Genomic DNA, 57,671 nt, shown 5'->3' with positions numbered 1-57,671 from the left:
GGATTATCTTTCTTTAAGCAATAAGCCACCAATCCTGCGAGTAAATTAAGCATAAATCCATTCATACTGCGGTGCCTTGAGTGTTCAATGAACGAAATGTTTTTTAGTTGGTCATTTATTGTCTCAATAATAAGACACGCCGGTAAATACCACCACTTGATTTCTGGGTATATCAACGCTGATATTTTTTAAATTGTGTACCCGAGCGCCGCGTACCTGAATTTGCCCGTCGTCGTTACTCACCTGTTCACCTATACCGTAATATGCAGTTAAATTTGGCAGTTCTCCGCTTCGCATTAGGGAATGCCTTACCGATATAGTGTGTAGAGGCTATGACTTTTTTTCGATCAGAAATATCTTTAGGTATCTTGCCGATTCCATGTCGAACGAGTTACCTAAGCTCACGGCCCAGAGCGCTTAAATAAGCTCGGCTTTTAGGGCCTTAACTCGTGTTCTGCCCACGGGAAGTTGCTCGCCATTTTTTAACCACAACCAGTATTTACTACCAACATCGGTACTGATTTTTTCACAGTTTTGCAGCGGTACTAAGTAAGAACGATGGACGCGAAAGAAGTCCTTTGCGAGTAGTTGATTCAGCTTTTCAATGTTCTTGTCGTGCAGCAAAGTACGGTCATCGTGGGTGATTATTTCACTGTAGTGACCGGCTGCTTTGATGTAGGCAATATCTTCAATGGGCAATAACTCAATGACACCATGTCTTCGGTAAGTTAAAAACCGGCAGCCTTGTTGAGCGCTTTTGAGTTCCGCGCGCGAAATTGCGGTTGCCACTCTTTCCAGGGTGAAGGGCTTGGCAACAAAATCGAGTATGCCCAATTCAAACGCTTCTATGGCTCGATCGGTATTGGCTGATACCACAATGGTGTGAAAGCTTTGGGCTAACTGATCTTTTAATAACTCAAAGCCGTCCAAACCTCCTAAATTAAGATCTAAAAAAAGCAGATCGACAGCATGATTCGCCATGTGATCCCTGGCATCATCAATACTGTGAAAGTGATGAAGTTTTGTCGGCGCATCTGCGGTAATTTGTTGAATAAAACGCATAAGGCGTTTTGCCACCATCACCTCATCTTCCACAATTACCCAATGTTGCATGTGACACCTTTTTCAATCATTGGAAACGAGAGCGCCACCGTAACAGCTTGTGAGTCGCGGCGCTCTTGCATAGCCCAGTCATGGTTAAAACTCTCTTTAAATCGAGATTGAATATATTTATTGCCAATACCGGTTTGTAACCCACTTGAGCCTTGATAAGGAGATAAGGGTATTTGCAGCGTTAATGTTTGTTTGTTGCCATTCAGGCGCTGAGTTAGCTGAAATTCAAACGCACCTTCCCGGTAACGGTTGTGTGAAATAGCATTCTCTAACAGGGTTAACAAAACCCCCGGAGGCAACAATACCTGAGCGTTTTTTATGTCCTGGGATAACTGAAAATCTACGCAGGCTCTATAGCCCATAATGGTCAGATGGCTTTGGCATAGTGCTATTTCGTGTTCAAGGGCAATCAGCGGTTGCTGTGAAAGCTTGATCAGCAATCGAAATTCGTTGGCGAGCGCCTGAATAAAATTGACGGCAGTTTTGGGGTCCTCTTCAATCCATTCTTCAATTGCGGTAAGCGTATTCATAATAAAATGAGGTTGTAGGTTACGCTTTAACAATTCCAGTTCCATACGACTGGCATTTAGCTGGCTTTGCAGTAGCGCTTGCCGTTCCGTACGGATTGAATTTAAGGTTAAGTATAAAATGAATACATTTAAAACAGAAAACGAGATAAAGAAAAATGTATCCATGTAAGAATAAGTATTGCTTAACACCGGCGAGATAAACACCAGTAATGCACAAAGTAGTTTTCCGCTGTGCGCCCGTTTTTGTACAAGGCCTTGAATGCAGACAAGCCCGCAAATACCAACACTGGATACAAAGACCAGAAGACTGCGATCATCATACCCGGATAGAGTGAGTAACCAATATCCTTGAATGCCAAGTACCAGGCTTAACCAACCTAACTTCCACGCAGAAGAAAGCTTAACGACACAGGTAATAAAGGCTACGAACAATATACCCAAACAGCATGAAAGTCCTAACACCAGTTCTAACCGCGGAAGGTGCCAATCGTAGGTGTAACCAATAATACCGCGGGCCGATTCGGTGATAATGAGTAACATGGTGGCGCTACACAGTAACCCGAACAGCAAATATTGCACTTCACGCCAAGCTGATGCAAAAAGCATAAAGCAATACACCGCCAATAACCCAAGCGCACTTAACATTAACAGTGATGGTAACGCGCGTTTAATCGACATGGCGATCAAGGTTGTGTAGTCACTAACAAAGGCAAAGAAGCCGCCATACTGGACTTCTGAAGGATGATGATGGCTCGACAAGTATAAACTCAACGTGTTCTGCCCAATGACGACAGCATCTTTGTTGATAAGCAGCACCTTGTCGATATCGCCTATGACTTCTTCTTCTTTGGTGAGTGCAGGCTTGCCGTTACTACCAATGTACTCGCCATTCCAATACGCATCGAATGAGCCCATTACCGAAACGAAGACGCCCATAGGATTTGGTGAAAGCTCATCGATGGTAAAATCTATCTGAACCCATATCGGTGTGTCGACGTGGGCTATGCCTCGAAAAGTTGAACTTCGCCAATTTGTACGTTCCGATGGGCGGGATCGGAAATCCTGTTGGTGATCTTCAGACCAATAATAGGTATTGCTGAATATGATGTTTTCATCGACCTCATTTGCTCTGTTAGATTGAAACATCGCTGTGCCAGCAACAACCAGAGCAGCCATTGCACTAAATAATAAGAAGTATATGAGCGTGTTGGTTCTGGCTTTCATTAAAAAGTGCGCAAGGTTAGGTCGAGTTAATGCAAGTATAACAAGAGTCTATAAGCTTATTTGAGCAGTTGGTAGGGCTTATCGAGCAGTTGGTGCAGAATATGATCTGACAAACTGTGAACGCAATAACATAGATGCCTCATTACCTACCCATGAGGCGATTGATATGTATAAACCCTGTTTACCCGTTCTTGTTTTAAGTGTGTTATTTAACTTAACGCCCCCTTCTCACGTGGTCGCCAAAACCATGTCAGAGCAGCACATCACTGAGCAGCAATTGGGAATCAATTATCACGAACTGCTCAATGAACATAAACTCACTGGCGTGAGTGTGGCCATTGTCGATAATTATCAAATAGTGGCACGGCATGTTGCCGGTGAAAAAAGCGTTGGTACTGGTGACCTCATTGATGCCGAAACCGCTTTTTCTACTGCCTCAATGTCTAAACCGGTAACTGCCACTATTGCAGCCATGTTGGCGGAAAAAGGTGTTATCGACTGGGATATGCCCGTTAATCACTATCTTACCCGTTGGCAATTAGCGGAAACTGACTTTACCCAAGAGCGCCAGGTTACCATCCGCGATTTATTAACTCACACTGCGGGCACTAGTCAAAGTGGTTATGCTGATTTTTACCAGGGTGACGACAACATCCCTACGTTAATGGACACCTTAAACGGAAAAAATTTACCACGGTACGACAAGCCAGTGCACGTTCAAGCTCCAGTAGGAGAAAAGTGGGATTACAGTGGCGGCGGATATGTGGTGGTACAAGCTGCTATTGAAGACACGACTCAGAAAACACTACAGCAACTTGCCAAAACCATGCTGTTTGACCCTCTGAACATGACCCACACCACTATGTATCAACCAGGTAACCCAGAGTTTCCTGCTAATGTTGCCAAGGTACATGACGACGATCAGCAAGTCATAAAAACCGGGCTGCCGATTTGCCCACAAATTGCGCCTTCGGGTATGTGGTCTACACCTTCAGACTTAACCAACTTTCTAATTGATTATCAGATGGCATTAGCGGGTAAACCCACTCGCGTAATTTCACCTAAGGTGGCAGCTATGACCACCCAAATTCACACCCTCAGTACTGTGAATGGAATGAGTGCCGGTTGGTTTAGAGGTGACGCTGACGGTAATCTGGATTGGTTTTCACATGGCGGCTCAAATACTGGCACAGGAGGAGAGATGAGAGCGACTATGGAAGGCGGCCGGGCGCTTGTGATCTTAGGGAATGGTGGTAACGGTGCGCGTATGCCGGTGATCGACACCATCAGGAAAACGACTATTGAGCAATTAGGCTGGTCGCAATCAATGCCTTTAAAGCCGGATAACTCGCCTTTACCTCAAGCGCTAGTATCTCAGTGGGTAGGAGAATACAAGCAGCCCTTTGCGTTTTTGAAAGAGCCTGCCGTTGTGACAGCAGAAGGTGGAAATCTGTATATTTCAGGCATGATGATAATGGCTCAACGGCCTAAAAAATATGCGCTTATTTATGTCGGTGACGGTAAGTTTACGATTGATGAAATGGCCGGTGAGCTTTCATTGAAGGTAAACCCTGATGACAAACGCACTTATTTGGTAAGGACAAGAACAGGTACAATCCTTTCTGATTATAGCATGTTGAAACTGTAGCTTTGCAATTGTGCCCTTAACAGGAGTGGCTGCTTAAGCGCCACTCGCTTTGTTTCTCTTTGAGGCGCTTATTACAGGCGCAAATCACGGTATTAAAAGAATGGAAACTAAGTAGCGCATGAGTCGCGTTGTAAAGCACAATGGCGCTATCTATTTATGCGAGCAATTGTGTGCCGATACGACCAAGGACATCACTCATCAAACTCAAACCATGCTGGACAAAGTGGACAGCCTGCTTATTCAGGCTGGTAGCGACCGAAAGCACATGCTTTCAGCCACTATTTATCTTAAAACTATGGATGATTTTGTAAAGATAAACGATGTCTGGGACAACTGGATTCCTGAAGGTTATGCTCGGGCTAGAGCATGTGTGACCGGTAATATGGCTCGTGAAGCGTTGCTTGTAGAGATATCAGTCGTTGCTGCCGAAATAAGCAATTAACAGACGGCGCTATGCAAGGCTTGACGGAAGCGACCGTTTTTTTTGCGGGCAGCAATTTCATTTTCTTAAACAGGATTCAGGTTAGCTAATAATTCTGGTTTTTAGAAAAGTAGGTAGTAATACGCGAGAGAGGATTTTATTACAGGCAAAAAGAAAGGGGCTAAAGAGCCCCTTAAGAAAAACACAACATAACTTGGAAAACACATTTACACTTCACAAAGCCAACACACTAAATGACTCCATGTATTAGTAAGAGTGGGGAAATAAAGAAAAGTTCAGCAAAATAGAAAAATAAATAAAAAAACTTTGGAACAATGATTTTTAGGGTTTCTTTGACCTTATATCTCATTGTTTTCAAAAGAAGGGCAAGGAATAAAAAATAAGTAAGTACATAAAGCTACACGCAAAAAAATGCCCGCCAAAGGCGGGCCAAAATCAGAGGTATATAAAAGGCCGGGAAGGGCCTTAGAGGGGAGAGGCATGCTGTCGGGTGACAGCACACTAATAATATCGATGACATTACTAGTGTTCCTCAATATGGCCATTGCTGAAGGCATAATGCCGGGTCAACAGAGCCAAATAGGTTACAATCCTTTGTTGCACATGGACATCAATGTCTGTGCCAGTGATGTGGGTATCCAGCAGCAATCGCGATAATAGCGTTTGCAACTCTGCATCCTGCAGGCCTTTACGACTTAATCCAAGTCACCATCACACTCAACTGGCGCAAAAACAGATAATCGGTCATTCACGTCAACAACTTCCTTAAGCGAATCAACCCACTCCGTGGTGATTGCTTTGTCGACATCAATGTCAACCTTGCTCGCCATTAAGGCGTATCCCTTTTCAACATCCGTGTTGGTGTTAAACGTATTTAACTTTCCGATAAACAACAGAGCGACGTTAACCTTGCTATCAATCCTTGCATCCTTGGCCGACGAATTTCCTTTTACGTCCGATGTTGTCAGCCTGCGCAGATAAAGTCTGTAATGCCATGGTTACCTTCGTGGTAACGGTATGCCTTCCTAGCATCATGTTTACATCTGTTGTTATCCGTTAGTCTAATTAATGCTAAACTTGTGCCAAGGATTAAGATAATTTTAATTAATTTGTAAATAATTGATATATATCTATTATTTTCTTTATTTCTACACGTTGGCACTTTATAAGCGTATGTTTAAGAAAATGGGTGGGAAAATTTTTCCTACTGCTATGTCGTTTCTTACCGACATGTACATGCAAAATTACACCTAAAGTTACTTTGCCTAAAAATGTGCTTGTTTACTGAACAAACCATAAATATAATAAAAATCTAATATGTTGAGGTTTTTGATATGAAATTAGCAATCGATGTGCTTTTGCATGTAAGCACGCACAAAGGGCGATGGGTTTATTTTTTTCTCGCCGTTTTAACGGCATTTGCCGCTTTTCAAATGCGCCTGATTCAGATTGATACCGACCCCGAAAACATGTTGGCCGAATCTCATAGTGCTCGCACCTTTCACAATGAGGTAAAGCAAACCTTCTCCATGTACGATGCAATAGTGGTTGGTCTGGTGGTGGATAATTTTGCCAAAGGAGACGGGGCCAAAGACGACGAGGGCAAAGGTGGCATATACACGCCAGAAAACTTGGCGGCCATTCACAAAGTGACTAATCATGTGCTTGCCATAGAGGGTGTTATTGGCCAAGACGTCATGTCGTTTTCAACGGTAGACAACATCAAGCAAAGTAGTGACGGTAGTCTGGAGTTTTCATGGCTAATGGCCAGCCCTCCTGAAACCGCAAGCGCGAGTGCACAACTACAAGATTCTATCGAAAGGTTGCCCTTACTATACGACACACTCGCTGCCTCTTCAGGCAATGCTGCTGCTATCTATATTCCCATTGCCGATAAAAATGAAAGTTATCGCATTGCCCAAGATATTCGCGCTTATTTAGCGAATGTTGACACCACTGGCCAATGGCACATCACAGGGTTACCTGTGGCCGAAGATCAATTTGGTGTAGAAATGTTTGTGCAAATGGCCATTGCTGCGCCTGCAGCTGGTGCCATGATTTTTGTTCTTCTGTTCCTATTTTTTAGAAATTGGTCTCTTATTACTGCGCCCATGATAGTGGCGATGGGTACGGTTATCATCACCATGGGTGCTCTCATTGGTATGGGGTTCACTGTGCACATCATGTCATCCATGATTGCCATCTTTCTAATGCCTATCGCGGTAGTCGACTCAGTCCACATATTGTCTGAATTTTCCGACCGTTATAAACCAGGTGAGAATGCAGGCAAAGTGATCACTCAAGTAGTTGAGCACCTGTTTAAGCCCATGCTGTTTACCTCGCTCACCTCATCAGCAGGTTTCTTCTCCTTAATGTTAACGCCTATTCCCCCTGTGCAAATCTTTGGCGCTTATATTGGGTTTGGTATTTTGTTGGCATTTTTGATTACCCTTACTTTTATTCCTGCTTATATATCTCGAATGTCGCCCGCAGCATTAAACAAGCTTCAAGTAGCGTTGCATCAAAACGAAGAGGCAGACAATAGTAAGGGTAATAGCACTTTACTAAAGCGTACCGTTAATAAACTGCGCTATATTGCGCTGAACCACCGAGCGTTAATTATTGCTATATTTGGTGTAATTACCCTTGTATCAGCGTGGGGTATTACGCAAATTAATATCAACGACAACCCCGTGCGTTGGTTTAAAAAAGACCATGAAATAAGAGTGGCAGACAGAGCGTTAAATGCAGAGTTTGCGGGCACGTACAATGCCTATCTGGTGATTACCGATACCAATGAAAGCATTGATGCAAGCAAGGTGTTAAACGAGGCGAAATTACCCTCAAGTTTAGATGAATGGGTTGAGCAAACCCAGGCCACGATAAACCAGAGCGACGACGCTAACAAAATGTCGGAACTTGCCATGCGTATTGACGATGCGTTATTTAGCAACCTCAACGATGACGAACTAATGGCGTTAGAAAGCTTATTGCAAGTCGTCGATGCGGCAAATGGAAATGCTAATACCTTCCAGCAGCCCGCAGTACTTAAGCATATTGAAAGGTTACAAGCCTACCTAGACACTCAACCGTTAATTGGTAAATCACAGTCTTTGGTTGATGTCGTCAAAGTGGTGAATCGTGAGCTACGCTCAGGCAACGAGGCAGACTACGCATTACCCGCCAACAACCGAGGCGTAGCACAAACCTTAATGCAATATCAGTCTTCCCACCGTCCGCAAGACTTGTGGCATTTTGTTACGCCTGATTATCGCCAAACCCTGATTTGGCTGCAGCTTACCAGTGGTGATAACCAAGATATGACAAATGTGATATCGCTTGTAGAAGATTACTTTGCGAAGAATCCATTACCACAAGGGCTAAGCTACGACTGGGCAGGTAAAGCCTACTTAAATGTGGTGTGGCAGGAAAATATGGTAACAGGCATGTTGGAAAGTTTGCTTAGCGCTTTTGTCATTGTGTTTGTGATGATGGTACTGCTGTTTCGTTCTTTTGTTTTTGGCGTGCTTGCCATGCTCCCCCTTACCATCACTATTACCTTTATTTATGGCCTTATTGGCATTGTAGGCAAAGACTACGACATGCCTATTGCCGTGCTATCGGCGCTCACCTTGGGGTTATCTGTCGATTTTGCGATTCACTTCCTTGCTAGGGCGCGGGAAATTTATAAAGAAACGGGCAGTGTGCCAGACACATTAGACGCTATGTTCGATGAGCCAGCCAGTGCGATAACGCGCAATGCATTGGTAATAGCACTGGGCTTCACGCCTTTATTGCTAGCGCCGTTGGTACCTTACATAACAGTAGGTGTTTTCTTAGCGAGTATCATGGCGGTATCTGCCTTGGTGACTTTGTTGGTCTTACCCGCGGCCATGGTATTTCTAAAACGTTGGGTTTTTAAAGGAGCTTAATATGCGTAATTCAATGCTTCAAATTGCTAAAGTTAGTTATGTTTTTTCTCACATCAGAGTGAGCAAGGCAGCTGTTCGTATACTCGCCGCTACTATGATGGTGTTAGGTATTTTTGGAAGTGCTAGTGCATCTGCCGTTGAAGAGGATATCGCCAGTATCATTGCAAAGTCAGAAAAAGCCGCCTATTACGCGGGGAGTGACGGCAAGTCGATGGCGCGAATGATTATCGTAGACAGCCAGGACCGCAAACAAATGCGCCAATTCACGATTCTGCGCAAAGACGTGCTAGACAATGAAGGCACTGAAACGGGAGATCAAAAAATGCTGGTCTTTTTCAGCCGCCCAACCGAAGTAAAAGGCACGGTATTTAGAGTTGAAAAGCACACCAACATTCATACCGATGACGATCGGTGGTTGTATTTACCCGCCCTTGATTTGGTGAAGCGAATAGCCGCGGGTGATAAACGCACCTCGTTTGTCGGCTCTCATTTTTTCTATGAAGATGTGTCGGGCCGTGCAGTGTCAGAAGACAACTTCACAATGCAAAACGCAACTGACACTCACTATGTGTTGCGGGCAACGCCTAAAAACCTAGGTAGTGTAGAGTTTTCCCATTATATAGTAGAGATAGACAAGCAAACCTATTTGCCCACGCTAATCAACTTTTTCAAAGGGGGTGATAATTACCGCCGAGTTGAAGCCGTATCAGTAGAAACGGTTCAAGGCTACCCGACTGTGGTGCGAAGCAAAGTGTCTGATTTAGCATCAGGCGGCTACACCCTAATGGAATTTCGCGGTATTCAGTACGATATTGCGTTACCCGACAGCGTATTTAGTGAGCGCAGTTTACGCGTGCCACCACGAGAGTTTGTGGAGTAATCGTGATGCGGGGAAAGAAATCACGTGGATTAGCGCTACTGGCAATAGCGCTTCTGGGAACAAATGTTTCACTTTTGGCGTATTCACAAGAACTCAAAAATGAAACTGTGGAAGACGAGCCTGCCAAAACTGAACAAGTTGACAACTCAGAGCCTGCTAGCGACGACGATTGGGAAGACGAAGGCTGGAGCGACGATAACTGGAGCGACGATAACTGGAGCGACGATAGTTGGGGCAACGAAGACTGGGGCGAGCAGGACAATAACGCCACCGCTTACACCTTTAGTGGATTTGTCGAGCTGGCGGCAGGAAACCGAGTGGCGAATGATGCTGCCATTGCTTCTAGCAGCACCTTACGAGACGCAAGAGTGCAACTGCGCGCCGATTATGCGCTAGCAGCATCTAAACTCAGTTTTCGCGGCGATGCGTGGTACGACGGTGTTAAACATCAACGAGAGTTTCAGGTACGTGAGTTAGCATGGCAAGGTAGCCTGGCTGCTTTGGGCGAATGGGGCAATGCTTTTGACTTAAAAGTCGGGCAACAAGTACTTACTTGGGGAACAGGCGACTATGTGTTTCTTAACGACCTTTTCCCAAAAGATTATCAGTCATTTTTCTCAGGCCGTGATGATGAGTATTTAAAAGCGCCCAGTGCCTCCATTAAGCTATCGGGTTATTGGGAGGCCATAAATATAGATGTTGTGGTGACGCCTAACTTTGAACCCGATATTGGTATTACGGGAGAGGTGTTTTCGTTTTTCAGCCCCCAAGTAAATGAAAACATTGCGCCAGCGTATACCGTAACTAACGCTAATACCCCAAGTGGTAGTGAAGTGGCGTTGCGGGCGCATCGCACGTTTAGCAGCTCGTTCGGGAGTATTGAGGCTGCGTTATATGGATATCGGGGCTATACCAAGCAACCCACGGCCGTTGATGAATTAGGTGCTCCGCGCTATAGCCGCTTAAATGCTATTGGTGCCAGCGTAGTTATGCCCTTGGGTAAAGGGATTGCAAATGCAGAGTATGCGTATTATCGGAGTGTGGAAGACAGCGAAGGTACGTCACCATCAGTGAGTAATTCCCAGAGCCGCTTCTTACTTGGGTACAGCCAAGAAGTGATGGCGAATGTAACTGGTGCTGTGCAGTGGTATACCGAAGCCATTCAACATCATGATGCGTTATTGACCCATTCACCCTACCCAGAATATGAGCAAGAAGCGTATCGCCATTGGGTAACCACTCGCATTACATGGCAGGCGAAAAGACAAACCCTCACCCTCAATACCTTTTTGTTTTACTCCCCCACCGACAACGATGGTTACTTGAAAGCTAGCGCAAGCTATTCACCTACTGATAAGTGGCAGGTTCGAGGCGGAGTAAACCTATTTAGTGGTGATGAACCGCATACTTTCTTTGCTCAATTTGAAGACGCTAGTAACGTCTATTTTGCGTTTAGGTATTTCTATTGAGGAGTGGAAAAGCACTGCTACAGCCACAATGCGGTAGCAGTGGCAAAAAGCGAGTTACCAAGAACCATACATGGGGTTAGGTAAAATAAACAAGCTAGTACCGACTTCAGGCAGTATTGCTGGCAGATAAGCATCTTCCTGCGTTACGCCTTGAAAATCTTCAATGTTATCGCCAATTTGCATAATAATATTATGCGGTTTGTTCCAGCCTTTAATTGCAGTGTCATTAGTTATTGAGCAAGCTGGCGAGCCTTGTTTTACAGCATTACGACGACGGTCTTTATCGTTCACAATGTACTTATGATCAACGGCATCTTTGTCGGCAGGTAGTCTGCCCATAATACAGGTGTTGCTTGGTGTAAGCGGTAAGCCCACAGCCAATAAGTTATTCCAAGTGTGGCTGTCTAAGGTTTTATCGCGGTTAGTAATTAGCGCAATCTTTCCACCTCTTTCAATCACCGTTGCTAGAAACTTATCTACACCGGGAACCAAAGTGGCTTCTTCTCTTTTTATCCATGCATTCCAGCTTTCGCTTGAATAACCCAAGCCTTTAGACTCACGCTCTTCTTGATAAAGGCTGTTATCAAGCACGGTTTCATCTACATCTAGCACGATCACGGCAGGCGTTTGCTGATTTTCAAAGGTCGCAGGCAGTGCGGCGGTAGCCTGTTTGTAAACATAGGCGCTAAGAAGTGGATACTCTTTACTCTGGCGTTGGTATTTCACTGAGTTTGATAGAGAAAACGACGCTTCTGGTGCGGCGGCCGCGGCCGTATCAGCCTGATTTGTGGTAACACATGCCGATAGCGCACTTAGCGCCAAACAAGACACGGCAATAGGTCGTAGAGCGGTCTTAAGAGAAATCGAAGCAGTGGTAAACATGTTTATAGTCCTTGCTTAGCGTTAACAGTCTGTATTCGCCAATGAAAATTTTGATGCGTTACTTTGACACAAAACCGTCCGGCTTCAAAATAAAGGTAACTTGCCCGAGTATCTTTTTGTCGTATTACTGGCAATATTAGCCTGATTTTACAACATGATAACTGAGGCTGAGCGCTAAACACCTTAAGCGAAGTCGAGTAAGTCGGTGCCAAAGAAGTTATCGATAATGCATCGCCATTCACCGCTGTCGTTTCGCTGCATCACATATACGGCTCGTTTTCCGTCACAAGGTAAGGCATGTGGAGCGGCTTTTGGCACTAAGTAAAGTTTAGCGATGACTAACGCCACATCGCTCGCTTCAATCACAATTTCATCGCCGGTGGTAACGATATGCTCTGGCATGTATTTGTGTTGGAAGGTTTGTAATGCGCTAACACAATCGTGCTGAGTGGTGCCTTTTAGCGGTGTGGATACTACCTTGGCGTTATCGCCATAGCAGGCGCTAACCGAAGCAGGATCGTTGTCGTTTACCGCGTTGTGCAAACGGGCTAATAATTGTGTGATGTTGTTCATGGCTGTCGTCTCGTTTGTTTTTACCGCGAAGACAGACTTAAGAAAAACCCGCCTTAGCGGCGGGTTTTAGTGATGTTTTACGTACGCACTAACTTTCCCGCCAATTATTAATAATAATAGCGAGGAGGATAATTGTGTTTAACGCCAAACCTTGGCGCGGTGCAAAAAACTGCAATGTGCGTAATGTCATACCCGCAGTATTTAATTTGCCGAATAAAAAGTCAACGGTTTTGTGGTGTTCATTTTTTTCGCTTAATAGATGGTGTGCTAGGGCAATCGGAACACGCGGTAAACCCATCCATGGGCGCTCCGCCACAGCATCCATGCTGTGGAGGGTTCCAATTGCCCTAGCACACCATCTATAACGAGCTCGTACGGTAGTGCTCAGTAAACCTGTTAACATCACTTGGAGAACGCTCCACTTCCAAGTTTTAGCAATAAGTAAAATTATTACCCATTCTAATTAGATTGATTTAATGTCGTAGGTGAAATTAAAAATAACAAATATTGATGTTTAGGGAGTGGAATGAATGCGGGTAAGAAAATGTAGCGTTACAAAAGCCCTTTCTAAAAGTGCGGTGGCATTGGCTGTATGTGCGGTAGGGTTGAGCATTATTTCGTTAAGTGGCTGCAACCCCGCTCCTGAAGATGCGCCAAAACATGCAAAGCAAGCTACTGTAGATAAATCGGAAATCTCCAAACAGCACGAAGATAAGCGTCTTGTCGCGTTTATAGAGGCGCGTTTCGATAGGCTGGTGGCACAAAGCCCAAATTTCCAATCTTACCTAGGGGTTGATAATGGCGCGCAATCTAGCTGGAGCGATACCTCTGACGTATTTGCTCAAAAGCAGTTAGAAAACACAAAAGTCGACCTAGCGAAGTTAACTGCCGAATTCGACCGCGGCGACTTAAGCGACGAAGGGAAATTGAATTTTGATTTGTTTAAGCGAGAACTAACTAACGAAATTGAAAATGCGGCTTTTCGTAAGCAAAGTTATGTGGTTGATCAGTTTAGAGGTCAATACACCTCAGCCATTACATTGCTTAAAAATAATCACCGCATTGTGAATGAAGCTGGTGCACAGGCGTATATAAAAAGGCTTATAGGTTTTGAATCACTCATGGCTGATATTGTAACGAGGATGAAAGACCGTGCAGCCTTTGGTGTGTTACCGCCTGCATTTTCGTTTGATTCAATGATTAACGACGTGAGTGCTATGTTAACAGGCGCACCTTTAGATGCCCCGGTTACGAGTAGTAGCAAGCTTCACCCCTTATATGCTGACTTCAAAGAAAAACTAGCCGCACTGCATTTAGAGGAATCAAAAGAAAATGCATTGCTTGAAGAGGTTAGTAGCGCCCTTAAAGGGCCATTTAAAAGAGGCTACAGCAGCTTATTTGCCACGTTGAAACAGCAAAAGCCATTACAAGCTAACAACGATGGTGTGTGGTCATTGCCTGACGGCGATGCTTATTACGCTAATCGAGTAAAAGCTGAAACCACATTGTCATTAACACCAGAAGAAATTCATGAAATTGGTTTAAATGAAGTAGCGCGCATTCATCAACAGATGCAGCAGATAATGGATGAGGTTGAATTTACCGGAACACTACAAGCGTTTTTTGAATTTATACGCACCGACCCCAATAATTTTTATGCTAACAACGACGAAGGCCGAGCCGCGTTTTTAGCCGATGCAAAAGCGCAAACCCATGAAATTTTTGCCGTAGCAGAACAATATTTTCATACACTGCCAAAAGCGGATTTAGAAGTGCGTAGAGTAGAGCCTTGGCGCGAAAATTCTACGTCTATTGCGTTTTATAATCGTCCTAGCTTAGATGGAAGCCACCCGGGAATTTACTATGCTAATTTGGCCGATATGACAGGTGTTCAAAAGTATGTGTTCAAAGCGATAACTTATCATGAAGGTGTACCTGGCCATCATTTTCAAATTGCTCAGGCACAAGAACTCGATGGACTGCCGCGCTTTAGGAAGTATTTAGGTGTAGGGGCTTATATAGAAGGCTGGGCCTTGTATGCTGAACAATTAGCGTTTGAGATGGGTTTTTATAAAAATCCACTGCATAATTTTGGCCGTTTGCAGAATGAGCTTTGGCGAGCGGTTCGTCTAGTGACCGATACCGGTATTCATTACAAACGCTGGACGCGAGAACAAGCTATAGAATATTTTGTTACCAATACCCCCTTATCGCCACAAGATATTGAAACGGAAGTAGAGCGTTATTTTGTAAACCCAGGGCAGGCGCTTTCATACAAAATGGGTATGCTAAAAATACTGGAATTACGTGAAAAAGCGCAAGCGAAGTTAGGTGATAACTTCGATATTCGCGACTTCCATTCAAGCGTACTGGGTGCTGGCGCATTGCCTTTGGATGCGTTAGAAAAGCGGGTCGAGCGATACATCAACACTAAACAATAATAGCAGCAGGCCAAAGCTCCAACCTTGCAAAAGAATTATCGCGCACTTAATAAAAATGAAATTTATGTGGGAATATAAAATTATAAATTCGTCAGACGCTAAGAGAAGTGGTTTTTTAACAGGGATTACTGTCGACGGTGTTGAAAAGTACCTGAATTCACTAGGTAGGCAGGGGGGAGATTATCGATGTCGATTTTCAAATGGGCCCAACAATGCATGGTAGCCCTACGCATTTTCATGGCGTGGCGAAAAGACCAAAAAAATAACGGGAGTATTAGCTAATGGATAGCCTAGTAGTGCCTATGTTTGCTCACGTTTTATTATGTACATTCTTTTATATGCTTTTAACTTTCGTAAGAGCGCCTAAGGTGTGGGGATTAGGCCGCAATGACGATGGCTCGAGTCCATTCGATGCTATTCAATCTAAAATCAGCGCTAATTTAAGTAACCAATTCGAGTGGCCGTTATTTTTTCATGTCATTTGCGTTGTATTAATAGTGAAAGGGCTTGAGTTACAACCCATTTATGTAGCTCTTGCTTGGGTCTTTGTTGTAGGGCGAATAGTACATAGCGCTGTGCAAATTATGACGTCGAACATAAAATTGCGAGGCATTGTTTTTATGCTTAACTTTCTGGCTGTTCTAGCAATGTGGAGTATTTTTGTTGCTGAAATGCTAGTAGTAAAAAGCTAGCGCTAAGACACAATAAGGCTGCTTATGACTAAAATAGTGATATTTGGTAATTCAGGTTCAGGAAAGTCGACCTTGGCCAAGAACTTGGTAAAGGTTCACCACATCGCGCATTTAGATTTAGACTCGGTGGCCTGGGCGCCCTCAAATTCGGCCACAAGCCCACCTAGTCGTATGCCTATCAGTGAGTCGACAGTGCTTATAGATAGTTTCTTAACTGACAATACATCGTGGGTTATTGAAGGGTGTTATTCCGATTTGCTCGCTGAAGTACTGCCTTATGCCGAGGAACTTATATTCTTAAATTTACCCATAACCCTTTGTGTTGAAAACGCTAAGGCGCGCCCTTGGGAGCCGCATAAATATGAGTCTAAGCAAGCGCAAGATGCGAATTTAGATATGTTGATAGACTGGATAAAGGAATATGAAAATAGAACGGATACCTTTTCTAAGCAAAGTCATCAAGCCCTGTATGATAGTTTTAACGGCACAAAAACGATGTACACGAAAAATACGACGCATGCTGAATGAAAAAGTTGATATGAAAGGTATGAGTTAAGAAGGGCGAGATTCATAAAAACGAGACCCATAACATAAAGAGTAGAGCAGTGACCTACGATGAGTTTAATCATTATTGTGGCAGCCTAAAGGCCACAACCTATGTGATGCAATGGAATAACTCCCATGTGTGGAAGGTGGGAGGTAAAGTATTTGCTATAGGCGGCTTGAGTAAGTCTGGTGAGCCCGCGTATATCTTTAAAGCCTCAGATCTTAACTACCATTTCTTGAGTGAGAAACCTGGATATCGCCCCGCGCCTTATTTTGCATCTCGGGGCATGAAATGGATCCAGCAATTTGCAAGCGATGCCGACCAGCTTAAAGGGGGCGTTGAACTAAGTGTAGAAGATCTCAACGAAGAGCTTAGCTATTATCTAAACGAGTCTTATCGACTTGTGTCCCTAGGGCTGACTAAGAAAAAACAAAAAGAACTAGGGTTGAATCAAGGGCTAAATCTTAAATAGTGCTTCAGCTTAATCGGGGTGGGTTTTGAGTAACGCTTTAAACCCATAATACCAACTGGGTAATGCAACTGTGCCGTGAGACTCATCGTCAAAGTAACGTTTCTGCAGTGTGAGTTCGTCAGATTGAATGGCGTCCAATTTATCGAAAAACTGATATCCCCACGCTAAGTTTGTTTCGCCAATCTCGCCAAATTCGGCGTTATTAGCAAAGGTAAAAACCACGTTCCCCTCAGGCTGTTTCCCCTGTGCAAGCTTGTTAGTTAGCGTGCGATTTAAATAGTTATTGTCCCACAAATAAGTGGCATCAATAATAAGGTAGTGAGTGAATACCCCTGGCCTATTTAACAGCGCGTATGCAGCAAACAGCCCACCGAAAGACTCTCCGACCAGTATTCGCTTATTAGATGTTCTGAATTTTCCGTCTATTTGTGGAATTAACTCACTTTGAAAAAAGCGTAAATAATTATCTGCGTTTCCAATCCCTTGGAAGGCTTCCAATAAGCGGCCATTGAATTCCCAGTTAACATTGGTTGGGGTAAGATCTCGCTCTCTTATTGCCGATGCACTGTTAGGTACCGCTACCACAATAGCCTGTTCAACTTGCTGCTCTAATGTCTGAGTACTTAAGCCTTCAAGCATGCCGGCAATGGCTCTGGTTCGATGAATATCACCATCGAGTACATATACAACGGGAAATCTGCGCTGTTTGCTATCGTAATATGAAGGTGGAAGGTATACATGATAGAGCCTATCCTCGTCCATGATGGTAGAGGCTACTGCGTAAGTCTGCGTAAATGAATTAGACTCTTCAGCTTTAAGGGAAAAACCAATCGTTAGAAGTAACACAAATGTAATTATTTTTGGCATTGTGAATTCCTTTGCCTAAAAGTATAGATTTATTAATTTTATGACTGTTTATAGTTTTGACTATAACACTCAATTACCGGAAGATAGGGCGATAAATTAACGTGGCCTGCCAATCGTTAAAGGCCATTAATAACAGGGTAAGACCATGCCAAAGGCAAGTGAAATTAAAAAGAATCACACCATCGTTTATGGTGGCAAAACATGTATTGTTAGAGACATCGAACGTTCAGTACCTCAGGGCCGTGCGGGTGGTAGTATTTATCGCATGCGTATGTACGACGTGGTTAGCGGCGCTAAGTTTGATGAAACATTCAAAGATTCAGACATGCTAGAAATGGCTGATCTAGTACGTCGCCCTGTGATGTTTTCTTACATTGATGGCGACGAGTATGTATTCCTCGATAACGAAGATTACACGCCGTACCACCTAAATAAAGAAAGCATTGCTGATGAAGCTTTGTTTATTAATGAAAAGACCGAGTCTATTCAGGTGTTAATTGTAAGCGATGTGCCAGTGGCGCTAGATTTGCCGATGAGTGTAGAGCTTGAAGTGACTGAAACCGATCCTTCTATTAAAGGTGCCTCTGCAACCTCGCGCACTAAGCCTGCTACTTTATCGACTGGTCTAGTGGTTCAAGTGCCTGAGTACATCAGTACCGGTGAGTGGATAAAGGTAAATACCGAAGAGCGTAAATTCCAAAGTCGCGCATAGATTCACGAATTTTTGTTGCGCCTTGTTGAGAATATCAAGGCGCAACTATTTCGTGCTATTATGAACCTCTCGCTTTAGCTTTTAAAAAGCAAGCGCATGCCAAACGATGCGTTATACCCTCTCAAGCAATTCCCTCTCAATAGAAGCCATCTCTCCATAAACCAAAGCTCCGTAAACCAAAGCTCGATAAGCCATAGCAACGTAAGTCAAAGCTAAGCAATGTCAGAACGTAAAATACAAAAAAATATTCATCCCATACGTTGTTTTTACTTACGGCAATACCCCTCACTAAATTAATCATTTAAGCCAGCACAGGGCAGTGTATAATTGCTTAAACAGCAATGTTATAGCGTTACAAAAACAATCCGTTTTATATCAAAATTTAGGTAAAAATATGAATGTTAAAAAGTATTCTTGGATCAGTGTTTTCTCTATTTGTATTTTATTGGCTGGTCACGGGGCAAGCGCAAAAGACATAAGCGTTGCAGGCACTTTAGTGGCCGAAGGTAGCCGAGAAAACATTCGTATTCCTGTGGGGGCTGGTGGAAATAACAGCGCAGAACCTGCAACCTTTATTCCCGTAACCGTTATTAACGGGGTTAAATCAGGGCCTGTACTTGCGACCATCGCTGGTGTTCATGGCTATGAATATAACTCAATTTTAGCCACTGAAAAATGGCTGGCGAACATCGACCCTAGCACGTTAGCCGGCACTATTATTGCGGTGCGTGTGGCGCACATTCCTGCGTTTGAAGAGAAAAGTATTTACGTAAACCCCCATGATAGAAAGAACCTTAATAGAAGTTTTCCTGGCAAGGAGGATGGAACGCAGACTGAGCAAATAGCGTGGAACCTATCGAACCACGTTATTGCAAAAGCCGACTTTGTTATCGACCTTCATAGTGGTGATGGCGCTGAATGGCTAGCTGGTTTTGTGGGGGTGTATGGTGGTCCGCTTTCAAGTGACTACGAACAAGCCATGATGGTGGCAGAAGGGTTTCAATTCCCGAATATCGTGACTTACAAAATGAATACACAAAAACAAGTAGATACCCGCCGTTCGCTAAATCGCCAAGCGGTAGCCCATGGTGCCCCAACCATTTTGGTCGAGATTGGTGAAAACGGTTCGAAAAAAGAAGAACACGTAAACGCGATGGTAAAAGGGCTTGAAGAGGCCACTCGTATTTTGGGTATTACTTCACCTTCGACTGTTAACAATAGTAAAGCGGAGCTTACCTCGAAGGGCGTGTCTGCCAGTCGCTACTTTGAAGGGACTTTTTCGGTGCCGGTTAACTTTTCGGGTTTATGGTTTCCTGAAATTACCGCTGGGCAATTTTTGAAAAAGGGCGATACGTTAGGGGTAGTAAAAGACTATTTCGGCAATACGGTAGAAACCGTGATTGCACCTGAAAGCGGCTTTGCGCTCTATGGGTTATCAGGGCCTTCAGTAAAACAAGGGCAAAGTATTATGACTATTGCTAAAGAAGTAAAATAAGAAGCGTAGATCTGTACTTAGCTTAATGAAAGAGTACAACGATATAAGGCAGTGGCATTCCCGCAAGCGGCAATTTAGCCACTGCCCATACAATTAGATGTTTGCTACAACTGCGTTGTAGAAAGCTTCTGGGCTAGTTGCTTCATTTGCTGCAACTGATAGTGCCATTTCAGCACGAACAGCAGTAACAACATCAGCACGTGCCGCTTCGTTTACGTCTAAAATATCAAGCATTGCCGTTAGGTGCGCGCCAGAACCTTGGCTAGTTTCTTCAATAACGTTGTTAAAGTTATTTTGAATAAATACAGCCGCAGTCGCCATTTTACCTTCACAAGAATCAGCAGATGATACTTTTGAAGAAACCGCAGTGGTGCCTAAATCCCAAATGATGTTTGAAAGTGCAGCAGCTGTGCCATTGTCATCAAAAATCATGGCGCCAATACCACATTGTTTCCACGGGTTGATGTTATCGTCTGCCGATACGTTTCCAGCAATGGCGGTAGTTGTAAGAAGTGCAGCAAGCGTTAGTTTTTTAAACATTGTTATATTCCTCTGATTGTTATTAGTAATAATGTGAAATGAGCAAGCCGAAGTCAGTACCATGCTTGTTATCAATATTGGCTCTCACGTCCCAGCGTTGATTAATTGCATATCGCGCGGTAATAGAGAGGTAATGTTGATCCTTCGATGGCTGGTTCACAAACCATTGTTGTCCTACTGCCAATGACATTGCTATTTCAGACGTAACATGTGCTACGCCTCCCACTTCTGAACCCACAGCGATAAAGCCGCCATTCAGATTAGAGCTGGTAATAGAAGTGCTGAGCGCGGCATAACCTACAAGGTTGTGACGAAAGGCCCAAGACTTCCCAATAAAACTGTCGATATAACCTGCGCCGCACTGGGTGCAGTTGTTAGCTTGTTCTCTGTAGCCAAAGGCCAGTTTCCAAGCCCAATTGCTATCAAGTGGCAATCCAGATTCAGACGCATTAAGGTTAATAATTCGTACCGGTGTAAACTCTTTTACTGCTAACCCTTCACCCTCTAGGTAACGAAGACGCACATTAAAGGTGGTTAGCTCAGAGTAAGGAATTCGCCCCGCATTCAGCGTGAGCAGGTCGTAATAATTGGCCCTAAAGTTCAACTCACCCGCCACGTTGCCTGATGGTGTGTCGTATAAACCAAGGCCAATACGCGTGGTATCTTGTGCCTCATGAGGAGGGCGTCTATCTACGCTTTTCCAGTTTGGTTTAACGGGTGCCATAGCAAATCGTTTTATCATGGCTTGCCGCTTTTGTGCTTGTTGTATGTCTGTGAGGTCGTCTTCTTTTTGTTCTATAAAAGCAAAATAGTCGTAAAGGGTATCAATAACCCGTATTGCCGATGCGTCACCTAAAGCAGCAAGCTTAACTTGTGTGTCTTTAGGTGCACTTTCTAGAATTTGCAGTAAGGTTTGCTGTTCCTTGCTGGTTAATTGCTGCCAGCGATCGTAAAGTGTTTGTTGACGCGAACCATGGTAGATAACTTCATTAAACATGGGCCGGCTGCCCTGATGGCGCTGCATCATTACCACTAAATCAAACGGCATTACCCAAACCTTGTTGGGGGCAATCAGGGGTTCATCGAACACTAAGCTGAGTAACTTTGCCAATTGATAGGCACAGTTTTGCTCAAAGAAGTAATAGGTCATGGTGGCATTTTCTAACTCCCATAAATGGGCGAGTAGAAATTGAATATCGTCTTGCGATAGGGCAAGTTTATATTCCCACATATCGCGAAGCTCAGTTTCACTGTAGGTTAAATGATGATGATGGTATTGCTGATTAGAGAACTTACCTTGATACCCGCCCAAGATGCCTTTGGTAATGTAAACCAACTTGTTTTCACTATCGGGAACTTTGGCCCCGTAAGAGAAGGTGTTATCGAGTAATCCTTCTGCTGACTCACCATTAAACTTTAAAAATACATGGCCAAACATCGACGCTGGGTTACCTAAGTAACCGGAAGCAAAAATAAGGCTGGCGCTGTGGGTAGAGAATGCATTTAAGTATTCTTGATACTTTGGGCATGCCACGTCAGGGAAGCTAATCGAGGGTATATGTTTTTCGATAAAACGCTTACGTGCGGGAAATTGGCATTGGCGTTTTGGGGTTTGCGAAAAGGCGTGAATAGTCGCTTCAAGTTCTGAAAGTGGATCTTCAAAGCCATTTTCGGCTAAATAGAAGTGACTGCCATTGTGGTTTAGTGTTACCGCTGTTTGCTCAGCATGTAATAACTGCTTCCACACGCTGTGCGATGCAAGGTTATTTATATGTTGAGACGCATCGTTAGCGTAAGCTAGCGTTACGGTACAAAAAAATATAATGCTGCAACGGGTGAAAAAGGAATACAACGTAACTTCCTAAACTAAATCCATGTAAATTCGCATCGACGATGTAGAGACATACCGTTTCGTTGCGCAGTGAAGATTGCAGAATATGCCTGCACTAAAGTGCATGTACAAGTTCAAATTACAGATAATTTGTTACGAATTGCTACTAGGTGCCTTAAATTTGTCTTCAGAAAAGACAAGCTGTAATACGCGTTCTTCACCTTGTTTACGCTGGGGCCAATACAAATGAATAAACCGAAAAGGGGCTGCACTTGGATCTTGTTACTTATTGGCTAACCGCTGATGGTGCTATCTCACTCACTACCGCAGCCGTGTTGATTGCCACCTCTACCATCACGTCCTTAATAACGGCTACCTTTGGGATTGGCGGCGGCGTGTTGCTTATTGCGGTAATGGCGGGAAGCTTACCAGTTTCTGCACTTATTCCTGTGCATGGCTTAGTACAGTTAGGTTCTAACGGCAACCGAGCGTTAATGACCTTTCGGTATATTGACTGGTCCATGGTGAAGTTCTTTTCATTTGGGGCGTTGTTAGGAGCGGTACTGGCTACGTTTATCGTGGTGCAATTGCCTTTAGTGGTTATTCAATTTGCTGTGGCGGGTTTTATCTTGTTTTTGGTGTGGGGCAGCAAACCGAAGGCGCAAGAAATGCAACCTGCTGGTCGAAGTTTAGCAGGGTTAATTACCACGTTAATCTCCATGTTTGTAGGCGCTACCGGGCCGCTAGTTGCCGCGTTTGTGCATCGGAACAATTACAATAAAATGCAGATAACCGCCACCATGGCCTCGTGCCTTACCTTTCAACATGGGTTAAAAGCGTTTGTTTTTACCTTTGTAGGCTTCTCCTTTTTTCAATGGCTAGGATTAATTTTTGCCATGATTATAAGTGGTGCCGTGGGGACTTACGTGGGACTAAAAGTACTCAAGAAGATTCCAGCCGATAAATTTCTCGTGCTGTTTAAGGTTATCGTTACCTTATTAGCAATCCGCTTAATTGTGCAGGCAGTGTTTGAATTAGTGTAGGCCACCTCATTCGTTGGCTTTTCTGTATGAGTTCGAAGGGTAAGAGAAAAAGGCGCATACTCGCGCCTCTTACTTTACGTTTTATTCTATTAGCCCGCTAATGTTGGGGGCTAGCTTAGCGGTATTTAAAAGCGGTAGCTCATTGAGACCTGCCATTCCCTGCCTGTTCCCGGTAATTTATCTCCTACCGCAATATCGGCATTTGATACCCGATTAACCCCCGCAGTGTGAGCGGTATAATACTTATCAAAGGCATTTTGAAGTTGTGCCAACACGCTAAAGCCTTGGCTTAGCTGCCATCGCGCGCCTAAATGTACAAGCCCGTAACCTGCTGTACTACTTTCATTTTGTAGCGCAGAGGTATGATTCTGTGCGCCCACTAAATGCGAGGTAACCGACAACATCAGCGGGGATTGCATGAGCTGGCTTTGCCACTCTATACGAGTCGTCAATTGCTCAGGGGCAATACGAAATAGCGCGTCGTCTATGTCGTCTCTATTTCCATGACTAACGCTGGCGGTAGAGGTTAGCAGCAGGTTACTCGATAGTTTGCCGCTAACCGTCACATCTAGCCCTTTAATAATGGCGTCTGTGTTGGTCCACTGAAACGGCGTATCCGACCCCATCATAGTCGAGAACATAATTGCGGCCGCATTACTGCTCGGTGTGCCAGCAATGTAGTCTTCTATGTCTTGGTAATAAAGCCGGGGTGAAACAGTCCAATCGTTTTCGCTGTAGGTGATACCAAATTCAATCTGGCGAGCGGTTTCGTTATCAAGTTCTAGATTACCAATGTAATTGAACCCGTCAGCCATGCCACCTGTAATCCCTAACGGTAACCAGGTGTAGCGTTCGTAATAGTTGGGTGCACGGTTTTTTTGCGAGATACCCGTAAATACCGTCACCGTGTCGCTAACGGGGATTTGAATGGTGGCCGCTGCATCTAGCATATTGTAGGTTTCACTACGTTCAGCATTGTTGAAGTTAGACGCTAGCATGGCGACGGCATCATTCATCATCACCATGTTAGAGTCTATCGCATCGGCGTCCATATCGATTTGTGTGTAGCGAAGGCCTAGTAAATAGTCAGCGGTGTCGGTTGCTCGATGCCACTCGGTAAAACCACTATAGGTATCGCGGGTAATATCGCTAAAGTTATTGATGTAAAAAGCGCTGTTATTCGGGTTGGTGATAACAGAGTTATTTCGGCTGTATAAATGACTAAAACCTACTTCAAGTTCACCATCAAGGGCAGGGGTGATGTAGGTTGCCTCTATACCTTGTGCAACGGAGTCGGCGTCGTTTTGTCTGGCCATACTAGCCATTGAAACCGCGCGCTGGGATGCATTATCCATGGCGTGCTGATTGCTATTCCCAAACACTTTTACTTTCACCGTGCGATCGTCACTGGCTTGGTACTGATAACCTAAGCGATACCATGCGGCGTCTATAAAAGTAATATCCATTGCAAGGGCTGCGGTGCCACTGTTGTTGGTATTTAGCGTTTGGTAGCTCACATCTAGGCTATGCTTGCCCCAACGATAACCCGCGCGAAGCTTTCCGCCGTTTCTTTGATACTGAGAATTAGGGATGGCAATGCTTGAGCCTGCATCGTTAGAGCCAGCCTCACGTTCGTCACGTTGCTGGTGGGTAAATGCGCCGCTGATAAAACCATTGGCCGCGCCGTAAAATGCATTGGCTTGGTATTGCTGTGCATTGCCGGGAGAATACGCACTGGCGCTAGCATTAAACTGCAGGCCATTGGCTTGAGAAAATAAGTGCTGAGCGTCAGCACGAATGTCTAATTTACCGCCTAAGGTTTCAACCCCTGCGCTCACCGGTACTATTCCGCGATACAATACGGCCTGAAGGCCTGGTTCAGGTAATACATGCGACAGCGGGGAATCCATGGCATTAGGGCCAGCGCCCGCGATATCTACCCCATCAATAGTCACGCCTACTCTGTCACCATAAAGGCCGCGATATTGTACTAACCCTGTCACCGGACCATTTCGAGAAATAGTCACGCCGGGTAGCGTAGCAAGCTGATCGCCATAGTCAGCTTCCGTATTGTTAGAGGCGGAAACTGGTGCATTACTGGTAAGGGTTAGTGGCTCGCCAATAACGGTAATAACTTCGGTTGAAGCGGTGTCTTGAGCATACAAAAAAGGGGAAAAGCCAGCAGTACATACTGCTAGTGCAATGGCTGTTTTTTTCATAATTAGTCCATTTTTAATTAAACAACATCAGCGATAAAACTGATAAAAGCGCGTTATAAATAAAGTGTGATGGCTAAACTATGAAAGGGGCGGAGCACGGGAGAGCCCAGTCGCGTAGGCGTATGCCGTATAGGGGCGCTGTGCAATGGCAGTAGCAAGGTTGTTAAAACGAACAAAGGTGACTAAAGGAAGTGAAAAATCAGGTGCCGTGACGGCGTTGGGCAAGTCAGAAAGCAGGCTGTTGGTACAGTCGATATGTTCTACCGGTATCTTGCTGATATCTACACTAACATAAACAAACTCACCAGCACCTTCAGTCGCGCTTAATGATATCCAGCGCATGGTATTGCCGGTACAAATCAGCTCTATATCGTTGTTGCTGTCATTAAACTCGGTAGTAAATCGCTGTGCTTTTTCCATTGAAACGGCCGCAAGCCCCAAGGCCATTGCGTTTTGCAATAGCAGGGTTAGGCATACTAGCAGTGTAAATAATGACTTCAATGGCAAAGCAGTATTCTATTTCTACCGAAACTTATTTAATAATACGTTAAATATAGGATGTTGAAAGGGGTTTTTACTGCGAGCTATTTAACCCTTAACCCTAGCGCTTGAAGTTTACGGTATAAGGTCCGTTGGCTAACACCCAGTGCTACGGCAAGGGAATCTATACTGCCTTCGTGCTTTGCTACCACCTCTTCAAGGTACTTAGCTTCAGCAACTTCCAGAGTAACAATGCTCGCGTTACTATGAGTAGTGGGCTCGCTGATTAACTCGGGTAAGTCGGTTGGATAAATAACATTTTCATCTGCCAACAAATACGCTTGTTCTACAATATTTTTAAGCTCTCGAATGTTACCTGGGTAGGTGTAATGACTTAGCACTTCAATAGTCGACTTGTGTAAGCGTTTTTTCGAGGGAAGTTCGTGCAACATATGGCTGCACAGCATAGGGATATCGCTTTGGCGCTCGCGAAGCGGCGGAAGATGTATAGGGAAGCCCGCAATTCGATAATAGAGATCTTGTCTAAATTCGCCTTTTTCTACTAAGGATTTTAAGTCTTTATGCGTCGCGCACACTAAACGAAAATCGGCCTTTTTAACTTGAACGCTTCCTACTGGGCGGTAGGTTTGGGTTTCAAGCAGCCGCAATAATTTCACTTGCATGGTAAGGGGGACATCGCCGATTTCGTCAAAAAATAGGGTTCCGCCTTGGGCGGCATCAACCAACCCTTTCTTGTTCGACTGCGCGCCAGTGAAAGCGCCTTTCTCGTAGCCGAATAATTCAGACTCAAAAAGTGAATCCGCTAACCCCGTACACTCTATTACGACAAAAGGCTTTTCGGCGCGGTGGCTGCTGGTGTGTAGGGCATGAGAAACCAGCTCTTTACCTGTCCCTGTTTCTCCTTGAAGTAACACGGCTATATCGGATTTTGCGGCTCGGTTAATTTTATTCAGCATGGCTTTGAAGGCGGCAGATTCACCTATCATTTTTCCCTTGTTAGGGTAATTAGAGGCAAACGCGAGTTTATCCAATATTTCTAAGTAGCCAAGCAGGTCGCCGTTAGCATCGTGCACCGGGCGCATGAGAATATCACAGTAGCTTTGGCCGCTATTGGTGGTATGAATATGTACTACGCTTGCTGCTCGACCGGTTTCTTTACATTGCTGTATAGGGCAACTTTCGCCGCATTGATCACAAGGCTTGGTATTCCCGTGAGACACTTTAAAGCACTGGCTTTTCCCCGGAATAATATCCACAGGATAGGTATTGCGATAAGGCTGATTAACCGCTTCTATTACATACTGATGATTAATGAAAATAGCAGGTTTATCGATGGCATCTATCATTGCCTGAACAATCGAGATATTCATGTAACAGCTTCACCTAGCGATACGGGTTGGGTATGAATGACGTATGCGCACAGTCTATACCCACAAGATAACTAATCTAGGTTTAAGGTATCACATTGGCACGCGCCTTGTACTTATGTTGGTAGGTAATGCTCCCCATTGAGGTAAAGAATATGAAAATGAGATTAACGGCCGGTGTAATAAGTGGGTTCTTTTTATCAACCCCACTATCAACCGCGCTGTCAACTGCACTGGCGGCTGAAATGCCGCAGCCGCAAGACAGCATAGTGACAAAACACGTAACTGAAACCACCCTAGCAGGCCCCGAAGATAAGCTAAATCAGGCACGTAGTAACGCCAAAGCATTAGGTGGGGCGTTAAAAGCTAGGCTTAAACAAGCCATTTCAAAAGGAGGCTTAGAAGCCGGGGTAGAGGAGTGTTATGTGGCTGCTGGGCCTATCGCAGAAGCGCTCAAAAAGGATGGTTGGACAGTAGGACGCACAGCGCTTCGTGTGCGTAATCAAGGCAACAAACCTGATGCGTGGGAGGAAGCCCAATTGCATGAGTTTGCTGACGCATTATCTAAGCAATTGCCTATGCCGCTAGAAGCATCGCAGTGGGATGAGGAAACTGGCGAATTGCGCTATATGTCAGCGATTGTTACAGGGCAAGTGTGTACGGCGTGTCATGGTAACAATGTGGCACCTGCTGTGATTGATATTATTAAAGAAAAATACCCAGAAGATACCGCAACGGGCTTTGCGCCGGGAAGTTTAAGAGGTGCTTTCACGCTTACCTATTCACCCGAATAGCTTTATATTTTAAGAAGATGCAACGGGCCTTTATCGGCATCCGTTGTATCTTTTTATCTCCTATCTCCTATCTCCTGCCACCTATTACCTAACTCCTATCTTTTTCACTTTCTTCTCTTTCCTCTCTTGTTTTTTAGCAGCGTTTTTTGCAAAGGCTCCACGCTCTGTTTCCTACTTATCATTTAATGTGACTTTAATGTCAAAAATGGCGGCAATTGTCATTTTTGGCGCAGTTTCCTCTCGTCTTGTTTGAGATGGATCAACGCGGCTAGTTCGACTTAATGGAATAATTGCGCCGCACAGTAGGGAATACTAAAGGTTAGGGGCAGTGGTGCCTTAGCTGGCGCAAAGCTTGCTAAACCTCATACAGAAGTATAAGTCTTACGGTGCGCTCTTTTAATTAAGGCTGTTGATTTAAATAGAATTTTTAGCGGCTTGCCGTACTGTTTTTAACTAGGGAGAAAACCCATGAGCGATACGTTAGTCGAACTATCGCGGTGGCAATTTGCGCTAACTGCAATGTTCCACTTTATATTTGTGCCCTTAACCTTAGGGTTGAGTTTCATGCTTGCCATTATGGAATCCGTTTATGTGATGACAGGCAAAGAAATTTACAAACAGATGACTCAGTTTTGGGGCAAGTTGTTTGGTATTAACTTCGCCATCGGTGTGGCTACCGGCCTCACAATGGAGTTCCAGTTCGGGATGAATTGGTCATACTATTCTCACTATGTTGGGGATATTTTCGGGGCGCCCCTGGCTATTGAAGGTTTGATGGCGTTCTTCCTAGAGTCAACCTTCGTTGGGCTATTTTTCTTTGGCTGGGACAAAATGTCGAAGGGAAGACATTTAATGACCACATGGTTAGTGGCTATTGGTTCTAATTTCTCAGCACTATGGATACTCATTGCGAATGGTTGGATGCAATACCCCGTAGGCGCAGAATTTAACTTTGAAGCCATGCGTATGGAAATGACAAGTTTTGCTGAAGTTATCTTTAACCCTGTAGCGCAAGTTAAGTTTGTGCACACCGTTTCAGCCGGCTACGTAACCGGTGCTATGTTTGTATTGGCGATCTCTAGTTATTACTTACTTAACCACAAGCATATTGCCTTCGCTCGCCGTTCCTTTGCCATTGCTGCTAGCTTCGGCTTAGCGGCTACCTTGTCAGTTATTGTGCTGGGGGATGAAAGTGGCTACGAGTTAGGAGAAGTGCAAAAAGTAAAATTGGCCGCGGTTGAAGCAGAATATGAGACTCACCCAGCACCAGCGCCTTTCACCCTTTTTGGTATTCCCAACGATGAAAAAGAAGAAACCGAATACGCCGTTCAAATTCCTTGGGCGATGGGCATTATAGCGACTCGTTCTCTTACCGAGGAAGTGAAAGGCTTAAAAGATATTAAAGCCGAGAACCGCTTACGTATTCTTGATGGTATTAAAGCATACGCTTTGCTCGATAGCGTGAGAGAAGGAACGGCCACAGCAGATGAGCTCGCGCTGTTTGAGGCGCACAAAGACAACATGGGCTATGCCATGTTATTAGAGCCATTTACGGATGATGTGACTCAACCTTCTGAAGCGGCCTTACAAAAAGCAGTAGATTACAGTATCCCTAAAGTTGCGCCCTTGTTTTGGAGTTTCCGCTTAATGGTGGCATCAGGTTTTATCATGCTAGCCGTGTTTTTAGCCGCCTTCTATTACAGTACTAAACACAAAATTACCCAGCCTCGCTGGTTGTTGAAAGCGTCATTGTATAGCTTGCCGTTACCTTGGGTTGCGTGTGAAGCCGGTTGGTTTGTGGCTGAGTTTGGTCGCCAGCCTTGGTCCATTGCAGAGATTCTGCCAGTGCATGCATCAACGTCTAATCTGTCTATCTCAGACATTGTCACCACGTTAGTTGCTTATTCAGCGTTTTACACCGTGATGTTCATTGTGGCCTTTTACTTAATGAAAAAATTCGCCAAAAAAGGCCCTGTGCCTCCTGAAGATCGCACTACTGATGAAGACGATGACCTTATCGACTTTGATGCTAAAGGAGCAAACGCATGATTGATTATGAATTTCTTCGCGTAGCCTGGTGGTGCCTTATCGGTGTGCTGCTAATTGGTTTCGCGGTAACAGATGGGTTCGATTTAGGCGTAGGTTCACTACTGACCATTATTGGTAAAACAGACAAAGAACGTCGCGTAATGATTAATACCATTGGGCCGCATTGGGATGGAAACCAAGTGTGGTTCATTACGGCTGGTGGCGCTATTTTTGCAGCATGGCCAATGATTTATGCCACCGCTTTTTCAGGCTTTTATTTAGCTCTAGCGTTAACGCTAATTGCACTGTGGATGCGCCCTATTGGGTTTGATTATCGCAGTAAGTTGCCAAATTCGCAGTGGCGAAAAGCATGGGATTGGGCCTTGTTTGCCGGTGGTTTTATTCCTGCGCTTATTTTTGGCGTGGCGTTTGGTAACTTGTTATTAGGTGTACCGTTTGAATTCGACAACACGCTTAAATCAACTTACACCGGCTCTTTCTTTGGTTTGCTTACCCCATTCGCACTTGTTTCTGGGTTGTTGTCAGTGGCTATCTTGCTTAACCACGGCGCTACCTGGTTACAAATGAAAACCGATGGCTTCATTGAAGCCAGAGCCCGTGTCACATCTTTTATATTGAGTTTAGTGGCAGTAGCCTTGTTTCTCATTGCCGGTGCGTGGGTGGCATTTGGATTAGACGGTTTTGTTATTACCTCTACCGTAGATACCTTAGCCACCTCGAACCCAATGAAAAAAGAAGTCGCTATTGAAGCCGGTGCATGGATGACTAACTACTCACGCTATCCTTGGATGATTATTGCGCCTGTTTTAGGTGTAGTAGCAGGGCTAGCATGTGCGATGTTTTCTCGCAACGGGAATGCAGGAATGGCATTTGTTTCAAGTGCACTACTGATTACTGGCGTTATTCTAACCGCGGGCTTCTCAATGTTCCCGTTCTTAATGCCCAGTATCACTATGCCAGAAGCTAGCCTAACGGTATGGGATGCCACTTCTAGTCACTTAACCCTAAATATCATGTTCATTGTGGCTTGCATCTTTGTGCCTATCATCTTGTGCTATACCGCCTATGGTTATTATGTGATGCGTGGGCGAGTAAAAAATAGCGACTTAGATCAGTCTCACACTATTTATTAAGGAGTAGCATATGTGGTATTTCACTTGGATCCTTGGCGTATTGCTAGCGTGTTCTTTGGGTATTTTGAATGCTATGTGGCTTGAGTCTACCGAAGACATGGACCGCCCTGAAGACGCCGAATAGCTAAGTAATAGCAGTACTTATGGCGTAGTTAACACGCAAATGGCAACGAGCTAACGATTTTAATGCTCGTTGCCTGATTTGACTCGCCATTTAAACCGGTTTTTTGAACCGAATTCCTGACCGAAAGACAGTGCGATAAAGTAAATGAAAAAGTTAAACAGACAGACATTTCAAGCTGGGTTTAATCAACTTGATAACACGCTTAAGCTTGGCGTGCGAAGGCAGGTTTTGATAATCACTTTAGTGAAGTGTGTGTCGCTTTTTTCTCTTATTATCGCTTTCTATTTTTTCGCTCACGCCATGCATGAATGGGTAGTAGATACCCGTAAAGCAAGCCAATTCCATATTATAGGTTTATCCGTTGCGCTGTTTATAAGTTGGTTAGCGCAAGGGTTGGTAAACACGCTTACATTGTCATGTAAGAGTCAGTTGATGCAGGCTATGGAGCAAAAGTTACAACGTATTTTCGCCGAGCAACAGCATGCCCTCATTCGTCAGCATTCGCTTTTTTACTGGCAAACACTTTGGGTGAAGCACATTCGCTCTATCGCCAATTGGGCTTTCGATTACCGCGTACAGCAATATGTTGCTGTACTTGTCCCTTTGATGGCGTTAGTCGTTATTTTTTACGTTAACCCCGTAATAGGTATGGGGTTAGCTATCGCCCTCCCGATTGTTCCTTTATTTATGATCATTGTGGGGAAAGGCGCCGCCAGCCTACATCGCAAGCATTTCGTGGCGCTTGAGCGACTAGGTGGGTTATTTACCGATAGGCTCAACGCACTGCCTTTAATGGCAAGTTATCGTGCGCATAATACTCAGATGCGGCTGCTTAATAATGCCAGCGAACAACTTAATCAACGCACCATGCGGGTGGTGGGTGTCGCATTTTTGTCATCGTCAGTATTGGATTTTTTTGCCACCCTATCGGTCGCATTAGTCGCGGTATTTATTGGATTTTCACTATTAGGCGAACTTAATTTAGGGCCGGATATTTCCTTGCAGCAAGGGCTTTGGGTGTTGCTTACTGTACCTCTGATCTTAAGCGAAATGAAAAAACTTGGGCAGGTTTATCACCAAAAAGCCGAAGCTGAAGCGGCCAGCGAGTGTTTATTTTCGTTGTTTAATACGTTGAACGACAATGCGCCAGCGCATAAAGGGGAAGTAAAAAAGAGGGGAGTGACAAACAAACCGTTTTCGGGGTTTGATGCGCAAGATTTTGATATACCTAACTTACTTAAAGCCGAACACCTCAAGGTTGCAGCAGGGGAGCATATTCGCCTAAATGGTGTTTCTGGTAGTGGTAAAACGGTATTGTTAGAGGCATTAGCGGGTCATCGCAACGCTTCTCACTGCTTTGATGGAAGCTGCGTATGGGTGAGCCAAACCCCCGTTGTTTTACCTAGCAGCGTGAGAGACAACCTTTTACTTGATGCCCACTATAGCGATAGTGCGTTGTGCGAGGTGCTAAATTCAGTAGAGCTAGCCGATTGGCTTTCGTCGCTGCCTGATGGTTTAGATACCTTGATGACCGAATACCCCAGTCTCTCCGGCGGTGAAGCGCAGCGGCTTGCGCTGGCTCGCGGCCTATTAAGAGACCCTGATATTTGGTTGTTAGATGAGCCTACCGCGCATATTCCCGATGAACAACATCATCGCCTTTCACAGCTTATTGCTCGCGTCACACAAGGCAAAACCGTTGTTTGGGCATCGCATAAGCTATTGCCTGCGCATTGGTTTGACACCCATTGGCATGTTGCAGACGGTGAGGTAACAGTGAAATGAAATCCAAATCGTTAAAGCCTGCTGCATTTGCGCAAGGTACATCTACATCAAAAGCGTCTTCATCACTAACCGGGCAGACATCAATGGCTGCGTATGGCGCGCTGGGTTTGGCCTTGCTTCATGGTATAGCGGGTTTGAGTATTCTTATCATTTCATCTTGGTTTATTGCCATTAGCGCAATAGCCCCGATAGGGTTTAACTACGTGATCCCTGCGGTGGTGATTCGTGGGCTCGCACTACTTCGTATCGCTTCTGGTTACACCACCATGTGGCTTGGACACAACGATTTGCTAACCCGAATTGCCAAAGCACGGTTAGCTGTGTTTGAGCAATTAGCAGCAAAACGGCTTGAAAGCAAAGCATGGACAGTTGAAGCGCTCGCGAACCACACTGAGCAACTTGCCTCAGCTTTTATTGCGTGGGTTTCGCCATTAGCCTCGGTTACGCTGCTAATGACAGGCCTGTTGCTCACGGGGTACTTCATGAATGTGCCAGGTTATGGTTTTTTCATCGCCCTAGCTATAGTGTGGCTGGTAATTAGTGTTATTACGGCGGTTTTCGGACTGAAAGCCGTGGCTAGTTCGGCTGAGGCCGAGCTTGATTTTCGGCAACAAAGCGCGACGTTTTTTCAAGCAAGTAGCTTATGGCACCTTAAGTCAAAAACGGTGAAGGGCTTGTTTAATGCACCCTCTACTCAGCGCGTACAAGATGCACAACTAAAAGAGCAGGCACTAGTGTCTAAAGCTATGTGGCTGTTCCAAGGTGGCGTGTTCACTTTAGTGGCGTTGGTTGTTTTTACTGCCAATACGGCAGCCTATTTTGTTCCGCTCGCACTCACTACGCCAATGGTGCTATTGGCTGCACCAGACTGGGCGAACGCCACTTTCAGCAGTGTCGTGAAGCTTGCTAAGTGGCGACATAGCAAGGCAGAGCTACACGCAATGCACACCCAGCCCTTGCCCTTACTAAATGCCCATAAACCCAGCATGTCTCTTTCCCTAACGGGTTTTATCGCTAAAGAAAGAAACCTACCAGCGGTCAATATGCAGTTTGAGGCATTAGGGCTGAATGTGATTAAAGGCTATTCGGGATGCGGTAAGTCGAGCGTACTACAAGCAATATGCGGGCTCCTTCCTTTTGAAGGCCGACGCTCTATAGACAATGTTGCTACCCCACAAGGCATGCTAGAAAAATGGCTTTATGTTGAACAGCAACCCATCATTTTGGCCGGTACTATTAAACTCAATTTAGATCCGGCAGCGTCTGGAATAAGCGAAGATGCGATGCACAATGTTTTAGCCCGGGTTGGTTTGCAGCACCTTACTACCTTGGCTGAATGGGTTGGTAAAGGAGGGAGGGCTTTATCTGGCGGTGAAGGTAAGCGTTTAGCATTGGCCAGAGCCTTATTAGCGATGCCCGATGTGTTGTTAATTGATGAACCTTTTGAAGGGCTAGACTACGAAGCACAACAGCGCGTTGCCGAGGTCATCAATGAGAGTGCGCATTCGCGGTTAGTCATTGTTGCTACCCATGTTGTTCCTGTGGCTCTACAACCGAATGCAACGTTCTCGCTTGATGAAAAAGGCCATCAGAGTAAATCTGCCCCCAGCCTTCATACTCAACGAATTGGCACCCAGCAAAATCATAACCAACTAAGTCATAACCAAATAAAACAGGCCCATCAACACACAGTTGGCCAAGGTGAATTACCGCTAACTCCGCCGGTTTACTCAACGCTTACGCCTAATGAGCAACAGCAACAAACATTGGCAGAGCTACAACACCATGAGCGTAACAGGGTGCTTGGCTTTAAGCCGAAAGGCTAAAAGCTAATAAAAAAAGGCGCCATATAGGCGCCTTAAACACACATGTATAACTTGTTTTTAGAACTTAGCGCGTAGCTGCACACCAAAGTAACGGTCTGCATCACGAGGGATTTGATAACGGAAGTTATCGCCGCTGTAGGTGGTTACATAGCTTTCGTCAGTTAAGTTCTTACCGATAAGACTGATGCGGTAGTCATCATCTTGGAACGAAAACGCTAAGCTTGCATTCACAATAGCGTAGTCAGGTAATACTGCTGGGTCGTTTTCGACGGCAAACGCACCAGGCGCACCCACGAACATTTCATCAGTGTAAACGTACGAGCCGTTTAAAATGATATCCATGTTGTCCATTTCCCAAATGTACTCACCGGTTACAGAGTATTTTAGGTCTGGCGAGAAAGGCAAGTCAGCGCCTGAACTACCGCCACAATCGGCTCCGAGGCATAAGAACTTATCAACTTCAGCATCTACTTTCGATAAACCACCGGTTAACGAGAGGTTATCTGTTGCTTGCCACATGAAGTCAAATTCGAAGCCTTGTGTGGTCACCGACCCTGCATTGGTTAAGCGAGTGATAGTCACTGAATCAAGTAACTCTGAGTTATTTGCTTGGAAACCGTCAATATCAGTTCTAAAGATAGCGGCGTTAAAGATTACGCTGCGGCCTGCGTATTTATACCCTAACTCATAGGCATCTGATGTTTCTTCACCAATAGGTAAGGTATCTGTGTCTGACATGTTGTAGAACACGTTAAACGCAGGGCCTTTATAACCTTGTGAGAAGGTAAAATACGTCATGCTGTTGTCGGTTAAGTCATACTGCACACCCAACTTGCCCGATACATTTGTTTCATCAGTCTTACCGCTGTAGTCAGTATCGAAGCTACGTACACCTACACCAGTACGACTGTATTGGTCATTACTGCTGCGGTTATGTGAGTAGCTAACTTCGTCATCGGTATAACGAATACCGAATAGCAGACGCAAGTCGTCATTAATATGGTATTTACCATCAGCAAATAATGCCCAGTTATCAAACTGCGTTTCCATGTAAGCCGTTGCGCTAACAATATCGTTTGAATTACAGCTTAGGCCTTCATCAGCAATGTACTGATTCACTTGATCATCAGTTGGGTCTGCAATGCCGAAGGTGTCGGTTAAGTATGTGCTGATAGCCGCTGGGAATTGACCTGCGTTATTTTGACAACTTGCATCACGGGTAAAGTTACGCTCAGATTTTTGGGTCCACCAGAAAGCCCCCACTTGATAATCGAATGCCTCACCCACAGGCGATGCAATGCGGAATTCTTGTGAAGTTTGTTTCCAGTTTTGCGCGCCAATATCATGTAACTGGAACGGTTCGCCAAACACAGGGAAAGGACGTGTGCCTGCTGTTGATGTGAAGTCACCTTCTCGGAATTCTGTGTTGTCCCAATCACGGTAAGCAGTGATTGAAGTGAACTGATGGTCACCAAACATGGTGTCAACTTGCATTGAGAAACCGGTGGTTTCATCTAATGTGCGAGTTTCAAAGTCATGATCAATAAGGCGCTGTTCTAAATCTAAGTCACCAGTACCAGTACTGTTAGGTAGTGCTTCAGAATCAGGGTGACGGCCACTTGGTGAAAGTTCTAAATCGGCACAACAGCTGTCATCAGATTTCACGTTTTCAAAGATGAAAAGCACATCAGTGTCGTTACCCGCTTCGATATCAAGCATGGCACGAACGCCTTCTTTATCGTAACCGTTGGTCATTTCATTGTTATAAACGTTTTTAATATAGCCGTCGAACTGTGATTTAAGTACGGTTAGGCTACCGTTTACATTATCGTTTAACGCACCAGATACACTGGTTTTTAAACGGTATTCATTGTCTTGAAACAAAGATACTTCTGCGGTGCCTTCAAATTCATCAGAAGGACGTTTAGTGGTAATGTTAACCACACCGGCCGACGCATTTTTACCAAACAAAGTACCCTGCGGGCCACGTAATACTTCAATGCGCTCAAGATCGTATAAGTCAACAAACGCTTGACCGGCACGGCCTAACACAACGCCGTCTACTACTGTAGAGACACTCGGCTCAGCAGCCACACTAAATGAAATAGTTCCAATACCACGCACGGTAATTGCCGAGTTTCTTGTTGTGTTACCTTTTCGGAAACTGACCGATGGTACTAATGCTTGTAGACCTTCAATGTTGTTAGAAAATGCAGCGTTAATTTGGTCTTCGCGTAAGACAGAAACCGCAACCGGCACTTCATTTAAGCTTTCTACACGTTTTTGTGAGGTAACGGTTATTTTTTCCAGCCCTTTCGGTTCAACAGGTTCTGCTTCTTGTGCGCTGGCCGCAAAGCCAATGGTCATACAAGTACCAATGGCTAATGCCCGAGTAATACTTGAATGTAGTGTGCTAGGTCTTAGTAACATGGTGTTCTCCACGAATTCTTTTTTATGGGTTTAGTCCAGTTATATTTGCCGTGTGTCCGACGGTCTTCTCTTCAATTTCGCTTACGATGTAGTTAACGCGTAATGCTTATTTATCTTATTGTCTTGCTCATTTGTCTTATATAAGACAGAAGATAGTCAAAATTTAACCAAAAAGTAAATCAATTGCAATCTTTTTGTTAATTAAGTCTTTAATGGCCGTAAAGTGAGCGTGAATTTAATTTTTCGTGCTTAACTAGTTGTTATTTATGTATTTATATGGATTTTTGGCGGGTACTGTTAGTTCGTGAATAGTCGCTATATGTTTTATTTATACAAGTTTATAACAATAAAGCTGCTGGTTTGTCTTGCATTAGACCGGTAAATTTAGGGGTTGTAGAGGCATAAAAGTAGGGTTGTCTTAATTTAATGAGTAATTTGGTTAATGTGCTTTTAATGCTATCCCTAAAGTGTCACAGTTATGTGAGCATAATTATTGATTTAACTAGGAATATCAAAATGTATGGAAGGAAGTTAGGTATGGGTGTGAGTAAAAATATTTTGTTTAAAGGGCTATGTATTGTGTTATGCATAGGTAGTGCGACGGGCAGTTATGCAGAGAATAGAATTGATACTCAACGCTCTGATGCACCAGCACTTTCAGCCTATGGCGAGTATGCTATTGGGGTGCGCAAGCTTGAGGTGGTCAATCCTAAGCAGATTGATATTCTTGCTCTTGATGCTACTAAGGCTAAGCCAAACCCACTTCCTACTTATGACCGCTCACTAACCCTAGAGGTTTGGTATCCGGCAGAGCAGGGTAGTACTGGCAATACAGTGTTAAACGCATTTATACGCGATGGTAAACAGCAGGTTGAACTGCACGGTAAAGCAGTAAGAGATGCTGCACCTTTAGAAACCAAAAAAGCCTTTCCATTAGTGTTGGTATCTCATGGATACCCTGGTAACCGTTTTTTATTGTCACATTTAGCGGAAAATATCGCCTCTAAAGGTTATGTAGTAGTGTCGATTGACCACACCGACTCTACCTATCGTACACAAGCGGCCTTTGCATCTACGTTAGTGAACCGCTCTGTCGATCAGCTTTTCGTGCTATCGCAAATTGAAACCATGGCGAAAGATGAAGGTTCATTTTTGTATCAATTAGCCGATGCCAGTAACACAGGTATTATTGGCTACTCTATGGGTGGCTACGGTGCGGTAATCAACGCGGGGGCGGGCATTACCGAACAAGCGGTGAATAGCAAACTGAGTGCGCCATTTGGTACTTTGGCTCGCCATCAAACCGGTATTAGAGACAAGGTGGACTCTCGTGTTAAAACTATTATTGGCTTTGCACCTTGGGGCATGAACTATCGCATGTTTAATTTAGACAGCGTGGCTATTCCTATGATGCTGGTAGCAGGTTCACAAGATGATGTGTCCGGGTATAAAAACGGCGTGCGCGCTATTTGGGAAGGGGCAAAAAACGTAGATCGCACTTTGTTAACCTACGACAACGCAAACCATAATGCGGGTGCAGTTATGCCTGCACCTGAAGAATCTTTCGTATTTGATGAAGCACTAGGTTTTGATGTCAGCTCACACTATATCGACGCGGTGTGGGATAACGCGCGTATGAATAACATTGCACAGCACTTTGTTACCGCATGGTTAGGTAAATACCTTAAAAATGATAGTGGTATGCAAGCTTATTTAGACCTAGTACCAGTATCAAATGACGGCGTGTGGGCTATGGGTGAAGACGGAACACCGAAGGCAGAGCATACGTATTGGGAAGGTTTCCCTCATCGTACGGCAAAAGGGTTGAGGTTAGAGCAACTGGCAGCAGCGCAATAGCAGTTTCGACGTTTTACTCGGCGGCTTTGAAGTCGCTAGCGTGAAAAAGCAGTTATAAAAAAGCAGTTACAAAAAAGCGGCGTAGAGGTTAACTCTACGCCGCTTTTATTTTTTCTAGCTAGTGCTTTTAATTTTAGCTTCTAAGTACAGCTTTTAACGACGGCCCTTAACTACTGTTTTAGGGCCTACAACATCAGAAAGTGTAGCGCGCACCAAAGGTGTAGCGAGGACCATATTGACGAGCAAATAAGAACTGCTCTTCAAAACGTCCGTAACCTTGCTCGGTTTCATCGTTAATGTTCACGCCTTCAAGGAACACGGTGAGGTTTTCGTTCACATCGTAGTTCACGCTGGCATCAACTTGCCCATAAGTATCGAACTGGGTTGCTGGGTTATCTGCAGAACCTTGCGCTTGGCCAATTCCCACGACGTAGTCAGAACGCCATGCATAAGTCACCTTCACAGATAAGCCTTCTTTTTCGTAAAACACCTGGAAGTTAGCCGAATCACTAATACCCACAAGCGGGTTTTGCTCAGAGCTTAAATCGTATGGGTCATACTTCACATCGCCATCTACAAACGTTGCGTTTGCACCTACACCAAAGCCAGTATCACCGAAGGTATGTTGAACCGCGAGTTCAATACCTTCTACTGTGCGCGTATCGCTTAGGTTACGAGGCTTAGTCACACGCCATGTAATTAAAGGATCATCAGCGTTAGGGGTAACTACGCCATCAGCATCTGCATAGCCGTTATCTACAAAGTATCCGTAAATGGCGCTGTCAGTCGCTTGCACGCCAGCCGCTTCAAGTGCCGATACTGCTTCGTTCCAACGAGGGCCTTGGTAAATATCATTCAAGCCTTCAAAGGTCTCTTCCGACGCTGAGTAGTCAATATAGTTTTTAACTGACTTTTTAAATAAACCAACAGACGCGTAACTCGCTTCGTCGTAATACCACTCAAAAGAAAGGTCAAGATTCGTCGATTCATATGGCAACAAACTTGTGTTTCCTTCTGTTGCCGTACGAGAACCAATTTTGGGGCTTCCACTGAACGAACGGCCACCTTGTAGTAGGCCGATAGGTGCACGAGTAATCGATTTACCCCAAGAGAAACGAGCAACTACATCGTCTGTCACGTCTACTTTAATATCTAACATCGGTAGCAGTACATCGTACTCACCCGTAAAGTCTTGAAGCTGTAAATCAGCCTCAAATTGGGTTATCCACTCTGATGCCGCTACCCAATTGACTTGTGTTGGCACGCGAACTTCGGCGGCGCTAGGGACTTCGGTTTCTTCATAACGCAGACCAGCGTTCACTTGAACATAATAATCGCTAACTTCGAATTCCCACTCTGTTTGTACATAAATAGCGTCGGTAGTCTCTTCAACATTACTCACTGACGGGTCGCCACTAAAATAAGGGTCAATCGAGTAAGCATTGCTTTCACCTACCACGTCAGCGGTAAGGTAAGCGAGTTGACGAGCAATAGCTTCATCAAAGTCGAAGGTATAGTAATAGCCAGGATTCATGCTAGCGCCGCCACCAGAGAAGGCATCTAAGAAGCCACTGGTATCGTTTCTAACAAACATGTCATCTGGAAAAATTTCAGTGAAAGAAGGATTAAAGCCGGGGCCGCCACGCAAGCCACTCCATGCTGTAAACCCTGTTAGGCTTTGCTCGGTACGGGCAATACCGAAATCAATTTTTACCAACGGAATATCAAAGGCTGAGTTAAACCATGTTCCGTCTAATTGAAGCTGCTCAATGTCAGAGCGGCCCGGAGAATAGATGAACTGGCTGAAGTTAGAATCAATTTCACCTGGGTTGATCTCGTTGGTGCCGTTATTCCAGTTAACGTAAACCTGTGGAATTTCACCTTCACGGTAATCATAGACCTTAGAAATAAGCTGATCAGAACCCAAAATAATCTGGCCTGAGCTACCTAGGCCTTCATCGTAGCCATTGTCTGTTTCATTGTACGAATCGTGGTAATCAAGGGTGAAAAACCAGTCGTCATTTAATTCCCAATCTAAGTTTACACCCAAAGAGCGAGCATCAACCCGTGTTGTATTTCTGCTTGCGGTAAAGGATGCATCGTCGCCGCTAATATCAGCATAAACCGCGGTACCGTTAGCATCTAATTCGTAGGCATTGATGTTAGAACCAAAGTTATTCCATATACCCCAGCCAACCGTATTTGTGCCAGTAGTGGCGCGGGTAGCGGTGTAATCAACGGTAGCAGTGAAATTATCGACAGGGCGGAATTGAAAGGTAACTTGACCATTTGAGCGTTCGCGCTGTACATCATTAATGCTGTAATTCATGTCTTTTGCAAAGAATGCAGCATCAGTAATATTAGTACGGTTATCTACAACGTTAGCAGCATCTAATTCAGGTAGGTCTGCGTTTTCTTGCAACACCCAACCTTGTACGCTGGCGGCTTGTTGTTGGAAATCGCGTTCTTGATGAGAAAAAGAGACCCCAAAACCAAACATATCGTCAACGAAGGTGTTGCTGTAAACACCAGCAATTTCTGGTGTTACATCATCGCCTTCAACATTAGAGGTATCGTAAATGCCTTTTGCTGAAAACGAGGCTTGTTGGCCAGGGCGAGAAAGCGGCTTCATGGTAATGATGTTTACCGTCGCACCTAACCCACCACTTGGGTTTTCCGCACGTGCTGTTTTGTGTAACTCAAGGGTACTAACCCCTTCAGAAGACAAGTTCTCTAGGTTAAATGAACGGGTAAAGCCTGTACCTGGCATTTGACGACCGTTAAGTGTCACCAAGTTAAATTCTGGGCCAAAACCACGTACGGTAATTTGGCTACCTTCACCGTTAGAACGGCTGATAGTCACACCGGTAATACGCTGTAATGATTCTGCTAAGTTAGTATCAGGAAACTTACCTAGCTCTTCTGCAGAAATAGCATCTACAACACCGCTTGAGCTTCGCTTTAAATCCATTGAACGAATCATACTGCCGCGAATACCGCTAACTTGAATAACTTCAACTTCATTCGGTACGCTGTTGTCTAAGGCAGCCGTTTCTGATGTTTGAGTTTCTGGTCTTTCTACTTCTTGCGCATATGTAGAAAATGCCAAAGTTGAACCCAACAACAAAGCCATTGATGTGGCGAGCTGGGTCTTTTTAAATGTTGTATTTTTCATAATTGACCTACTAAATCTTTATCAATTTATTGCTGCCGCTTGAGTGTGCAAGCGGCAGAAGCTTTGTTATTGCGCTGCAATTTCAGCATTGTCTACACGGTATACCGCACCTTCACCTTGTCCCCACGTAGGGAATATCATCACTACATCGATGGCGCTTATGTCTAAGCCCGCGTCATACAATGTTTGAAGTGAGAAGGTGTAGGTTTGCCATTCGCCCGTTACTGGTTCGGCGCCTTCAAGGCTTTCTGAGATAGGAAGCTCGACAGCGCTTGATGTATCGCCAGACTCAATTTTAAACAACCAAGGGGCCGACGCATCGTTAGGTGCCGAGCTTACCTTCATTTCAAAGCGCACTACGCCTGTTGAAAGTAATGAAGAGGCATCAAAGTACACATCGTCATCAGCAAGGAAACCCATGACAGTAGGTGTTGAGCCAATGCGGAATTCAGCTACCGTACCGTGGTTGGCGTCATCCTCTTCTTCTGTAGGCGTAGAGCCGCCACAGCAATCCCAAATAGACCATTGGTCAGCCGCGGTATCGGCAAACAGAGTTAGTTCGGTTGCCGCAGGTGTATCGCCATCTGGGTGGTAAAATTTCACGTTATCTAAGCGATAAACTGCACCTTCACCTGCGCCCCACGCTGGGAACACCATAATGACATCAATGGCGCTTAGGTCTAGGCCAGCAGCTTGTAAGTCAGCAATAGGGAAGGTGTAAGTTTGCCATTCACCGGCAGCGGGCACTTGTCCTTCAACGCTATCAGAGATAGGTAACTCAACCGCAGTGGCACCGTCACTCGACTCAACCTTAAATAACCAATCGGCACTTGCATTGTTCGGCATGCTAACAACGCGCATATCGAATTGCAGCAATCCGCCATCTGCTAACGCAGATGCATCAAATGGCGTGTCGCCACCGCCTGACGCTGAACGGGTAATAAAGCCCATCACAGTAGGTTCTGCGCCAATACGGAACTCAGCGGTTAAACCATGCTCTTCATTGTCGATTTCTTCTGTAGGCGTTGAACCGCCACAGCAATCCCACATTGGCCAGTCAGGGTTCATTTCATCTTCAAATATCACCAATTCTGGGTAGGCAGACGCTTGTGAAATTTCAACATTTGCTAAACGATAAACGGCGCCATCGCCTGCACCCCAATCGGGGAATACCATAATTACGTCAATAGCGCTGGTATCTAGCCCCGCATCTGCTAGTGCACTTAATGGAAACTCATATGACTCCCATACGCCTTGCTCAGGGGTATCGCCAGCCGTGTCATTAGGACCTACATAGCCATCCGCTAGCGGCAATGTAGCTGCAGTAGTGCCTTCGCTACTTTCTATTTTAAACGACCAATTCGCGGCTGTATCGTTAGGCGCTGACATCATCTTCAGGTCGAATTTTACGCTACCGTTTTCTTCCATCGGTGAGGCGTCGAAGGGGGATGCTTGACCTGCGGGGTCGGTAATAAATAGCTCGCGGCTAATAAAGCCCATCACAGTAGGTTCTGCACCAAAGCTAAATTCATATACCTGATCTTCAGCACTATCTTCCACTAGTGCAGGAGTTGAACCTCCGCAGCAATCCCATGCCGGCCAATTAGGGTTAGTGGTGCCATCAAAAATAGTAAGGTTTTCTGCAATGCCTGTTGAGGGTGGAGAAGGAATGGGAGCCGCACCTTCTACCAATGCATCGTCTAGTGAGTCGTAGCCTGGGCGTACAGTTTCACATCCTGCACCCGTATCTGGGTTTGAGGCACATTCGTAAACCCGAACATAGTCGATATCAAAGCTCTGGCCATTTTCAAACGCACTGGCATCAATGCCCGTTTCGTTTACCGCTTCAGGCCATTCTCCACCTACTGCTAGGTTTAGAATTAGGTAGAACTCTTGATCGTATGGTGCGTTGTCCCAGTGAGTCACTAGCTCGCCAGTGCCTTGTTCGAAGTACTCGGTGTACCAACCACGATGTGACAAGCCTGTGGCTTCGCCATTACTGTTGTAACGTACTTCAGAACGACGCTGAGTGGCATACAAGTAATCGTCCATATACCAACGAATTTCGCCTTCTTGCCATTCTATCGCGTAGGTATGAAAGTCATCTGCAGGGTTTGCGCCATCAGGCAGTGAATAGGCTTGGCCTGAGCTGTCATTGTTTGGCCATTCTTGACCATAATGCAAGGTGCCGTAGATATGCGCTTCAGGGTTGCCATCTGCATCGGCAGCTTTAAGGTTAACCGCTTCAACAATATCAATTTCACCCGAACGCGGCCAGCCACCATACACTTCGTCGGTAGGCATCATCCAAAATGCTGGCCAACTGCCTTGACCCGAAGGCATTTTAGCGCGCATTTCAATGCGGCCATATTTAAAGTCTGCTTTGTAACGAGTAATTAAGCGGGCTGAGGTATAAGGCTTTTGTGCACCCTCTTCAGCGGGCAATGCAACAATGCTTAATGCACCATCACTAATGAATGCGTTTTCGTCGCTATCGGTATAGCACTGGGCCTCGTTATTGCCACCGCCATCGCAGTTAACTTCGTGTGTCCAGTTATTATCGTTAATGGTCGCGTCTTCGAATTCGTCGCTCCACACTAATTCCCATCCTGTGGTAGGGGCGCTAGTGTCAACGGCGTCTATATCTGTAGAAGTGGTTGCTCCACCGCCACAGCCAACCAAAGTTGTGACCGTTAACGCGGCAGCAATCCGAGAAAGTTGAGTTACATTTTTAGTCATTATCTTCAGCCCTAATGCTAAGTAAATGGTTATCTAAAACGCCGCGTTGGCCACGTCGAGTTATGTTTTGTAAGCGCTTCCATTTGAGCTTGTTATTTTTCTGTTTGAAAGCGCTTACATAAGATTAATGCACGTTAATTGAAAGATCAACAACACTCTTTGATATTTTTTAACATTTGGTTTACTTGGCGCGAGTGTGGTTGTGCGATGTGTAGTTTTAAATAACTGTAAATTATGGTTTTTATTTCCACGGAAGCAAGATTGCTGTAATTAATACAAAAAATTAACCTTGTATTCTGGTGAATAAAAATAAAATGTTAATTGATTAGTTGGAAGGTTATTGGCAGAAATTTATTACCTTTATTGCGTCAGAAAATCATAATGCGAAGATATTCATACCAACGCTTAACCCGTCTTTGGTATTGCATATAGCATTAGGCTTTGAAATGCGTTTTTCGTCTTTCTAATAGAAGGTGGCATGCATCCAAGATAACGGCTTCAATAATAGCGCCTAATGTTTTATGAGTAAGCTTTCACGGGTGACAGAAAACGGGCCGCTACGGTATTTGGCATCGTAATAATCATCATGACAAACTGAAGTATCAGCAGCGGGAGCAACTAGGCGGTAGAACGAAGGAGACTCATTGTTATTAGGCAAGAGCATCAGTTCAGGATGTTGAATAAAAATGGTTGGATTAATTGAGCTAAGTGCCTGATAGGCGGCAAGCTGACAAACGCGTTCAGCAGAACTTGATTCTATTTGATGAAGTGAGTGCCTAATAAGTTCTTGTATATCCTCTAGTATTGATTCTAAACGCCAATGCGCACCAGTATATCGCGTAGATGGACTCATAAATGCGTGGCTAAAGGCGGGGTGTTGATTGAGCTTTTGCAATATCATTTTTGCTTCGCTAAATAGGTCAAATCTTCCTACCGTCACATAGGTTAATGCAGCGCTATGATTGCGATGAAATTGAATTGACTCAGGGGCGATGGGCAAATGCTTCATCACTTCAAAAATAGAGCGAGAATGCCTGAATATACCAATTTGTATTTCATATTTATGGGCGGTATCGGGGCTTGAAACAGGCTCAATGGTTGCGGAGTTGGCCGCAAGGTTTTCGTTCGGTAAAGAGGTTTCTCGTGCAAGCAAAATATCATCTATAAAAACGGAATCGCCATGTGCTGGGGCTGTAAATGCAAGGGTGCTGGATTTAATCGTTAAGCCTTGCTGAATGAGGTAGTCCTCATCTATTTCAATGCGGTACTCACCAGGAGGAACAGCATTAACATAGAAATAGCCGTCGCTCTCTGTTCGCGTTTTAACTACTATTTGTTCAGTATTGTCGATAAGCGCTATGTCAACATAAGCCGCGCCACGGCTAGAAGAATCACCTACTAGATAAATGGTTCCTTCAACATCATTAAAGGTATGTACTGGGAATTGAGTTTCATTAACCCCGCCCGCGTGGGTCAGTACTTGTACTTTTCCAGAGGCTGGCAACATATAGGGGTCAGGAAGCGAATCAGGTGTTAAGGTGAGGTTTTGTGTTCTGGCTCCCGTATTGAGCCTGACCATTCCATTTGCGTCGGTACTTTTATCACGCCACAGTGAGCTTCCAGTAAACGTGACGCCTTCGATAGGCATTTCGTTTGGGTCTTTGCGTAAATTTCGATTATCGTCAAGGAAGGCAAAAGCATCTATACGCCCAGCAGTGGCACCCGCCGAACGTTCAAAATTCAAACTCTGTGTATAAGGGTTAACATTGGTATTGCCGGTTAAAGAAAGGTTTACTGACCAGTCTCCACCCTCCATGACGCTGGCTGCCAATCCAATGTTCAGCGATTCAAAGCGCCAGTTGTGTTGGTGTCTAATTTCTAAAGCATTGTCAGTGTCGTTTCTATAACGTAAGCGAGTTTCGCGATGTTGGGAGAGCGATTGCGGCCATCGCATCGACACATAGAAATTATCAGTTGAAAAGCGATCTGAAGGAATAAAGTTCCACGCACTAGAAAGGTTCCACCCATTAACATCTTTGGCGTAATACAATCGGCCCGTGACCGCAGAGCTACTGTTGTTAGAGACGCTAAACCCTGAAGCAAACGTCCCGCCCAGAAAGTTGTCATTTACATTTACGCTTAGCGCACTTTGGGGCTCATCGACTTCATAGGCTCTGTGGGTCATACTGGCGTTCCAGCCAAAGCGGCCTAGCCATTCAGTTTTGCCGTTCAAACGTAACGACGAAATGTGCTTAATGTCATCATCTTGTGAGTATGCATCACTATAAAAATTGTTGAAGTAGCGGGTAGCAAAGTTCATGTTGAGGTTATTGCTGAACCTACCGTTCCAGCCTAAAAACATACCGTAACCGCCAGTATCCTGATCTGATACCTCAAATTTGAGCGCCGAGCCAAAAAGTTGGGTATTAATACCGGCCGTGACATACGAGGCAATTTCATCTTCCAGCCAAAGGCGTTGAACGCTCGCAGATAAGGTAGCGCTATCGGTAAGACCGTAGCCGAGCCTTGCAACAGTGGCTTTTCCTATCCCAGTGGTAGATACTTGACCATCAAGTAACCGAAATTGATTGTCAGTAAGCCCAAATAAAAAATCGAACTTGCCCTGTCTTAGCTGATTATTACCCACATTGACGGTTTTAGTTCTAACCTCTTGCTGACCTTCAGGCCCATATAATTTCAATTCAAATAAGTTTGCCCCATAGAAGGTTTCTATATCTTCGAAAAGTACCTTGTTCTCCTCGTTACTAAATTGCTCATCGATAAATTGCCCATTTCTGAAGAGCTGTACCCGCCATCCAGGTAATACGAATTCTTCAATGCTAGTGCTTGAAAAACTGCGCCGCTGCCGCGTATCTCCATTATGTACAATCAAGCCGAGTGACTGTCCAGAACGTGTAACAAGCTCATCTCTTTGCAGCTGTATATCGCCAAATTCGTAGGCAAAACTGTTTAAAGCATTGTTAGTGTCTTGGACGTTTTCGTTTAAGGTTTTACCAAACCGCAGGTAATGGATACTCGTGTCATCAACTCTACTCACGCGAAGGTTTGCTGAATGATATAAGAAATCGAACCCTGCATTTATATTAGCGGAAAAGCGATTGTCGCTGGTGGCGCTATCCTGTTGTGATAAACGATAAGTCACCAGTGGCGATGTGAAAAATTGATATTGATCTTCAACAACTTTACTTACAGGCACTACGTTAGGTTTAAAGTGAAGAGGCGGATTATCAGCGCTTGTGTTTGAAGATGAATTAAAGGGAAGCTGGCCAGTGAGGTTAAGCTGAAGCAACGTATAGTTAAATTGTTGTTCAATCTGCAATAAGGTAGCAATCATGCGTGTATCGATATAAATATCGAATTCATCGGCTGCCCAAAGAAACGCATCAGGCGGTGTATTATTCAGCGTGGGCAAGGTTTGATTAAATGCATAGTTGAAGCTGCAGAAATCAATACTACCTTGCGATTGTATAGTCCCTTGAGCCATTGATATTTCCCAATCTAAGGAGAGTGCATCGGCAAATAAAGACGCAGGGACGAGGTATCGTTCACCAACAGGGTAAACGTCAAAGCCGTCCCATAGGGGGCGGCCGTTAATGCGCAACACACTAATCAATAACTGATCTTCATCTAATGCCACCCGAGCCGTTGAGGAAAGGGGAGGACAGGGCTCAGCCCATGAGACGAACACAGTAAGACACAGGAAGATTAAGGATAGTATCCTCATGACACGTTAGCGGGTTGCTATTTTATAACGTGGTTAATAGATAGCGCTATGTCGCCACCGAATTTATCAATTTCAGTAAACCGAATAACAACAGGCCCTTTTTTGGCGTTTTGCAGGGGGATCAGGACTTTTCGACGTTCAAGAGGGCGATAAACTGCTACGTTATTCAGTACACCGATTTCTTCCCCTTCAGCATCTTCAATGATGAAGTTTCCAAATAATGAACGATTGCCTGAGCGTTTTAACCAAACTTGTAAGTGTGGCTTTCCGTTGTAAATAATGGTGGATGGATTCACCATTGACGCTTCAGCAGTAATGCGTCCATGACGCACTATAATCGGAATATTGTATGCAAGTTTGCTGGCTAGGTTTACATTCGAGTTCGTACTAGGCGCTATTTCTGTGACTAAACGAAGGTTAGCTCGGTACTCACCGTCAACAAGTCCAGCAGGCTTTCTTAATGCGAAGCGCAGCGCTTGACGCTCTCCGGGTAGAATATTGCCACGTTTCGGTGAATATCTAATAAAAGTCGATGCCGTGAGCGGGTCTTCTGTTACCGCGTAAACTAACCCCTCTTCAGTCATCGCATTAATAGATAACTCTGCTCGGTAAGACATTGGCGTTGAGCTTGTGTTACGTATTTGGATAGAGTCTGAGCGGGATTTAGAATCAAAATAAATGCGAAATTTAGATAACGAAACATCTGCATTGGCAACATTGGAAAAAAATAGCGCAGCAGAGATAACAAGAAAAACAGAAAGACGAATAGGTGTTAACAGCCGTATCAGTATCATATTTACTTTTGATTTCGAGTATAGAAAAGAATAGGCGAACGCAGTTGGCTCGCCTCAAACGATTACTGGAACGTAACGTCAACTACATAGTTAGCGGTATAAGCGTCGCCTGGCGTTAATGCCGAATCAACCGTCATGTCACCATATACATCGATAGTAAGATCTGTACCTGATGCGTCTGTAGTAACCGCAGTCAATGTGCCGTCTGCGATATTGTCGTGTGTTGCCACAGCTGCATTGATGTCGTAGTTCGCTTCAAAAGTAACATTGGTACCAGATGCACCAGTCACTGTGACATTCACAGGAACATTTGAAGCTAAGCCTGAAACCGTAATTAGACCAATAGCAATGTTCGCATTAGAAACATCGCAATCGCCTGATACAGTGCCCGCATTATCCATGGTACACACAGAGCCTACCGTCGGTTGCATGGCACCGAAGTGAAGCGTAGCAGTTTCTGCAATAGTCGCATCGGACATCGCGTCTACATTCGCTTGAAATGTTTCACTTGCTGCAAGTGTTGACGCAGAAATAGTAGAAAGTAGCGCTATTGTCATTATTCTTTTTTTCATTTTGTTTCCTCTCATACCTTTAGTCGGGGCTGCCTAACGAATTATTTTACAATTGTTCTAAAATCAGTGAGTTGCTGGGAAGCTCTTATCAGTACTCAATTGACAGCGAAAATATATAACCACAGTCTTTACCCTTTTAAAAGGCGTTAAACCTTATGCTTACTTATTGAATTTAATAACTATTATCGAGAGGAAAAAAATCATATTTTCAACGTATTGATTATGTTTAAGTTTTTTTTAAGGTACTTTTTAAAGTTATACTTTTGTATACAAGCATAAATTTTATAATTTTCAAATTTTTTTAAAAAAATTTTTTATTTGAGTAGGTAGATAAGCGTTTTTTGCATTTTATTGCTGTCTTGAATGTTTATGAAAATCTATTATCGCGCCACTAAATTGACTTTAAACCAAGTGTTTTTCACTAGTATCGTGTTTTCATGGAAGCGGTTTATAATTTCAGTATGCAGTGGACATGCTATTAAAGGAGTGACACATCATGCACCACCATTCTCATGATCATGGGCACGAACATAGCCATGCAGAAACCGACAGTAGCCGCATAGGTTGGGCATTCTGGTTAAACTTCTGCTTCACCATTATTGAATTTATCGGCGGGTTGCTAACAAACAGTGTCGCTATTATGGCTGATGCGGTTCACGATTTGGGCGATACTCTATCAATTGGCCTTGCGTGGTACTTAAGTAAGCTTGGTCAGAAATCGGCTACCGACAAATATTCTTATGGCTTTAAGCGATTAAGCCTTTTGGGTGCCATGCTCAATGGACTTATTCTTGTTGCTGGTTCGGCGTGGATATTATCTGAGGCGATCCCTCGGTTGGCAAACCCTGAAATGCCGATGACAGAGGGCATGATGGGCTTGGCAGTAATGGGCATTATCGTAAACGGCTTTGCGGCTTATAAGCTAAGTGGCGGCCATTCAATGAATGAAAAGGTGCTTAACTGGCACCTTATTGAAGACACCATGGGCTGGGTAGCGGTACTTATTATGGCTATTGTTTTACATTTTGTAGAATGGCCTATTCTCGACCCAATTCTCTCTATTCTGTTCACGCTATTTATCTTATTCAACGTGTTGCGATACGTAGTGCAAACCATGAAGTTGTTTTTACAAGGCTCGCCAGATGATACCCAAAAGCAGGCTATTTCTGATGTTCTATTGAGTATGGAACACGTTGAAGAGCTACATCATGTTCACTTTTGGTCTCTTGATGGCGAACAGCATGTGTTAACAGCGCACGTGGTAATTAATTGCAGTATTGATAACACTAAACTTAGAGCGTTAAAGCAAGATGTATCAGACCGACTAGCGCCGTTCAATTTGGCCCACACTACCATTGAATTTGAATTGCCTGGTGAGCCTTGTCGAGATGACAACGACAACTTGCATGTTCACCCGCATCACCATGAACATGTTCATATTAAATAAAAAAGGCGGCCAAGGCCGCCTGTTAGTATTATTGATGCGCTAAGCGCTTTAACCCTAATTCGTATCTGGCACGCCACCATTTAAGGCTTATGCCGATGGCTACAAAGCAGGTACTCCACAGCCCAACTAAAGAAGGGATAAAGGCTTTACTGATGCCGCCCACGAAACCCACTGGTGAAAACATTAAGTACAGAGTCACAATTAAACCAACCAGTACAATCGCGCAAGGAATAGCATAACGCCACGGTGTCATATCTACCTCTGCTTTAGGTACAAAGCGCCATGGCTTTGCCATAGGGTAGAAGTGACCAATGGCCAGCATAATGCCAAGTTCAATGGCAAACAAAATGGCGTAGATATGGATAAAGTTAATCTCTACTTGCCACACAAACTTCAGCAAGGCATACGCTATTACGTGAAAGATAATCGCGACCTTTGCCGCAAGGGCAGGCACGTTTTTAGTAAATAAACCGACCAATACAATGGTAATAACAGGAATGTTATAAAAACCCGTAAAGATACGAATAATCTGCCACAACCCTTCCGGTGCCAGCATTAATAACGGCGCAGTAATGAAAGAGACCACCGCAATCACTAAACTGGTAATTTTGGCTACGCGAATGAGCTGGGAATCAGTGACCTTATCTTTTTTAAACGGTTTGTACACGTCTAAACAAAACAGTGTGGCGGCGCTATTTAATAACGAGTTGAACGAGCTAAATACCGCTCCTAACAACACAGCTAAGAAAAAACCAGACAAGTATTGCGGTAATACCTCTTTCACTAAGTGTGGATAAGCCAAGTCGATAGTTTGCAGGTTTTCATTTTGATACAGGTGATACGCAATTACCCCAGGTAACATCATCATAAAAGGCACGAGGACTTTAAAATACCCCGAAAACAACACGCCCTTTTGCCCTTCAATTAAGTTCTTAGCACCTAGCGTACGTTGAATTACATATTGGTTGGTACCCCAATAAAACAGGTTCGCCAATATCATACCGGTGAAAATAGTCCCAAAGGGCACGGGATCATCAGCACCCCCTATGGCATTTAGTTTCTCGGTTTCGGTTGTAGCGATAGTGGTTAGGCCGGCTGCGAAGCTGCCATCACCTAGTGCAATTAAGCCTAAGATAGGTACCAATAACCCAACAATGAGAAGGCCTACACCGTTGATGGTATCTGACACTGCTACCGCTTTTAAACCGCCAAATATGGCGTACAAGGCACCGATACTGCCTACCATTATGATGGTAACAATAAGGCTGGCTTCATAACTTAAATTTAATAACCCGGGCACGTCGAATAACCGAAGTACCGCAATAGAGCCTGAATAGAGTACCGAAGGAATAGTAATTAAGGTGTAACCCACCATAAATAATACGACCGTCATTCTTCTTACGTTGTCGTCGAACCGGTCACGTAGAAACTCGGGTAGGGTAGAGAAAGCGCCCGCTAAGTAGCGAGGCAAAAAGATCAGCGCCATGATAATGGTGGAAATACCCGCGGTCACTTCCCATGCCATAGCACTTAAGTTGTACCCAAAGGCAGAGCCGTTAAGCCCAATGAGCTGCTCTGCCGAGAGGTTAGTCAGGATCATAGAGCCTGCAATGAAGGTGCCGGTTAACCCCCGACCTGCTAAGAAATAGCCGTCTTGAGTATTTACTTCGCCTTTCGTTTTCATGTACGAAATAATGGCGACCACGGCCATAAAGGCCATACAGGTCAGTAAGGTAAGCGTCACATTCATGCTAATACTCCGACGACTATTGCGGCCACATAGTGGTAGCAGACATATCCATTTCGGTATGCTCTACCTCAGGACCTAAAACCACTTGCTCACCTTTGCGAACAAATACTGCCAGCTCATTCAAACCTAGAATTTGCTCGTAGTACTTACCGCCTTGGTAAGTGTCATCGTTTGTCGGTGAAGTGCTAGCAGCATTAAAACGAACCCAATCACCTTCTGGTAAATAGAACTTCACTTTACCGCCAGGCACAATACAAGGCACGACTAACAAACTTTCGCCGCACATGAATTGTTGTTCAAACTGGCGGGCAAGTGGGTCGTTAGGGAAAGCGAGTGCCATTGAACGCTGCACAGGTAAGCCGGTTTCACTGGCTTGTTGTGTGGCTTTTTCTAAATAGGGCAGTAAGCGATAACGCAGTTTTAATGCGTCGAATACGGCGTTAGATGCTGCTTCGCCGTAGGACCAAGGTTCGCGAGGGCCAATGCCATGCAGTCGCATATGAGCAGAAAACACTGATGCCTGTGCCCAGCGAACGTATAATTCTGCGTCACGAGTATCTTTATAGAAGCCGCCGATGTCGGTGGCGAAGAATGGACCGCCCGACATGCCCCAAGAAAGGCTTCCCCGAATACTCGCAGCTAGACCATGCCAGTCTGCTTGAGGATCGCCGCCCCACTGAGCTGGAAAACGCTGGCTGCCTGTCCATGCTGAACGACTGAACAGAAATGGCCCTGTTTTACAATATTTCTCAGCGGCTTCGTATACGCAGCGGTTATACAGCATGCTATATACGTTATGCAGTCGGTCACCTGAATCACCGCTGTAAGAGAGCATGTTGTCATCTTCTAACTGCTCACCAAAGTCGGCTTTAATCATATCAACACCCAATTCGAACAAGGGCTTGTGTGATTCCTTCCAAAATTCGTAAGCTTCAGGGTGGGTAAAATCTAAAATACCTGAATCTGGTAGTGGAGTAAGTACTTCACCGAAAGGGCTTAAATCCCACTCGTAGCGATAAGCTTCACCCGTGCGCTTGTCTTTAATTAGCCAGCCTCTTTCAGCGGCCTTTGCGTACAGCGGGTTTTTCACTGAAATCATGGGGTATTCCCATACGCAAATTTTAAAGTCCATCGCTTTTAGTTCATCAAGAACAGGCTTAGGATCGGCGTAGCGAGTAGGGTCCCATTCAAATGCAAAACGAGTATCGGTATCTTGCCATGCGCGGCCATCTAGCGTGATGACATCGCAGGGCATGTTCTTTTCACGCACTTCGCGGGCAACAGCTAATAGCTCTTCTGAGTCTTTGTAATAAGCCTTGGAAAGAATAACGCCTAGGCTCCACTTTGGTGGAACAGGTGCGAAGCCGGTTAAGCTGCTATAAGTATGAATACTTTGCGCTGGGCTATCGCAGTGATACAAGAACATATCTAGCAAGGTGTCTTCTACCACGCAAATGTACGCGCGCTGAGACCAAGGCGCATAGCCTACACCATGGGTCACTGGCGTTGGCGTGTGAACAAAGAGGTTCCAGCCTTCAGGGCTCCATGCGTAAGGGGTGTTTTTATAAGACTTTTCAGTGTTTACACCAAGGGCATCGTGATTGTATGAACGAACCAATTGACCACGTTTATCAAGCTTGCCCCATTTTTCACCTAAGCCGTAGATTGATTCATCGTCACCAAGTTCTAAACAAATTACCCAGCCGGCATCGGTTTTAGCGAAAGGCGGAAGGCGATGTTGACGCACAAAGTGTCCATCGGTAGCCGATTCTTGTACCAAAATATCGTTTCGATAAAGTTTGAAATGAAGTGGAGCAGAAAACAGTTCTAAACGGTATTCACCGGCATTAATGGTGCAGTGTTGCTCATCGCCTGAAAAAACCAGTTGTTTAGTATCCGGTGTGGTTACTAGCATGCCATAGTCAAAGCCATCTACTAGTGTCGCATTTTCACCACCCGACTGAATCCGTAAGCCGTATTGGCTGATAGAGAACAGTAAACTGCCATATTGGGTTGGCACCGCTAGGTGGTGATCGTCTACTAGATAAGGGCTCGCGGTAATGTCCGCCGCCTTTATGCTGTTCCAGTCTGGCTCGGTTACCGAAAATGCATTACTCATATCACTTCACTCTTCGTGTCTTATATAAGACATAAGTTAATGAAATGTAACTTGGCTGTCAACGAGCAATTACAGTTTTCAGTGCAAATTATTACAAGTGCGCGTTGTATTTCAAACGGGGAATGGCGTTTTTACTATTGGTAGCGACTGCCAGTTGCGGCTATTTAAGGCTGCCTAGTAAACACAGTGCTTAGTTAAACAGGTGGGGCACATTTTGAAGAATTAACGTTATCCCACTAAGCGCCAATGTACTAATGGCCAATAATCTTACCACGCTTGGCTCAATCCGCGCAGCTAGCAGCCTACCAATGCGCGTAAATATTAAGATCAGGGGGATAGCAAAGAGGGTAGATATAACCGTAGTCTGATTGGGCAACGTGCCAAAAGGCACCATGGCTAAACGAATAAGCGCGGTAACACTAAAGATAGCCAGCAGAGTATATCGCACTTCATGCACAGACCAATTCTGGCGATAACACTGAAATACCACGGGTGGCCCGAAAGTAGAAAATAACCCGCCTAATACGCCACCCAATGCGCCTGATACTATAAAGCCCCACCCTTTGCCTGAGGCAGCAGATTGGCTTCTTTTCACAATGAGTAGCAAGCAGCAGGTTAATATTGCCAACCCAAGCAAAATATTTAACCAAACCGACAGTCCCGCGGAAAGGTATTCAAGCAAGGCGTAGCCCACGGCAATAAAAGGGATACCGCCAATCAACACAAGCGTGAAGGCTTTGCGGTGAATAAGGTGAACATTTTTCAACACAATACTGGTTGAATTTACTAACCCTAGAACACTAATTAAAAAAGTGGTGGCGGTAAGGGGAAGTAAATTAAATAAGGTAAAACTAGATACCACCATTAACCCAAAGCCAAACCCGCTTAGGGTTTGCAGTACAGTAGCAAAGCCCAATAGAATGAACATAGGTACTAGGGTTTCAAGTAACATTTTGCATCTACACCTGTAGTTGTATGTGATTTACATCAAAAATGCGCTATAACTCTTGTGTATGATATAACAACAAAAATTAAGCATTAGGTTAGGTTTCATGTCTTCATCTCAGTTCGACCACAAATTAAGTGGTCCCAGTCTCGCGTTCCAACCGCTCTATCAGCAAGTTGCCGAATATATAAAGCAGCTCATTGTGGAACGTCGGTGGCAGCCTGGTGAAATGTTGCCAAGCGAGTTCAAACTGGCTGATGAATTTAATGTTAGCCAAGGCACGGTTCGTAAAGCGTTAACCTTGCTTACCGACACTAAAATTGTAACACGCCGCCAAGGTGTAGGTACCTTCGTTTCTGAGCACACTGCACAAGATGCCCTGTTTCGCTTCTTCCCGCTGCAAGCCGACGGCAAGGGAGCCGACCTTCCCAAAGCCGAGTTGCTTGGCATAGAACTCATATCTCCTGATAAAAACGTACAAGCCGCGTTAAATTTATCGGGCAAAGAGCGCGTAACAAAACTCGAACGTCGACGTATTTTAGATAACGAATTTTGTATGCTGGAAACGATTTTTCTGCCGGCTAAATATTTTGTTGGCATACATGAACGCAAAGATATTCCCCATACCTTGTACCATTTCTATCAAACCGACTTTAATCAAACCGTATTTAAAACCAGAGACGGTATTAAAGCGGTACTAGCCTCAGATAACGATGCCAAGCTTTTACAAATAAAAGCAGGCGAGCCGCTGTTGCTGGTAACACGTGTGACAGAGTCTATAGACGGTAAGCTGATTGAATATCGTGAAAGCAAATGTAGAAGCGATCACTATCATTACCAAGTAGAGCTTGATTAAATTATCGCTAGCAATCCCTCTGCTAGCTCAGCGCATAGCCATTTAAAATCGCTATGCTATGTTCATACTGCTTCTTGTTAACGCTGCTCCATCAAGGTTTTACCCTTAGA

At 44.6% G+C, this 57,671-nt stretch carries 43 protein-coding genes and 1 pseudogene (1 of these 44 cut by a window edge); 22 read left to right on the top strand and 22 right to left on the bottom strand.

Going from position 1 to position 57,671, the window contains the following annotated elements; genetic code table 11:
- The 4 genes and pseudogenes from J8L84_RS07575 to J8L84_RS07560 all read right to left on the bottom strand — a co-directional run.
- Nucleotides 1–131 (bottom strand): annotated as a pseudogene (locus J8L84_RS07575) (transposase) (its annotated part extends 49 nt beyond the left edge of the window); the annotation flags it as partial.
- Nucleotides 124–297, bottom strand: coding sequence for a hypothetical protein (locus J8L84_RS07570; RefSeq protein WP_211070388.1), 174 nt, complete (start codon nucleotides 295–297; stop codon nucleotides 124–126). The gene J8L84_RS07570 and the pseudogene J8L84_RS07575, both read right to left, overlap by 8 nt.
- 120 nt (nucleotides 298–417) lie before the next feature.
- Nucleotides 418–1,113: a LytTR family DNA-binding domain-containing protein gene (locus tag J8L84_RS07565; protein WP_211070152.1), complete on the bottom strand. Its 696-nt coding sequence runs from the start codon at nucleotides 1,111–1,113 to the stop codon at nucleotides 418–420.
- The gene (locus tag J8L84_RS07560; RefSeq protein WP_211070151.1) at nucleotides 1,098–2,867 is read right to left on the bottom strand and encodes a histidine kinase; all 1,770 of its coding nucleotides are present in this window, start codon (nucleotides 2,865–2,867) and stop codon (nucleotides 1,098–1,100) included. Before J8L84_RS07560 ends, J8L84_RS07565 begins: the two co-directional genes overlap by 16 nt.
- Nucleotides 2,868–3,033: 166 nt before the next feature.
- Here J8L84_RS07560 and J8L84_RS07555 point away from each other — a divergent pair, with 166 nt between their 5' ends.
- From J8L84_RS07555 to J8L84_RS07545, 3 genes are all read left to right on the top strand, one after another.
- Entirely contained in the window at nucleotides 3,034–4,515 is a 1,482-nt protein-coding gene (locus tag J8L84_RS07555) for a serine hydrolase domain-containing protein (RefSeq protein WP_211070150.1), read from the top strand.
- A 118-nt stretch (nucleotides 4,516–4,633) separates the two neighbouring features.
- Nucleotides 4,634–4,957 (top strand): RidA family protein, encoded by a 324-nt coding sequence (locus J8L84_RS07550; RefSeq protein ID WP_247670637.1) that lies wholly within the window; start codon nucleotides 4,634–4,636, stop codon nucleotides 4,955–4,957.
- 480 nt (nucleotides 4,958–5,437) lie between these two features.
- Nucleotides 5,438–5,614, top strand: coding sequence for a hypothetical protein (locus tag J8L84_RS07545; protein ID WP_156454654.1), 177 nt, complete (start codon nucleotides 5,438–5,440; stop codon nucleotides 5,612–5,614).
- A 38-nt stretch (nucleotides 5,615–5,652) separates the two neighbouring features.
- On the opposite strand, the gene J8L84_RS20560 is transcribed toward J8L84_RS07545, so the two are convergent.
- A complete protein-coding gene (locus J8L84_RS20560; RefSeq protein ID WP_282100410.1) occupies nucleotides 5,653–5,787 on the bottom strand; it encodes a hypothetical protein in 135 nt (44 codons plus the stop codon).
- A gap of 504 nt (nucleotides 5,788–6,291) precedes the next feature.
- Between J8L84_RS20560 and J8L84_RS07540 the strand changes: the two genes are divergently transcribed.
- From J8L84_RS07540 to J8L84_RS07530, 3 genes are read left to right on the top strand one after another with little or no spacing between them, the layout of a single operon-like run.
- A complete protein-coding gene (locus J8L84_RS07540) occupies nucleotides 6,292–8,889 on the top strand; it encodes an MMPL family transporter (protein ID WP_211070149.1) in 2,598 nt (865 codons plus the stop codon).
- A gap of 1 nt (nucleotide 8,890) precedes the next feature.
- The gene (locus J8L84_RS07535) at nucleotides 8,891–9,769 is read left to right on the top strand and encodes an outer membrane lipoprotein-sorting protein (RefSeq protein ID WP_211070148.1); all 879 of its coding nucleotides are present in this window, start codon (nucleotides 8,891–8,893) and stop codon (nucleotides 9,767–9,769) included.
- 5 nt (nucleotides 9,770–9,774) lie between these two features.
- Nucleotides 9,775–11,238, top strand: coding sequence for a hypothetical protein (locus J8L84_RS07530; RefSeq protein ID WP_247670655.1), 1,464 nt, complete (start codon nucleotides 9,775–9,777; stop codon nucleotides 11,236–11,238).
- A gap of 54 nt (nucleotides 11,239–11,292) precedes the next feature.
- Here J8L84_RS07530 and J8L84_RS07525 read toward each other — a convergent pair whose 3' ends face one another.
- Nucleotides 11,293–12,120: an HAD family acid phosphatase gene (locus J8L84_RS07525; protein WP_211070146.1), complete on the bottom strand. Its 828-nt coding sequence runs from the start codon at nucleotides 12,118–12,120 to the stop codon at nucleotides 11,293–11,295.
- Between the two features lie 183 nt (nucleotides 12,121–12,303).
- Nucleotides 12,304–12,693, bottom strand: a complete 390-nt coding sequence (locus J8L84_RS07520) for a DUF4440 domain-containing protein (RefSeq protein WP_211070145.1) — start codon at nucleotides 12,691–12,693, stop codon at nucleotides 12,304–12,306.
- A gap of 530 nt (nucleotides 12,694–13,223) precedes the next feature.
- Between J8L84_RS07520 and J8L84_RS07515 the strand changes: the two genes are divergently transcribed.
- The 4 genes from J8L84_RS07515 (at nucleotide 13,224) to J8L84_RS07500 (ending at nucleotide 16,845) form a co-directional block, all read left to right on the top strand.
- Nucleotides 13,224–15,134, top strand: coding sequence for a DUF885 domain-containing protein (locus tag J8L84_RS07515; protein ID WP_211070144.1), 1,911 nt, complete (start codon nucleotides 13,224–13,226; stop codon nucleotides 15,132–15,134).
- A 281-nt stretch (nucleotides 15,135–15,415) separates the two neighbouring features.
- Nucleotides 15,416–15,826, top strand: a complete 411-nt coding sequence (locus J8L84_RS07510; protein WP_211070143.1) for an MAPEG family protein — start codon at nucleotides 15,416–15,418, stop codon at nucleotides 15,824–15,826.
- Nucleotides 15,827–15,850: 24 nt separating this feature from the next.
- On the top strand, nucleotides 15,851–16,354 hold the full coding sequence (locus tag J8L84_RS07505) for an AAA family ATPase (protein WP_211070142.1): 504 nt from the start codon (nucleotides 15,851–15,853) through the stop codon (nucleotides 16,352–16,354).
- Between the two features lie 77 nt (nucleotides 16,355–16,431).
- The gene (locus J8L84_RS07500; protein WP_211070141.1) at nucleotides 16,432–16,845 is read left to right on the top strand and encodes an MmcQ/YjbR family DNA-binding protein; all 414 of its coding nucleotides are present in this window, start codon (nucleotides 16,432–16,434) and stop codon (nucleotides 16,843–16,845) included.
- Nucleotides 16,846–16,854: 9 nt separating this feature from the next.
- Here J8L84_RS07500 and J8L84_RS07495 read toward each other — a convergent pair whose 3' ends face one another.
- Entirely contained in the window at nucleotides 16,855–17,712 is an 858-nt protein-coding gene (locus J8L84_RS07495; RefSeq protein WP_211070140.1) for an alpha/beta hydrolase-fold protein, read from the bottom strand.
- Between the two features lie 145 nt (nucleotides 17,713–17,857).
- Between J8L84_RS07495 and yeiP the strand changes: the two genes are divergently transcribed.
- Nucleotides 17,858–18,424, top strand: a complete 567-nt coding sequence (yeiP, locus tag J8L84_RS07490) for an elongation factor P-like protein YeiP (protein WP_013786447.1) — start codon at nucleotides 17,858–17,860, stop codon at nucleotides 18,422–18,424.
- Between the two features lie 394 nt (nucleotides 18,425–18,818).
- Nucleotides 18,819–19,919: a M14 family metallopeptidase gene (locus J8L84_RS07485; protein ID WP_211070139.1), complete on the top strand. Its 1,101-nt coding sequence runs from the start codon at nucleotides 18,819–18,821 to the stop codon at nucleotides 19,917–19,919.
- Nucleotides 19,920–20,012: 93 nt separating this feature from the next.
- On the opposite strand, the gene J8L84_RS07480 is transcribed toward J8L84_RS07485, so the two are convergent.
- A complete protein-coding gene (locus J8L84_RS07480) occupies nucleotides 20,013–20,459 on the bottom strand; it encodes a DUF3015 family protein (protein ID WP_211070138.1) in 447 nt (148 codons plus the stop codon).
- Between the two features lie 22 nt (nucleotides 20,460–20,481).
- Nucleotides 20,482–22,311: a DUF4105 domain-containing protein gene (locus tag J8L84_RS07475; RefSeq protein ID WP_211070137.1), complete on the bottom strand. Its 1,830-nt coding sequence runs from the start codon at nucleotides 22,309–22,311 to the stop codon at nucleotides 20,482–20,484.
- 251 nt (nucleotides 22,312–22,562) lie between these two features.
- On the opposite strand from J8L84_RS07475, the gene J8L84_RS07470 reads away from it, so the two are divergent.
- The gene (locus J8L84_RS07470; protein ID WP_211070136.1) at nucleotides 22,563–23,333 is read left to right on the top strand and encodes a sulfite exporter TauE/SafE family protein; all 771 of its coding nucleotides are present in this window, start codon (nucleotides 22,563–22,565) and stop codon (nucleotides 23,331–23,333) included.
- Nucleotides 23,334–23,458: 125 nt separating this feature from the next.
- Here the strand turns inward: J8L84_RS07470 and J8L84_RS07465 are convergent, their stop codons facing one another.
- The 3 genes from J8L84_RS07465 to J8L84_RS07455 all read right to left on the bottom strand — a co-directional run bounded on the left by J8L84_RS07465 (nucleotide 23,459) and on the right by J8L84_RS07455 (nucleotide 27,423).
- On the bottom strand, nucleotides 23,459–25,552 hold the full coding sequence (locus J8L84_RS07465) for a TonB-dependent receptor (protein WP_211070135.1): 2,094 nt from the start codon (nucleotides 25,550–25,552) through the stop codon (nucleotides 23,459–23,461).
- Between the two features lie 78 nt (nucleotides 25,553–25,630).
- On the bottom strand, nucleotides 25,631–26,059 hold the full coding sequence (locus tag J8L84_RS07460; RefSeq protein ID WP_247670636.1) for a hypothetical protein: 429 nt from the start codon (nucleotides 26,057–26,059) through the stop codon (nucleotides 25,631–25,633).
- Between the two features lie 77 nt (nucleotides 26,060–26,136).
- Nucleotides 26,137–27,423: a sigma-54-dependent Fis family transcriptional regulator gene (locus tag J8L84_RS07455; protein WP_247670635.1), complete on the bottom strand. Its 1,287-nt coding sequence runs from the start codon at nucleotides 27,421–27,423 to the stop codon at nucleotides 26,137–26,139.
- A gap of 152 nt (nucleotides 27,424–27,575) precedes the next feature.
- On the opposite strand from J8L84_RS07455, the gene J8L84_RS07450 reads away from it, so the two are divergent.
- From J8L84_RS07450 to J8L84_RS07425, 6 genes are all read left to right on the top strand, one after another.
- Nucleotides 27,576–28,214: a DUF3365 domain-containing protein gene (locus J8L84_RS07450; protein WP_247670634.1), complete on the top strand. Its 639-nt coding sequence runs from the start codon at nucleotides 27,576–27,578 to the stop codon at nucleotides 28,212–28,214.
- Between the two features lie 468 nt (nucleotides 28,215–28,682).
- Nucleotides 28,683–30,263 carry a cytochrome ubiquinol oxidase subunit I gene (locus tag J8L84_RS07445; RefSeq protein ID WP_211070134.1) on the top strand — a complete coding sequence of 527 codons (1,581 nt, stop codon included), beginning with the start codon at nucleotides 28,683–28,685 and terminating at the stop codon, nucleotides 30,261–30,263.
- Entirely contained in the window at nucleotides 30,260–31,396 is a 1,137-nt protein-coding gene (gene cydB / locus J8L84_RS07440) for a cytochrome d ubiquinol oxidase subunit II (RefSeq protein ID WP_211070133.1), read from the top strand. Before J8L84_RS07445 ends, cydB begins: the two co-directional genes overlap by 4 nt.
- A 10-nt stretch (nucleotides 31,397–31,406) precedes the next feature.
- Nucleotides 31,407–31,520 (top strand): cytochrome bd-I oxidase subunit CydX, encoded by a 114-nt coding sequence (cydX, locus tag J8L84_RS07435; RefSeq protein WP_057795490.1) that lies wholly within the window; start codon nucleotides 31,407–31,409, stop codon nucleotides 31,518–31,520.
- A gap of 144 nt (nucleotides 31,521–31,664) precedes the next feature.
- Nucleotides 31,665–33,305, top strand: a complete 1,641-nt coding sequence (locus tag J8L84_RS07430) for an ATP-binding cassette domain-containing protein (RefSeq protein WP_211070132.1) — start codon at nucleotides 31,665–31,667, stop codon at nucleotides 33,303–33,305.
- Complete coding sequence (locus J8L84_RS07425; protein ID WP_247670633.1) at nucleotides 33,302–35,131, top strand: ATP-binding cassette domain-containing protein; 1,830 nt, start codon at nucleotides 33,302–33,304, stop codon at nucleotides 35,129–35,131. Before J8L84_RS07430 ends, J8L84_RS07425 begins: the two co-directional genes overlap by 4 nt.
- A 57-nt stretch (nucleotides 35,132–35,188) precedes the next feature.
- Here the strand turns inward: J8L84_RS07425 and J8L84_RS07420 are convergent, their stop codons facing one another.
- Nucleotides 35,189–37,561, bottom strand: a complete 2,373-nt coding sequence (locus J8L84_RS07420) for a TonB-dependent receptor (RefSeq protein ID WP_211070131.1) — start codon at nucleotides 37,559–37,561, stop codon at nucleotides 35,189–35,191.
- A 516-nt stretch (nucleotides 37,562–38,077) separates the two neighbouring features.
- Between J8L84_RS07420 and J8L84_RS07415 the strand changes: the two genes are divergently transcribed.
- Nucleotides 38,078–39,418 (top strand): dienelactone hydrolase, encoded by a 1,341-nt coding sequence (locus tag J8L84_RS07415; protein ID WP_247670632.1) that lies wholly within the window; start codon nucleotides 38,078–38,080, stop codon nucleotides 39,416–39,418.
- Between the two features lie 193 nt (nucleotides 39,419–39,611).
- Here J8L84_RS07415 and J8L84_RS07410 read toward each other — a convergent pair whose 3' ends face one another.
- From J8L84_RS07410 to J8L84_RS07390, 5 genes are all read right to left on the bottom strand, one after another.
- Entirely contained in the window at nucleotides 39,612–42,593 is a 2,982-nt protein-coding gene (locus tag J8L84_RS07410) for a TonB-dependent receptor (protein WP_211070130.1), read from the bottom strand.
- 66 nt (nucleotides 42,594–42,659) lie between these two features.
- A complete protein-coding gene (locus J8L84_RS07405; RefSeq protein WP_211070129.1) occupies nucleotides 42,660–45,332 on the bottom strand; it encodes a glycoside hydrolase family 16 protein in 2,673 nt (890 codons plus the stop codon).
- Nucleotides 45,333–45,843: 511 nt separating this feature from the next.
- Nucleotides 45,844–49,041 carry a carboxypeptidase-like regulatory domain-containing protein gene (locus J8L84_RS07400; protein WP_211070128.1) on the bottom strand — a complete coding sequence of 1,066 codons (3,198 nt, stop codon included), beginning with the start codon at nucleotides 49,039–49,041 and terminating at the stop codon, nucleotides 45,844–45,846.
- A gap of 53 nt (nucleotides 49,042–49,094) precedes the next feature.
- Nucleotides 49,095–49,871: a molecular chaperone gene (locus tag J8L84_RS07395; protein ID WP_211070127.1), complete on the bottom strand. Its 777-nt coding sequence runs from the start codon at nucleotides 49,869–49,871 to the stop codon at nucleotides 49,095–49,097.
- 62 nt (nucleotides 49,872–49,933) lie between these two features.
- Nucleotides 49,934–50,443 carry a hypothetical protein gene (locus tag J8L84_RS07390; protein ID WP_211070126.1) on the bottom strand — a complete coding sequence of 170 codons (510 nt, stop codon included), beginning with the start codon at nucleotides 50,441–50,443 and terminating at the stop codon, nucleotides 49,934–49,936.
- Between the two features lie 496 nt (nucleotides 50,444–50,939).
- Here J8L84_RS07390 and J8L84_RS07385 point away from each other — a divergent pair, with 496 nt between their 5' ends.
- Nucleotides 50,940–51,890, top strand: coding sequence for a cation diffusion facilitator family transporter (locus J8L84_RS07385; protein WP_211070125.1), 951 nt, complete (start codon nucleotides 50,940–50,942; stop codon nucleotides 51,888–51,890).
- Between the two features lie 28 nt (nucleotides 51,891–51,918).
- Here J8L84_RS07385 and J8L84_RS07380 read toward each other — a convergent pair whose 3' ends face one another.
- From J8L84_RS07380 to J8L84_RS07370, 3 genes are all read right to left on the bottom strand, one after another.
- Entirely contained in the window at nucleotides 51,919–53,640 is a 1,722-nt protein-coding gene (locus tag J8L84_RS07380) for a solute:sodium symporter family transporter (protein ID WP_211070124.1), read from the bottom strand.
- Between the two features lie 16 nt (nucleotides 53,641–53,656).
- Nucleotides 53,657–55,759, bottom strand: a complete 2,103-nt coding sequence (locus tag J8L84_RS07375) for a TIM-barrel domain-containing protein (RefSeq protein WP_211070123.1) — start codon at nucleotides 55,757–55,759, stop codon at nucleotides 53,657–53,659.
- 190 nt (nucleotides 55,760–55,949) lie between these two features.
- The gene (locus tag J8L84_RS07370) at nucleotides 55,950–56,711 is read right to left on the bottom strand and encodes a sulfite exporter TauE/SafE family protein (protein ID WP_211070122.1); all 762 of its coding nucleotides are present in this window, start codon (nucleotides 56,709–56,711) and stop codon (nucleotides 55,950–55,952) included.
- Between the two features lie 100 nt (nucleotides 56,712–56,811).
- Between J8L84_RS07370 and J8L84_RS07365 the strand changes: the two genes are divergently transcribed.
- Complete coding sequence (locus tag J8L84_RS07365) at nucleotides 56,812–57,561, top strand: GntR family transcriptional regulator (protein ID WP_211070121.1); 750 nt, start codon at nucleotides 56,812–56,814, stop codon at nucleotides 57,559–57,561.
- The last annotated feature ends 110 nt before the right edge of the window (nucleotides 57,562–57,671 follow it).

It is taken from the genome of Alteromonas sp. MMG017 (assembly GCF_018100795.1).
Classification (GTDB): domain Bacteria; phylum Pseudomonadota; class Gammaproteobacteria; order Enterobacterales; family Alteromonadaceae; genus Alteromonas.
This window is presented reverse-complemented; position numbering and strand designations above follow the sequence as displayed.

What these genes read in the sequence shown, in the direction of transcription:
- J8L84_RS07570 (WP_211070388.1), bottom strand. Translation starts at nt 297, where the DNA reads ATGCGAAGCGGAGAACTGCCAAATTTAACTGCATATTACGGTATAGGT.
- J8L84_RS20560 (WP_282100410.1), bottom strand. Translation starts at nt 5,787, where the DNA reads ATGGCGAGCAAGGTTGACATTGATGTCGACAAAGCAATCACCACGGAG.
- J8L84_RS07560 (WP_211070151.1), bottom strand. Translation starts at nt 2,867, where the DNA reads ATGAAAGCCAGAACCAACACGCTCATATACTTCTTATTATTTAGTGCA.
- J8L84_RS07545 (WP_156454654.1), top strand. Translation starts at nt 5,438, where the DNA reads ATGCTGTCGGGTGACAGCACACTAATAATATCGATGACATTACTAGTG.
- J8L84_RS07405 (WP_211070129.1), bottom strand. Translation starts at nt 45,332, where the DNA reads ATGACTAAAAATGTAACTCAACTTTCTCGGATTGCTGCCGCGTTAACG.
- J8L84_RS07410 (WP_211070130.1), bottom strand. Translation starts at nt 42,593, where the DNA reads ATGAAAAATACAACATTTAAAAAGACCCAGCTCGCCACATCAATGGCT.
- J8L84_RS07445 (WP_211070134.1), top strand. Translation starts at nt 28,683, where the DNA reads ATGAGCGATACGTTAGTCGAACTATCGCGGTGGCAATTTGCGCTAACT.
- J8L84_RS07390 (WP_211070126.1), bottom strand. Translation starts at nt 50,443, where the DNA reads ATGAAAAAAAGAATAATGACAATAGCGCTACTTTCTACTATTTCTGCG.
- J8L84_RS07510 (WP_211070143.1), top strand. Translation starts at nt 15,416, where the DNA reads ATGGATAGCCTAGTAGTGCCTATGTTTGCTCACGTTTTATTATGTACA.
- J8L84_RS07495 (WP_211070140.1), bottom strand. Translation starts at nt 17,712, where the DNA reads ATGCCAAAAATAATTACATTTGTGTTACTTCTAACGATTGGTTTTTCC.
- J8L84_RS07395 (WP_211070127.1), bottom strand. Translation starts at nt 49,871, where the DNA reads ATGATACTGATACGGCTGTTAACACCTATTCGTCTTTCTGTTTTTCTT.
- J8L84_RS07515 (WP_211070144.1), top strand. Translation starts at nt 13,224, where the DNA reads ATGCGGGTAAGAAAATGTAGCGTTACAAAAGCCCTTTCTAAAAGTGCG.
- J8L84_RS07550 (WP_247670637.1), top strand. Translation starts at nt 4,634, where the DNA reads ATGAGTCGCGTTGTAAAGCACAATGGCGCTATCTATTTATGCGAGCAA.
- J8L84_RS07530 (WP_247670655.1), top strand. Translation starts at nt 9,775, where the DNA reads ATGCGGGGAAAGAAATCACGTGGATTAGCGCTACTGGCAATAGCGCTT.
- J8L84_RS07375 (WP_211070123.1), bottom strand. Translation starts at nt 55,759, where the DNA reads ATGAGTAATGCATTTTCGGTAACCGAGCCAGACTGGAACAGCATAAAG.
- J8L84_RS07420 (WP_211070131.1), bottom strand. Translation starts at nt 37,561, where the DNA reads ATGTTACTAAGACCTAGCACACTACATTCAAGTATTACTCGGGCATTA.
- yeiP (WP_013786447.1), top strand. Translation starts at nt 17,858, where the DNA reads ATGCCAAAGGCAAGTGAAATTAAAAAGAATCACACCATCGTTTATGGT.
- J8L84_RS07415 (WP_247670632.1), top strand. Translation starts at nt 38,078, where the DNA reads ATGTATGGAAGGAAGTTAGGTATGGGTGTGAGTAAAAATATTTTGTTT.
- J8L84_RS07535 (WP_211070148.1), top strand. Translation starts at nt 8,891, where the DNA reads ATGCGTAATTCAATGCTTCAAATTGCTAAAGTTAGTTATGTTTTTTCT.
- J8L84_RS07370 (WP_211070122.1), bottom strand. Translation starts at nt 56,711, where the DNA reads ATGTTACTTGAAACCCTAGTACCTATGTTCATTCTATTGGGCTTTGCT.
- J8L84_RS07485 (WP_211070139.1), top strand. Translation starts at nt 18,819, where the DNA reads ATGAATGTTAAAAAGTATTCTTGGATCAGTGTTTTCTCTATTTGTATT.
- J8L84_RS07540 (WP_211070149.1), top strand. Translation starts at nt 6,292, where the DNA reads ATGAAATTAGCAATCGATGTGCTTTTGCATGTAAGCACGCACAAAGGG.
- J8L84_RS07380 (WP_211070124.1), bottom strand. Translation starts at nt 53,640, where the DNA reads ATGAATGTGACGCTTACCTTACTGACCTGTATGGCCTTTATGGCCGTG.
- J8L84_RS07450 (WP_247670634.1), top strand. Translation starts at nt 27,576, where the DNA reads ATGAAAATGAGATTAACGGCCGGTGTAATAAGTGGGTTCTTTTTATCA.
- J8L84_RS07565 (WP_211070152.1), bottom strand. Translation starts at nt 1,113, where the DNA reads ATGCAACATTGGGTAATTGTGGAAGATGAGGTGATGGTGGCAAAACGC.
- J8L84_RS07480 (WP_211070138.1), bottom strand. Translation starts at nt 20,459, where the DNA reads ATGTTTAAAAAACTAACGCTTGCTGCACTTCTTACAACTACCGCCATT.
- J8L84_RS07520 (WP_211070145.1), bottom strand. Translation starts at nt 12,693, where the DNA reads ATGAACAACATCACACAATTATTAGCCCGTTTGCACAACGCGGTAAAC.
- cydB (WP_211070133.1), top strand. Translation starts at nt 30,260, where the DNA reads ATGATTGATTATGAATTTCTTCGCGTAGCCTGGTGGTGCCTTATCGGT.
- J8L84_RS07505 (WP_211070142.1), top strand. Translation starts at nt 15,851, where the DNA reads ATGACTAAAATAGTGATATTTGGTAATTCAGGTTCAGGAAAGTCGACC.
- J8L84_RS07525 (WP_211070146.1), bottom strand. Translation starts at nt 12,120, where the DNA reads ATGTTTACCACTGCTTCGATTTCTCTTAAGACCGCTCTACGACCTATT.
- cydX (WP_057795490.1), top strand. Translation starts at nt 31,407, where the DNA reads ATGTGGTATTTCACTTGGATCCTTGGCGTATTGCTAGCGTGTTCTTTG.
- J8L84_RS07425 (WP_247670633.1), top strand. Translation starts at nt 33,302, where the DNA reads ATGAAATCCAAATCGTTAAAGCCTGCTGCATTTGCGCAAGGTACATCT.
- J8L84_RS07365 (WP_211070121.1), top strand. Translation starts at nt 56,812, where the DNA reads ATGTCTTCATCTCAGTTCGACCACAAATTAAGTGGTCCCAGTCTCGCG.
- J8L84_RS07430 (WP_211070132.1), top strand. Translation starts at nt 31,665, where the DNA reads ATGAAAAAGTTAAACAGACAGACATTTCAAGCTGGGTTTAATCAACTT.
- J8L84_RS07555 (WP_211070150.1), top strand. Translation starts at nt 3,034, where the DNA reads ATGTATAAACCCTGTTTACCCGTTCTTGTTTTAAGTGTGTTATTTAAC.
- J8L84_RS07465 (WP_211070135.1), bottom strand. Translation starts at nt 25,552, where the DNA reads ATGAAAAAAACAGCCATTGCACTAGCAGTATGTACTGCTGGCTTTTCC.
- J8L84_RS07455 (WP_247670635.1), bottom strand. Translation starts at nt 27,423, where the DNA reads ATGAATATCTCGATTGTTCAGGCAATGATAGATGCCATCGATAAACCT.
- J8L84_RS07385 (WP_211070125.1), top strand. Translation starts at nt 50,940, where the DNA reads ATGCACCACCATTCTCATGATCATGGGCACGAACATAGCCATGCAGAA.